Annotated in this window: 53 protein-coding genes (1 of these 53 cut by a window edge); 32 read left to right on the top strand and 21 right to left on the bottom strand. The window is 58.6% G+C overall.

Translation table 11 applies throughout. From position 1 onward, the window contains the following. The 20 genes from rplF to nadE form a co-directional block, all read left to right on the top strand. Positions 1–299, top strand: partial view of a 50S ribosomal protein L6 gene (gene rplF / locus Q9S52_RS02405; RefSeq protein WP_294591870.1) — the 3' portion only. Its footprint begins 259 nt before the window's first position; the window shows 299 of its 558 coding nt (coding positions 260–558); its start codon lies beyond the left edge, outside the window; its stop codon occupies positions 297–299. Positions 300–312: 13 nt separating this feature from the next. After that, on the top strand, positions 313–675 hold the full coding sequence (gene rplR / locus Q9S52_RS02400) for a 50S ribosomal protein L18 (protein ID WP_294591867.1): 363 nt from the start codon (positions 313–315) through the stop codon (positions 673–675). A 24-nt stretch (positions 676–699) separates the two neighbouring features. Beyond that, positions 700–1,218 (top strand): 30S ribosomal protein S5, encoded by a 519-nt coding sequence (rpsE, locus tag Q9S52_RS02395; RefSeq protein WP_294591865.1) that lies wholly within the window; start codon positions 700–702, stop codon positions 1,216–1,218. A gap of 81 nt (positions 1,219–1,299) precedes the next feature. Continuing rightward, positions 1,300–1,482 carry a 50S ribosomal protein L30 gene (gene rpmD, locus Q9S52_RS02390; protein ID WP_294591863.1) on the top strand — a complete coding sequence of 61 codons (183 nt, stop codon included), beginning with the start codon at positions 1,300–1,302 and terminating at the stop codon, positions 1,480–1,482. 35 nt (positions 1,483–1,517) lie between these two features. After that, positions 1,518–1,964, top strand: coding sequence for a 50S ribosomal protein L15 (gene rplO / locus Q9S52_RS02385; protein ID WP_294591861.1), 447 nt, complete (start codon positions 1,518–1,520; stop codon positions 1,962–1,964). Between the two features lie 35 nt (positions 1,965–1,999). Next, positions 2,000–3,328: a preprotein translocase subunit SecY gene (gene secY / locus Q9S52_RS02380; protein WP_294591858.1), complete on the top strand. Its 1,329-nt coding sequence runs from the start codon at positions 2,000–2,002 to the stop codon at positions 3,326–3,328. Positions 3,329–3,447: 119 nt separating this feature from the next. Further along, entirely contained in the window at positions 3,448–4,233 is a 786-nt protein-coding gene (gene map, locus Q9S52_RS02375) for a type I methionyl aminopeptidase (RefSeq protein WP_304708044.1), read from the top strand. A 41-nt stretch (positions 4,234–4,274) separates the two neighbouring features. Next, a complete protein-coding gene (gene infA, locus Q9S52_RS02370) occupies positions 4,275–4,493 on the top strand; it encodes a translation initiation factor IF-1 (protein WP_294591854.1) in 219 nt (72 codons plus the stop codon). Between the two features lie 58 nt (positions 4,494–4,551). Continuing rightward, the gene (ykgO, locus tag Q9S52_RS02365; RefSeq protein WP_027290520.1) at positions 4,552–4,668 is read left to right on the top strand and encodes a type B 50S ribosomal protein L36; all 117 of its coding nucleotides are present in this window, start codon (positions 4,552–4,554) and stop codon (positions 4,666–4,668) included. A gap of 107 nt (positions 4,669–4,775) precedes the next feature. Next, positions 4,776–5,156, top strand: a complete 381-nt coding sequence (gene rpsM / locus Q9S52_RS02360; protein ID WP_294596749.1) for a 30S ribosomal protein S13 — start codon at positions 4,776–4,778, stop codon at positions 5,154–5,156. 39 nt (positions 5,157–5,195) lie between these two features. Then, positions 5,196–5,582: a 30S ribosomal protein S11 gene (gene rpsK / locus Q9S52_RS02355; protein ID WP_294591848.1), complete on the top strand. Its 387-nt coding sequence runs from the start codon at positions 5,196–5,198 to the stop codon at positions 5,580–5,582. Between the two features lie 119 nt (positions 5,583–5,701). After that, entirely contained in the window at positions 5,702–6,310 is a 609-nt protein-coding gene (gene rpsD / locus Q9S52_RS02350; RefSeq protein ID WP_294591846.1) for a 30S ribosomal protein S4, read from the top strand. 26 nt (positions 6,311–6,336) lie between these two features. Then, positions 6,337–7,329 carry a DNA-directed RNA polymerase subunit alpha gene (locus tag Q9S52_RS02345; protein ID WP_294591844.1) on the top strand — a complete coding sequence of 331 codons (993 nt, stop codon included), beginning with the start codon at positions 6,337–6,339 and terminating at the stop codon, positions 7,327–7,329. A gap of 8 nt (positions 7,330–7,337) precedes the next feature. Then, positions 7,338–7,853 (top strand): 50S ribosomal protein L17, encoded by a 516-nt coding sequence (rplQ, locus tag Q9S52_RS02340; protein WP_304708043.1) that lies wholly within the window; start codon positions 7,338–7,340, stop codon positions 7,851–7,853. 124 nt (positions 7,854–7,977) lie between these two features. After that, positions 7,978–9,285 carry a phosphopyruvate hydratase gene (eno, locus tag Q9S52_RS02335; RefSeq protein ID WP_297626609.1) on the top strand — a complete coding sequence of 436 codons (1,308 nt, stop codon included), beginning with the start codon at positions 7,978–7,980 and terminating at the stop codon, positions 9,283–9,285. 163 nt (positions 9,286–9,448) lie between these two features. Continuing rightward, positions 9,449–10,288 (top strand): inositol monophosphatase family protein, encoded by an 840-nt coding sequence (locus Q9S52_RS02330; protein ID WP_300725980.1) that lies wholly within the window; start codon positions 9,449–9,451, stop codon positions 10,286–10,288. A 13-nt stretch (positions 10,289–10,301) separates the two neighbouring features. Continuing rightward, complete coding sequence (locus Q9S52_RS02325) at positions 10,302–11,231, top strand: lysophospholipid acyltransferase family protein (RefSeq protein ID WP_304708042.1); 930 nt, start codon at positions 10,302–10,304, stop codon at positions 11,229–11,231. Next, positions 11,228–12,277: a glycosyltransferase family 2 protein gene (locus tag Q9S52_RS02320; RefSeq protein WP_304708051.1), complete on the top strand. Its 1,050-nt coding sequence runs from the start codon at positions 11,228–11,230 to the stop codon at positions 12,275–12,277. Before Q9S52_RS02325 ends, Q9S52_RS02320 begins: the two co-directional genes overlap by 4 nt. A gap of 1 nt (position 12,278) precedes the next feature. Beyond that, positions 12,279–13,097 (top strand): glutaminyl-peptide cyclotransferase, encoded by an 819-nt coding sequence (locus tag Q9S52_RS02315; protein WP_304708041.1) that lies wholly within the window; start codon positions 12,279–12,281, stop codon positions 13,095–13,097. Continuing rightward, complete coding sequence (nadE, locus tag Q9S52_RS02310; RefSeq protein ID WP_304708040.1) at positions 13,094–14,506, top strand: NAD(+) synthase; 1,413 nt, start codon at positions 13,094–13,096, stop codon at positions 14,504–14,506. Before Q9S52_RS02315 ends, nadE begins: the two co-directional genes overlap by 4 nt. 92 nt (positions 14,507–14,598) lie before the next feature. Here nadE and Q9S52_RS02305 read toward each other — a convergent pair whose 3' ends face one another. From Q9S52_RS02305 to Q9S52_RS02270, 8 genes are all read right to left on the bottom strand, one after another. Next, positions 14,599–15,990 (bottom strand): aminopeptidase P family protein, encoded by a 1,392-nt coding sequence (locus Q9S52_RS02305; RefSeq protein ID WP_304708039.1) that lies wholly within the window; start codon positions 15,988–15,990, stop codon positions 14,599–14,601. A 182-nt stretch (positions 15,991–16,172) separates the two neighbouring features. Then, the gene (locus Q9S52_RS02300) at positions 16,173–17,240 is read right to left on the bottom strand and encodes a linear amide C-N hydrolase (RefSeq protein ID WP_304708038.1); all 1,068 of its coding nucleotides are present in this window, start codon (positions 17,238–17,240) and stop codon (positions 16,173–16,175) included. Positions 17,241–17,354: 114 nt separating this feature from the next. Then, positions 17,355–18,896, bottom strand: coding sequence for a ribonuclease Y (rny, locus tag Q9S52_RS02295; protein ID WP_294591824.1), 1,542 nt, complete (start codon positions 18,894–18,896; stop codon positions 17,355–17,357). Between the two features lie 619 nt (positions 18,897–19,515). Further along, positions 19,516–19,914, bottom strand: a complete 399-nt coding sequence (locus Q9S52_RS02290) for a cell division protein ZapA (protein WP_304708037.1) — start codon at positions 19,912–19,914, stop codon at positions 19,516–19,518. 123 nt (positions 19,915–20,037) lie between these two features. Beyond that, positions 20,038–20,334, bottom strand: coding sequence for a hypothetical protein (locus Q9S52_RS02285; RefSeq protein WP_297626636.1), 297 nt, complete (start codon positions 20,332–20,334; stop codon positions 20,038–20,040). Positions 20,335–20,397: 63 nt separating this feature from the next. Next, positions 20,398–21,705 (bottom strand): 30S ribosomal protein S12 methylthiotransferase RimO, encoded by a 1,308-nt coding sequence (gene rimO / locus Q9S52_RS02280; RefSeq protein ID WP_300828573.1) that lies wholly within the window; start codon positions 21,703–21,705, stop codon positions 20,398–20,400. Between the two features lie 5 nt (positions 21,706–21,710). Further along, complete coding sequence (locus Q9S52_RS02275; protein WP_297626644.1) at positions 21,711–22,691, bottom strand: hypothetical protein; 981 nt, start codon at positions 22,689–22,691, stop codon at positions 21,711–21,713. Between the two features lie 119 nt (positions 22,692–22,810). Beyond that, entirely contained in the window at positions 22,811–24,967 is a 2,157-nt protein-coding gene (locus Q9S52_RS02270; RefSeq protein WP_297626649.1) for a translation factor GTPase family protein, read from the bottom strand. A gap of 161 nt (positions 24,968–25,128) precedes the next feature. On the opposite strand from Q9S52_RS02270, the gene Q9S52_RS02265 reads away from it, so the two are divergent. Continuing rightward, on the top strand, positions 25,129–26,508 hold the full coding sequence (locus tag Q9S52_RS02265; RefSeq protein WP_304708036.1) for a C10 family peptidase: 1,380 nt from the start codon (positions 25,129–25,131) through the stop codon (positions 26,506–26,508). 41 nt (positions 26,509–26,549) lie between these two features. Continuing rightward, entirely contained in the window at positions 26,550–27,170 is a 621-nt protein-coding gene (locus Q9S52_RS02260; RefSeq protein WP_304708035.1) for a hypothetical protein, read from the top strand. Between the two features lie 30 nt (positions 27,171–27,200). Here Q9S52_RS02260 and Q9S52_RS02255 read toward each other — a convergent pair whose 3' ends face one another. From Q9S52_RS02255 to Q9S52_RS02235, 5 genes are all read right to left on the bottom strand, one after another. After that, positions 27,201–29,702: an ATP-dependent helicase gene (locus tag Q9S52_RS02255; protein WP_304708034.1), complete on the bottom strand. Its 2,502-nt coding sequence runs from the start codon at positions 29,700–29,702 to the stop codon at positions 27,201–27,203. A gap of 206 nt (positions 29,703–29,908) precedes the next feature. Then, a complete protein-coding gene (locus tag Q9S52_RS02250; protein ID WP_304708033.1) occupies positions 29,909–30,106 on the bottom strand; it encodes a hypothetical protein in 198 nt (65 codons plus the stop codon). An 852-nt stretch (positions 30,107–30,958) separates the two neighbouring features. Further along, on the bottom strand, positions 30,959–33,172 hold the full coding sequence (locus Q9S52_RS02245) for a GH92 family glycosyl hydrolase (protein ID WP_304708032.1): 2,214 nt from the start codon (positions 33,170–33,172) through the stop codon (positions 30,959–30,961). A gap of 84 nt (positions 33,173–33,256) precedes the next feature. Further along, entirely contained in the window at positions 33,257–34,501 is a 1,245-nt protein-coding gene (locus tag Q9S52_RS02240; protein ID WP_304708031.1) for an ABC transporter permease, read from the bottom strand. A gap of 96 nt (positions 34,502–34,597) precedes the next feature. Continuing rightward, positions 34,598–34,744, bottom strand: a complete 147-nt coding sequence (locus Q9S52_RS02235) for a hypothetical protein (RefSeq protein WP_304708030.1) — start codon at positions 34,742–34,744, stop codon at positions 34,598–34,600. Positions 34,745–34,921: 177 nt separating this feature from the next. Here Q9S52_RS02235 and plsY point away from each other — a divergent pair, with 177 nt between their 5' ends. Further along, on the top strand, positions 34,922–35,548 hold the full coding sequence (gene plsY / locus Q9S52_RS02230) for a glycerol-3-phosphate 1-O-acyltransferase PlsY (RefSeq protein ID WP_297626667.1): 627 nt from the start codon (positions 34,922–34,924) through the stop codon (positions 35,546–35,548). A gap of 39 nt (positions 35,549–35,587) precedes the next feature. Here the strand turns inward: plsY and Q9S52_RS02225 are convergent, their stop codons facing one another. From Q9S52_RS02225 to Q9S52_RS02210, 4 genes are all read right to left on the bottom strand, one after another. Next, positions 35,588–35,734, bottom strand: coding sequence for a hypothetical protein (locus Q9S52_RS02225; protein WP_297830972.1), 147 nt, complete (start codon positions 35,732–35,734; stop codon positions 35,588–35,590). Between the two features lie 64 nt (positions 35,735–35,798). Beyond that, positions 35,799–37,043 (bottom strand): pitrilysin family protein, encoded by a 1,245-nt coding sequence (locus Q9S52_RS02220; RefSeq protein ID WP_300828905.1) that lies wholly within the window; start codon positions 37,041–37,043, stop codon positions 35,799–35,801. 18 nt (positions 37,044–37,061) lie between these two features. Next, positions 37,062–37,985: a glycosyltransferase gene (locus tag Q9S52_RS02215; RefSeq protein WP_297626672.1), complete on the bottom strand. Its 924-nt coding sequence runs from the start codon at positions 37,983–37,985 to the stop codon at positions 37,062–37,064. Between the two features lie 19 nt (positions 37,986–38,004). Continuing rightward, complete coding sequence (locus Q9S52_RS02210; RefSeq protein ID WP_304708029.1) at positions 38,005–39,399, bottom strand: arginine decarboxylase; 1,395 nt, start codon at positions 39,397–39,399, stop codon at positions 38,005–38,007. Between Q9S52_RS02210 and Q9S52_RS02205 the strand changes: the two genes are divergently transcribed. Beyond that, positions 39,374–39,643 carry a hypothetical protein gene (locus Q9S52_RS02205; protein ID WP_297626674.1) on the top strand — a complete coding sequence of 90 codons (270 nt, stop codon included), beginning with the start codon at positions 39,374–39,376 and terminating at the stop codon, positions 39,641–39,643. The genes Q9S52_RS02210 and Q9S52_RS02205 overlap by 26 nt on opposite strands. Before the next feature lie 63 nt (positions 39,644–39,706). Beyond that, positions 39,707–40,957, top strand: coding sequence for a hypothetical protein (locus Q9S52_RS02200; protein WP_297626677.1), 1,251 nt, complete (start codon positions 39,707–39,709; stop codon positions 40,955–40,957). 95 nt (positions 40,958–41,052) lie between these two features. On the opposite strand, the gene Q9S52_RS02195 is transcribed toward Q9S52_RS02200, so the two are convergent. Continuing rightward, complete coding sequence (locus Q9S52_RS02195; RefSeq protein ID WP_304708028.1) at positions 41,053–41,490, bottom strand: GNAT family N-acetyltransferase; 438 nt, start codon at positions 41,488–41,490, stop codon at positions 41,053–41,055. 15 nt (positions 41,491–41,505) lie between these two features. Next, complete coding sequence (locus Q9S52_RS02190) at positions 41,506–42,774, bottom strand: pitrilysin family protein (protein WP_304708027.1); 1,269 nt, start codon at positions 42,772–42,774, stop codon at positions 41,506–41,508. Between the two features lie 153 nt (positions 42,775–42,927). Between Q9S52_RS02190 and Q9S52_RS02185 the strand changes: the two genes are divergently transcribed. From Q9S52_RS02185 to tpiA, 6 genes are all read left to right on the top strand, one after another. Beyond that, on the top strand, positions 42,928–43,815 hold the full coding sequence (locus Q9S52_RS02185) for a YitT family protein (protein WP_300727048.1): 888 nt from the start codon (positions 42,928–42,930) through the stop codon (positions 43,813–43,815). Further along, positions 43,812–45,806 carry an HD family phosphohydrolase gene (locus Q9S52_RS02180; RefSeq protein ID WP_304708026.1) on the top strand — a complete coding sequence of 665 codons (1,995 nt, stop codon included), beginning with the start codon at positions 43,812–43,814 and terminating at the stop codon, positions 45,804–45,806. The genes Q9S52_RS02185 and Q9S52_RS02180 overlap by 4 nt, the downstream gene beginning before the upstream one ends. Before the next feature lie 1,516 nt (positions 45,807–47,322). Next, a complete protein-coding gene (locus Q9S52_RS02175; RefSeq protein WP_304708025.1) occupies positions 47,323–49,383 on the top strand; it encodes a prolyl oligopeptidase family protein in 2,061 nt (686 codons plus the stop codon). 330 nt (positions 49,384–49,713) lie between these two features. Continuing rightward, the gene (locus Q9S52_RS02170; RefSeq protein WP_297626698.1) at positions 49,714–50,139 is read left to right on the top strand and encodes a SufE family protein; all 426 of its coding nucleotides are present in this window, start codon (positions 49,714–49,716) and stop codon (positions 50,137–50,139) included. Between the two features lie 21 nt (positions 50,140–50,160). Further along, on the top strand, positions 50,161–50,481 hold the full coding sequence (locus tag Q9S52_RS02165; protein WP_294594482.1) for an iron-sulfur cluster assembly protein: 321 nt from the start codon (positions 50,161–50,163) through the stop codon (positions 50,479–50,481). 52 nt (positions 50,482–50,533) lie between these two features. Next, positions 50,534–51,289, top strand: coding sequence for a triose-phosphate isomerase (gene tpiA / locus Q9S52_RS02160; RefSeq protein WP_300728819.1), 756 nt, complete (start codon positions 50,534–50,536; stop codon positions 51,287–51,289). Between the two features lie 936 nt (positions 51,290–52,225). Here the strand turns inward: tpiA and Q9S52_RS02155 are convergent. After that, complete coding sequence (locus Q9S52_RS02155; RefSeq protein WP_300727762.1) at positions 52,226–52,384, bottom strand: hypothetical protein; 159 nt, start codon at positions 52,382–52,384, stop codon at positions 52,226–52,228. Positions 52,385–52,490: 106 nt separating this feature from the next. Continuing rightward, entirely contained in the window at positions 52,491–55,523 is a 3,033-nt protein-coding gene (locus tag Q9S52_RS02150) for a GH92 family glycosyl hydrolase (RefSeq protein ID WP_304708024.1), read from the bottom strand. Between the two features lie 71 nt (positions 55,524–55,594). Here Q9S52_RS02150 and Q9S52_RS02145 point away from each other — a divergent pair, with 71 nt between their 5' ends. Further along, positions 55,595–56,506 (top strand): class I SAM-dependent methyltransferase, encoded by a 912-nt coding sequence (locus Q9S52_RS02145; protein WP_304708023.1) that lies wholly within the window; start codon positions 55,595–55,597, stop codon positions 56,504–56,506. Positions 56,507–56,691: the final 185 nt, after the last annotated feature.

The following is a 56,691-nucleotide window of genomic DNA, read 5'->3' as shown; positions in this document are numbered from 1 at the left end:
AACAGGAACTCATCGGCGTCGGTTTCAAAGCCGAAGTCAAGGGACAGATCCTGGAGTTGAGCTTGGGGTATTCGCACGATATTCATATCATGCTCCCGGCGGAAGTGAAAGCCGAAGCTTTTGCGGAAAAGAAAGGGAACCCTATTCTGACCCTCAAGAGTGCGGACAAACAATTGCTCGGACAAGTGGCAGCCAAGATCCGCTCGCTGCGCAAGCCGGAACCGTATAAGGGTAAAGGTATCAAGTTCGTGGGCGAACAACTGCGGCGTAAGGCAGGTAAGTCGGCTAACTCCAAATAACAGCTAAGAAACAATGGCACTCACTAAAATAGCAAGACGCGCACGCATCAAGATGCGCATTCGCAAAATCGTGAACGGAACGGCTGAAGCTCCGCGCCTGACGGTTTTTCGCAGTAACAAGCAAATCTACGCTCAGGTGATCGACGACCGGGCCGGAAAGACCTTGGCATCCGCTTCGTCGCTGGATAAAGAGGTGGTTGCAGCGGCTAAAGGACTGAAAAAGACCGAAGTAGCGGCCCTCGTGGGGAAAGCGGTGGCTGCGAAAGCAATTGCTGCCGGAATCTCCGGAGTCGCTTTCGACCGCAACGGATACCTCTATCATGGGCGTGTGAAACAACTCGCTGAAGCGGCACGCGAAGGCGGGCTGAAATTCTAACACATTCCATAACAACCGATTATTATGTCAGCAAACAACATAAAAAAAGTACGCACCAGCGACATCGAACTCAAAGATCGGCTGGTAAGTATTCAGCGCGTGACGAAAGTGACCAAAGGGGGACGTACTTTCACTTTTTCCGCTATCGTCGTCGTGGGGAATGAAAACGGCATCGTGGGCTACGGCTTGGGGAAAGCTTCCGAAGTCACCGCAGCGATCGCCAAAGGGGTGGAAGACGCCAAGAAAAACCTCATCAAAGTGCCGATTCTCAAAGGGACCATTCCGCACGAACAGGTGGCTAAATTCAGCGGCTCCAGAGTGTTGCTGCGTCCGGCATCTCCCGGTACCGGGGTGATTGCAGGGGGGGCTATGCGTGCCGTGCTGGAAAGCGTCGGCGTGAAGAACGTGCTCGCTAAGAGTAAAGGCTCTTCGAACCCGCACAACCTCGTTAAGGCGACGGTTACCGCGTTGGCCGAACTGCGCGATGCCGTGACCATTGCCGAAACCCGCGGGATTTCACTCACCAAAGTATTCAACGGGTAGTTCTCGCATCGAGCGGTTTCGGCGGCTCATGCCGTCGATCCCAGAGATACCCCACACAACCAACAGTAACTATACAGCGAAATGGCCATAGTTAAAATCACCCAGACCAAAAGCCGCATCGGTGCAACCAAAATGCAACGGGCCAATTTGGATGCGCTCGGGCTCCGCAAGATTCGCCAGAGCGTTGAACACAACAAATGTCCTCACATCCTGGGCATGATCGAGAAGGTAAAACATCTCGTTGCCGTTGAAGACGTTAAATAACCGATTTTCTTAACTCCAGAGAGACACTTAAGATTATGAACCTCAGTAATATCAAACCCGCCAAAGGCTCCACGCACAGCGAAAAACGCATCGGACGCGGACAAGGGTCGGGATACGGCGGAACTTCTACCCGTGGGCATAAAGGCGCCCAGTCGCGGTCGGGGTACAAGAGCAAACGCGGTTTCCAGGGCGGTCAGATGCCGCTGCAACGCCGGTTGCCGAAATTCGGGTTTACCAACATCAATAAAGTCGTTTTCAAGACGGTTAACCTCGGCGCTATCGAAGCCTTGGTGGCTAAGACGGGGGCGACTGCGATCGGGCAGGCTGAACTCGTTGCGGCGGGTCTTGTATCGAAGAACGATGTGGTGAAAATTCTCGGTACCGGGACTTTGACCAAAAAGGTGGACGTTACGGCCAACGCCTTCTCGAAAACCGCTCAGGCGGCCATCGAAGGACAGGGAGGGACAGTAACTAAACTGTAAACGATTCGTTTTCCATTGCCTACCTTTTTCGGCTCATGAAAAAATTAATAGACACCATTCGGAACATCTTCAAAATCGAGGAGCTGCGGAATCGCATCCTCTACACTTTGGGGCTGCTTCTGATTTATCGGCTGGGGAGTTTCGTCGTGCTGCCGGGGATCAACCCGGAAGCACTCTCCGGATCGGGCCTCCAGAAACAGACCGCTGACGGGATTTTGGGGCTGCTCGACATCTTCTCCGGGGGGGCGTTCTCCAATGCGTCGATCTTTGCATTGGGGATTATGCCTTATATCTCCGCTTCGATCGTGATCCAGCTTCTCGGGATTGCGATTCCGTACTTCCAGAAATTGCAGAAGGAAGGCGAAAGCGGACGGCGGAAGATCAATCAGTGGACCAGATATCTCACCATCGGGATTCTCCTGATTCAGGCGCCGGCGTATTTGGCTAACTTGAACTATCAGCTGCTGCCTTCCGCTTTTGTGTTGGGGGCGGGTTCGTTCTTGTTTACCTTTAGTGCGACGATGGTCTTGATTGCCGGGACGATGTTTGTGATGTGGCTCGGCGAGAAGATCACCGACAAGGGGATCGGGAACGGAGTATCCTTGATCATTATGATCGGGATTATCGCCAGACTCCCGCATGCGTTCCTTGCTGAGATGAACGCCCGGTTTACGACGGCAGGCGGGGGATTCGTCATGCTGATCGTGGAATTGGTGCTGCTGTTCCTCGTGTTTGCGGGGACGATTGCCTTGGTGCAGGCCGTTCGGAAGATTCCCGTGCAGTATGCCAAGCGGATCGTCGGGAATAAACAGTACGGCGGCGTTCGGCAATATATCCCGCTCAAGATTAATGCTGCCGGGGTGATGCCGATCATCTTCGCACAGGCGATCATGATGCTGCCGCTGATCTTCACCAAATTCGAAGCTACGCAAGGTTTGGGGGCTGTTTTCGGTAATATTTACGGTTTTTGGTATAACCTCGTGTTCGGCCTCTTGGTGATGGCCTTCACCTACTTCTATACCGCCATTACCGTCAATACCAACCAGATGGCCGACGACATGAAGCGAAACGGCGGTTTCATTCCGGGTATCAAACCGGGGAAACAGACGGCCAGCTATTTGGACACCATTATGACCCGGATCACCTTGCCGGGGTCGATCTGCCTCGCGATCGTGGCGATTCTGCCGGTCTTCGCGCGGATGATCGGCGTCGACGGACAGTTCGCCTTGTTCTACGGCGGAACTTCCCTGTTGATCCTCGTCGGGGTGGTGTTGGATACCTTGCAGCAGATTGAATCCCACCTGCTCTTGAGACACTACGACGGTCTGATGAAGAGCGGGCGGATGAAAGGACGCTTGAACTAACGTCTCGGGGATGGGGGCGGACGGTCATCTATGATTGTTCGCACCCTTGATCCGAACCGAATCGTTCGAGCGACCCGTAGAACCGGATTTCGAGAAAAAGGTTCTTCTATTATATATAAATGATATACCTGAAAACCAAAGAGGAGATCGAACTGCTGCGCCAAAGCAACCAGCTCGTCAGCCGCACCTTAGCCCTCGTGGGGCGTAACATTCGTCCGGGAGTTACCACCCGGGAGTTGGATGCGTTAGCTGAGGAGTATATTCGTTCGAAGGGCGCAGTGCCGAACTTCAAAGGTTACGGAGGCTTTCCCGCCACACTCTGTATGTCGGTGAACGAACAGATCGTGCACGGGATTCCGTCGGGTTATGCTTTGCAGGAGGGCGACATCTTGTCGGTAGACTGCGGCGCATTTATGAACGGTTTTCATGGCGACTCCGCCTACACATTCGCTGTAGGAGGTATGGACAGCTTGGCGCCTCGTGTGCGCGAGCTGCTGGACGTCACCAAGGAAGCCCTTTATAGAGGTGTTGCGCAGGCGCATGTCGGAAATCGCATCGGCGATATTTCCCACGCCGTACAGGAATATGCACAGGGACATGGAATGACCGTCGTACGCGAAATGGTCGGACATGGACTCGGACGCCACCTGCACGAGGAGCCGCAGGTTCCCAATTACGGGAAACGCGGCAGCGGGCCTCGGCTGAAGGCCGGCATGGTGCTCTGCATCGAGCCCATGATCAACCTCGGAACCCGGAACGTCATCTTTGAACGGGACGGTTGGACTGTCAGAACCGCCGACCGAAAGCCCTCTGCGCACTTCGAATTCGCCGTGGCGATTACCGAGCAGGGGCCGGATGTCCTCACCACTTTCGAGTATATCGAAAAAGGGCTGCCGATCGATTGAGACCGGCGGTTCGCAAAGCAATGCTTTAACCAATCAACCGAATGGCCAAACAAGCAGCGATTGAAAAGGACGGTACCATTATCGAAGCCCTGTCCAACGCCATGTTCCGCGTGGAGCTCGACAACGGTCACATAATCACCGCCCACATCTCCGGAAAGATGAGGATGCACTACATCAAGATTCTCCCCGGGGATAAAGTAAAGGTCGAAATGTCCCCCTACGATTTGTCGAAAGGACGCATTTCGTTCCGCTACAAGTAATTTTGCAGGCCGACCCTCTCCCAGGGGCGGAACCACTGAAAGAAAACAACACAACACGATGAAAGTCAGAGCATCCATCAAAAAACGCAGCGAAGACTGCAAAATCGTACGCCGCAAAGGGCGCGTGTACGTCATTTGCAAGAAAAACCCCAAACTCAAGATGCGTCAGGGGTGATTGGCTACTCCTTTGGGGCATCCCTCTATTTATATAGTTTGATGCCACAGGGAGAGCGAGTCGAAACTGAGTTTTAAACCATTCCAAGAAAAAGACAAAACACACATATGGCACGTATTGTCGGAGTCGATTTACCGAAAAACAAACGAGGCGTAATCGGTCTCACCTACATCTACGGCATCGGGCGAAGCACCGCCGCCGTTATTCTGGAGAAGGCCGGTATCGACCAGGATACCAAAGTGAAAGACTGGACGGACGAACAGGTCGGCGCCATCCGTAACGTGATTGCCAGCGAAGGGCTGCGCGTCGAAGGGGAACTGCGCTCGACCATCCAGCTCAATATCAAACGCCTGATGGACATCGGTTGCTACCGTGGGATCCGGCACCGTCTGGGGCTCCCCGTGCGCGGGCAGAGCACCAAAAACAATGCCCGGACCCGGAAAGGACGCAAGAAAACCGTTGCCAACAAGAAAAAGGCAACCAAGTAGTTAATCGGTTATCCTAACTCCAATTAGGCAGAGAAAATTATGGCAAAGAAAACATCAGTCAAAAAGAAAGTCGTGAAGGTAGATGCCCTCGGTCAGGCACACATCCACTCGACATTCAATAACGTCATCATCACCCTCACCAACGGCGAAGGACAGGTCATCAGCTGGAGCTCCGCCGGGAAGATGGGCTTCCGGGGATCGAAGAAAAACACCCCGTATGCAGCGCAGACCGCAGCGCAGGATTGCGCCAAGGTCGCTTATGACCTCGGGCTGCGCAAAGTGAAAGTGTATGTCAAAGGGCCCGGTTCGGGACGCGAATCCGCTATCCGCACCATCAACGGCGCCGGGATCGAAGTGATCGAAATCGTCGACGTTACCCCGCTGCCCCATAACGGTTGCCGTCCGCCGGCACGTCGTCGTGTCTGATCTTCGGTCGCTTTCGCAGACCTGTGCTTCACAGCGATGCCCATAAAGCACCGGAAGATCGCATAAAGCGGATCATTTTACCATACCTTTCAACAAAGACAAAAAAGTAAAAACACAAAATGGCACGTTATACAGGACCAAGAACCAAAATCGCCCGTAAATTCGGCGAACCTATCTTCGGGTCGGACTCTTCATTCGAAAAGAAGAACTATCCCCCGGGACAGCACGGCCTCAATCGGCGGCGGAAAAAAGTCTCCGAATACGGCGTACAGCTCAAGGAAAAGCAGAAAGTAAAGGCACTCTACGGGATGCTCGAAAAGCAGTTCCGGCGTACCTTCGAAGCTGCGGAACGGGCTGGCGGTGTGACCGGCGAAGTGCTGCTCCAACTCCTCGAATCGAGACTGGATAATGTCGTGTACCGGATGGGGATTGCACCCACGCGCGCGGCAGCGCGGCAGTTGGTGTCGCACCGGCATATCACTGTGGACGGCAATGTGGTGAACATCCCGTCGTACCAGCTGAAACCGGGGCAGATCGTTGCCGTTCGGGAAAAGTCCAAAGCCTTGGAAGTGATCCAGAACGCGTTGGGCTCCAACCAGCGCAGCCGCTTCTCGTGGCTCGAATGGGACGCCGCGTCGATGTCCGGGAAATTCATGCAGAAACCCGAACGCGCCGAAATTCCCGAAAACATCAACGAACAGTTGATCGTCGAACTCTACTCTAAATAGTAATTAATCGAGGAGTACACACAACTATGGCTATATTAGCATTCCAGAAGCCCGACAAGGTGATCATGCTCGACTCCACGGCCTCGTTCGGACGGTTCGAATTCCGTCCCCTGGAGCCGGGATACGGCATCACCGTGGGCAATGCACTCCGTCGAATACTCCTGTCGTCGCTCGAAGGTTACGCCTTTACCACCGTACGGATACCCGGCGTAGACCATGAGTTCGCTTCCATCCCCGGAGTGATGGAAGAGATGATAGAAATCATTCTCAACCTCAAGCAGGTACGCCTCGTGCGGACCGTCGAGAACATTGAATCCGAAAAGGTGGTGGTGAACGTGGCCGGAGTGACTGAACTGACGGCCGGTTACCTCTCCAACTTCATGACCGGATTCAAAGTGCTCAATCCGGACTTGCTGATTTGCCGCCTCGAACCCGACGTGAAGTTCCAGATCGAACTCACCATCGGCAAAGGCCGCGGGTATGTGCCGGCCGAAGAAAACCGGCCGGCCGATGCACCGTTCGGACTCCTGCCGATCGACTCGATCCACACGCCGATCAAGAACGTGAAGTACGCGGTCGAAAACTACCGCGTCGAACAGAAGACCGACTACGAAAAACTCACCATCGAGATTACCACCGACGGATCCATTCATCCCAAGGAGGCGCTCAAGGAGGCAGCCAAGATTCTGATCTTCCACTTCATGCTCTTTTCCGACGAAAAGATCACCCTCGAAACCGAAGAAAAGGCGACCACCGAAGAGTTTGACGAGGATATCCTCCACATGCGGCAACTGTTGAAGACCAAGCTGACGGAGCAGGATCTGTCGGTGCGGGCCTTGAACTGCCTCAAAGCGGCAGAAGTGGAGACGCTGGGCGAACTCGTGCGGTTCCAGCGCAGCGACCTCTTGAAATTCAGAAATTTCGGGAAGAAATCCTTGTCCGAACTCGACGAACTGCTCGCCAACCTGAACCTCCACTTCGGGATGGACGTCGCTAAGTACAAACTTGACAAAGACTAAACACAACCATGAGACATAACAAAACCGTAAACCACCTCGGGCGGCAGGCTTCGCACCGCAAAGCCTTGATGGCGAATATGGCCGTGTCGTTGATCCTCCACAAACGAATCAGTACCACCCTCGCTAAGGCTAAAGCCCTCAGGACTTACGTGGAACCGATCATTACCAAATCGAAAGACGACTCGACCCATTCGCGGCGTATGGTCTTCGCTTACCTGAAAAACAAGGAAGCCGTGACCGAACTCTTCCGCGAAGTCGCTCCGAAGATTGCGGAACGGCCGGGCGGATACTGCCGTATCCTGAAGACCGGATTCCGGCAGGGGGACGGGGCCGAAACCTGCTTCATCGAACTCGTAGACTTCGATACCGAATACACCCAGAACGGCGGTGCAGCTAAGAAAGGCGCTGCGAAGGGACGGACTCGGCGGGCCGGTGGGGCTAAGAAAACCGCGGCTGCGACGGAGAATGCGGCTCCGGTTGCGGAAGCTGCTGCGGTGGAAGCGGTGGCTGCCGAAGTCGAATAATTTGCATAGTCAGAAACAAAGTACTATTTTTGAGGGGTGTTTACCGATATGCGGTAGACACCCCTCGATTCTTTTCGGAATCGGGCTGAACGAAGCTCAAATACCTAATAATCAACAATAAGAAATGGGACAAATCATCAGTGTACATGCCCGCGAAATTCTCGACTCGCGCGGTAACCCGACCATCGAAGTGGAAGTACTCACCGCCAGCGGCGCTTTCGGGCGTGCAGCTGTGCCGAGCGGCGCATCGACCGGCGAAAACGAAGCCCTCGAACTGCGCGACGGCGACAAAGGACGCTACCTCGGGAAAGGGGTGCTCAAAGCGGTGCAGAACGTCAATGACGTGATTGCCAAAGAAATCGTCGGCATGATGGTGACCGATCAGGTGGGGATCGACAAAACCATGATCGCACTCGACGGGACTCCGACCAAGTCGAACCTCGGGGCGAATGCTATCCTGGGCGTATCGCTGGCGTGTGCCAAGGCTGCGGCGAATTATGTCGGGGTGCCGTTGTATCGCTACATCGGCGGTTCGAATGCCAAAACCCTGCCCGTGCCGATGATGAACATCATCAACGGCGGTTCGCACTCCGATGCACCGATCGCCTTCCAGGAATTCATGATCCGTCCGGTGGGCGCCGCTTCGTTCCGCGAAGGGTTGCGCATGGGGGCTGAGGTTTTCCATGCCTTGAAAAAGGTGTTGCATGACCGCGGCCTTTCGACCGCAGTGGGCGACGAAGGCGGGTTCGCACCGACCTTGAAAGGTACCGAAGATGCCATCGAATCGATCATCGAAGCGATTAAGAAAGCCGGTTACAAACCGGGGCGGAAGTGCGAAGGGGGTGATGTGTCGATCGGTATGGACTGCGCATCGTCGGAATTCTATAAGAACGGCGTTTACGACTACACCATCTTCGAAGGGGATAAAGGGGCTAAACTGACCTCTGACCAGCAGGTGGAATACCTGAAAGGGTTGGTGACCAAGTACCCGATCGACTCGATCGAAGACGGTATGAGCGAAAACGACTGGGAAGGGTGGCAGAAACTGACCGCAGCGATCGGCGACAAGTGCCAGCTGGTCGGCGACGACCTGTTCGTGACCAACGTCGAGTTCTTGAAGAAAGGGATCGAAATGGGTTGCGGGAACTCCATCCTGATCAAAGTGAACCAGATCGGCTCGCTGACCGAGACCTTGGATGCCATTGAAATGGCGCATCGCGCGGGTTATACCAGCGTGACCTCGCACCGTTCGGGCGAAACCGAGGATGCGACCATTGCGGATATTGCTGTGGCGACCAACTCGGGTCAGATCAAGACCGGTTCGATGAGCCGTTCCGACCGGATGGCCAAATACAACCAGCTCCTCCGCATCGAAGAGGAACTCGGGGACGAGGCTATCTACGGATATACCAAGATCTACCGCCAGAAATAGTTCGTCCGGCTTCTTTTTCGAAGCGGATCAAGGTAACGAAAAGGCTTGCACCGGAAGGGGCAAGCCTTTTTTATGCGGCATATCCTCCAAAAATTCCCCCTTTTGTACGGATTATCCGTTGCAAGAATCACTATCTTTGTGTAATCATCCGAAAAAGCGTCGCATGGAACAGACGAAGAACAACATACCGGTCGATTGGGAACCGATCTGTACCCGTGTCCGGGAGATCGCGCGGGAGGCAGGAGACTATATTGCCGCCGAGCGGAAGCGATTTACCGCCGACCGCGTCGAAGTCAAGGGCGTGCACAACTTCGTCTCGTATGTGGACAAAGGGGCCGAGCGGATCATTGTCGAAGCCCTCGGCGCTTTGGTGCCCGAAGCCGCCTTTGTGGCCGAAGAGGGCTCGGGACGCGTCGATGCCGAGGCGCCGTACCAGTGGATCGTCGATCCGTTGGACGGAACCACCAATTTCGTACACGGCCTGCCGCCGTATGCCGTCAGCATCGCGTTGTGGGATACGCGCGCCGCGGAGGCGGTTGTCGGGGTGGTGTATGAAGTCACGTTGCAGGAGAGCTTCTACACCTGGAAAGGGGCTTCGGGGGCTTTCTGTAACGGGGAGCCGATACACGTCTCCGAAGTGGCCGGTGTCGACGACGCGCTGGTGTTGACCGGACTGGCCTACGGGCTGGATGCGAAAGTCGTGGAGCATTTCGAACGGAGCTTCGCCTACTTCAATCGCAACAGCCATGGAGCGAGACGGTTGGGGTCGGCGGCGACGGATTTGGTCTATGTGGCATGCGGGCGGGCCGATGCCTTTTATCACATCAACCTCTCGCCGTGGGACGTGGCGGCCGGCGCGTTTATCGTGCGTCAGGCGGGCGGAGTCGTGACCGATTTCGCCGGCGGAACGGACTATACGTTCGGGCGGAGCGTCGTGGCAACCAACCCGTTGGTGCGGGACGAAATTTTCCGGCTCGTGGCCGGCACAGAGTTTATCAAATGACGTTTGTTCTCGGATGCTGACCTACTATTTCGTCTATCCTTTCGCCTGGGTGCTCGGGAAACTGCCTTATAAAGTGCAGTTTCTCTTCTCCGACCTCGTGCGGTGGGTGTTGTACAGCGTCGTGCGTTACAGGCGTGGAGTCGTGCGGGCCAACTTGCTCGCCTCGTTTCCCGAGAAGAGCGAGAATGAGCGGCGGAGGATCGAACGCGCATTCTATGCCCACCTCGCGGATGTCTTTATCGAGACCCTTTCGCTGGCCTCGGCCACTGAGAAACAGATGCGGCGGCGAATGAAATACCTGAACTTGGACGAGGTGGCTTCGTGGACGGGCGACCGCTCTTGGATATCGGCCATGGCTCATTACGGCTCGTGGGAGTACACCACGAATTTCGGCCTCTATAGCGCACCGAGCACCACGCTGGCCGTTTACCGGCCGTTGAGTAATCGGGGAGCCGATCGATTCTATCGGAAGATCCGGAGCCGGTTCGGGGTGGTGCCCGTGCCGATGCACGAAGTAGGGCGCGAGATGATACGTCGGCATCGGGCCGGAGAGCGGGTGACTCTGGCGTTGATTGCCGACCAGACCCCGGCGTGGCCGGAGATACAGAACTGGACGATGTTTCTCGGCCGGTGGACGCCGTTTTTCGTGGGAACCGAGAAACTGGCCGTGCGGAGCGGGATGCCGGTGCTGTTCCTCGACATGCGGAAGGTGCGGCGGGGATATTATGAGGCGCGGTTCGAGCTCTTGTACGACGGGGTCGAACGGGTCGAGCCGGGCGAAATCACCCGGCGGTATGCCGAGCGGCTGGAGCGGATGATTCGCATGCGGCCGGAGTTGTGGATGTGGTCGCACCGGCGATGGAAGCACAACCGGGAGTCGTGGATGGAGGCCCACGGGCGGCAGATTGTCGAGGACAAAACGGACGGAGGCGAGGGGCGATGAGGCTGGCGGTCGTGATCCTGAACTGGAACGGAGAAGCGTTTTTGCGGCGGTTCCTGCCCGGGGTGATTGCCTGTTCGACGGGGGAGGGGGCGCCGGAGGGGTGCGAGGCGACGGTCGTGGTGGCCGACAACGGATCGACGGACGGGTCGGTGCGTTGGCTGGAGGAGGCTTATGTCTCGGTGGGCAATCCGTGGGTGAGACTTTTGGCTTTCGACAAGAACTATGGCTTTACAGGCGGTTATAACCGGGCCTTGGCGCACGAATCGCTGGCCTCGTTCGACGCCTATCTGCTGCTCAACTCCGACGTCGAAGTGACGCCGGGGTGGCTGGAGCCTTTGGTGGCTCTGTTCGAGGCGGAACCCACCGTCGGTGCGGCGATGCCGAAACTCAGGAGCTATGACCGGCGGGCGTATTTCGAGTATGCGGGGGCGGCCGGCGGATTTATCGACCGGCTGGGCTATCCGTTCTGCCGGGGGCGGATTTTTGGGACGGTGGAACGCGATGAGGGACAGTACGATACGGTGCGCGATGTTTTTTGGGCGACGGGGGCGGCTTTGTTGGTACGGGCCGAGGCGTGGCGCCGGGTGGGAGGGCTCGAAGAGGCCTTTTTCGCCCACATGGAGGAGATCGACCTCTGTTGGCGGCTCCATCGGATGGGGTGGCGCGTGGCGGTGGTTCCCCAGTCGGTGGTCTATCACGTGGGAGGCGGCGCGTTGCCTGCCTCTTCGCCACGGAAAATCTATCTTAATTTTCGGAATAATCTGGCGATGCTTTATCGCAATTTGTCGCTCGGGCATTTTGCGGTGATCTATTTGATCCGCTTCTGGCTCGATGGGGGACAGGCGGCGGTCTATCTCTGCACCGGTCGGAGCGCATTCGCCGGGGCAGTGGTGCGGGGGCATCGGGATTTCTGGTGCCGGATGCGGCGCGGTTTGCGACGCGAACGGTGGAACGGCTTTGCGCTGCCGTCGCCGAGGGTGATGTATCGCGGGAGTGTCGCGCTGCGGTATCTGTTCGGGCGGCGTCGGTTCGGAAAAATGATGTAGTATGAAAAGTTTGTTTTTAGCCTGTTTGATCGCTTGCGGAGCCGTGGCCTGCGGCTCGTCGGCGGGGAGGGGTGAGAGCGGAGCGTCGTCCCGCGCGGCAGCGGCTGTCGTGCCGGAGCCCAAGGTGGTGGTGCCGGAAATCGTGGCCGAGTATCCGCATGATGAGCGGGCGTATACCCAGGGGCTGTTGTGGGCCGATGGCGGTTTGTATGAGAGCACGGGCGAGTACGGCTCCTCTTCGTTGCGACGCGTGGATTTGGAAACGGGGCGCGTGGAACGAATGGTGCGGTTGCCCGAACGGTTTTTCGGCGAGGGGCTGGCGTTGGTCGGGGATTCGGTCTGTTACTTGCTCACCTGGCGCGAACAGCGCTGCTTCGTCTACCGCCGTTCGGATTTTCGGCAGGTCGGCGTTTTTTCCTACTCGGGTGAAGGGTGGGGGCTGACGGGCAATGCGGCCGGGGATTCGCTCTACATGAGCGACGGTTCGGAGTGGATACGGGTGCTGAATCCGGCCGATTTCATGCAGCAGCGGCGGTTCCGGGTGCGGGATCATCGCGGGCCGGTGGCAGCGATCAATGAGCTGGAGTGGGTGGGCGATTGGTTGTGGGCCAATCTTTACCTGACGGATCGTATCGCGGTGATCGATCCGGCGACGGGTTTCGTGACCCATTACATCGACTGTTCGGCGTTGGAGACCCGGATCGCGCATCGCCGGGATACGGATGTCTTCAACGGAATCGCCTGCGATCCGGCGACGGGACGGATCTTCGTCACGGGAAAAAACTGGGATAAACTCTTCGAAATCAAGGTCAATTTATGAAAATAGCACTCGTACAGCAGAACAATAAAGTGGGCGATGTGGTGGGCAATGCGGCCCGGATGAAGGCGGAGATTGCCCGTGTTGCGGAGGAATACGGGGCTGAAGTGGCGGTTTTCGGTGCGGATGCGGTGACGGGTGGGCCGTTGTTGGGACTGGGCGATTCGGCTTTGTTCCGGGAACAGGCGGTTGCGGCGGTGACAGAGGTCGAGGCTTTTGCGCGCGAGCGAGGGGTGCGGTTGGTCTTGGCCGACGGAGAGTGCGGAGGGGTGGTTTTCCGTTGTGCGGCGGATCATTTTCGGCACGGAGCACCGGCGGAGAGCCGTGAACGGCTGGTTCGGGAGGCACGACGGTTGGGACGACCGGTGGTGTGGGCGAATGCGGTCGGGGTACAGACCGATACGATCTATTACGGCGGTTCGGGGGTGGCTCTGCCGTCGGGCGAGGTCGCGATGCTGCCGCTTTTCGAAGAGGCGACCGCGGTGATCGACCCGGCGACAGGCGTGTTGCCCGAAGGGGCGGTGTGGGGCGATCGGTTGGATCAACTGCACGGGGCGTTGGTGCTCGGCGTGCGCGACTATCTGGCCAAAACGGGGGTTCGGGAGGCGTGTGTGGCGATGTCGGGGGGGATCGACTCGGCCCTGGTGCTGGCCTTGGCGGTGGAGGCCTTGGGGGCGGAGCGCGTGAAGACGATCATGTTGCCGTCGCAGTATTCGACCGACCATTCGGTGGCGGATTCGGAAGAGATGATTCGTCGCGTGGGGCTTCCGCCGGAACACGCCTGGCTGGTGCCGATCGCCGGGACGTTCGACGCGGCGCGGGCGGCGTTGCAGCCGGTGTTGGAGTCGGCCCGCGACGAGAAGAGCCGGGGATTGGCCGAGGAGAACATGCAGGCGCGGATCCGGCTGATGATGACCATGGCGTTGTCGAACAGCCACGGCGCGCTGATGCTGAATACCTCGAACAAGAGCGAGGCGGCGGTGGGATACGGGACGCTGTACGGCGATACGAGTGGTGCGCTGGCGGTGATCGGCGACCTGTACAAAGGGGAGGTGTATGCCCTGTCGCGGCGGATCAACGAGCGGGCGGAGGCAGAGGGGAGGCTGGCGCCGATTCCGGAGCATATCCTCACGAAAGCGCCGTCGGCGGAGTTGCGACCGGGACAGCAGGATACCGATTCGTTGCCGGACTATCCGACGCTCGATGCGATTCTGGTGCGGCTGGTCGAGGGAGGGATGTCGTCGGCGGAGGTGGTGGCGGAAGGGTTCGAGGCGGCGACGGTGGAACGGATCTGCCGGTTGCTGCTCGGCGGGGATTTCAAACGGTATCAGCTTCCTCCGGCGTTGCGGGTATCGGGATGCACGTTCGGTGTCGAGCGGCGTTGGCCGATTACGGCGACGAAGGTTTTATAGTTTGATAAAAAGGTGGCGCCGATAGGAAAGAATTTTCTTTCCTATCGGCGCCAGCGTTATAAGGGGTGCTCGTGAGAAGAGTGGAGAGCGGGCTATTTCGCCATCGCTTTCTCGACATCGGCGACCGTGATCGGTGCCCGGTGACGACTCAGCAGGCGGTTGCCGTTCTGCGTAATCAGGATGTCGTCCTCCAGCCGGATCCCGCCGAAGTCGAAGTAGTCGTGCAGCTTCGCGAAGTCGATGTAGGCCGTGTGGATACGCTCCCGCTCCCACTTCTCGATCAAAGCCGGGATGAAGTAGATCCCCGGTTCGTCCGTCACCACATGACCGGCTTTCAACGCCTTGCCCATTCGCAGCGCTCCCAGTCCGAAGAGCGTGCTCCGCGTCGTCGCGTCGTCGTAACCCACGTATTTCTCGCCCAACTCCTCCATGTCGTGGACGTCGAGCCCCATCTGATGCCCCAGTCCGTGCGGCATGAAGAGGGCCGCAGCGCCCGCTTCGACCGCCTCTGCCGGGTCGCCTTTCATCAGTCCCAAGGCCCGCAATCCCTCTGCAATCACCCGCATCGCGGCCAGATGAATCGACTGATAGGTCACCCCCGGTCGTGCCAACTCCTGTGCCTTGGCGTTCGCGGCCAGCACGATGTCGTAAATCTCCTGCTGTTTCTGTGTGAATTTACCACTGACAGGAATCGTTCGCGTGTGGTCGCTCGCATAGCCCATCGCCGTCTCGGCCCCCGCGTCGATGAGCAGCAGCCGGCCTGCCCGGAGCCGCCCGTCGTAGCTCAGGTTGTGCAGCGTCTCGCCGTGTTGCGACACGATGCTGCGGAACGATAGTCTCCCGCCCGCCTGTCCTGCAATCCGCTCCAGCTCGACGGCGATATCCCGTTCGCCGATCCCCTCGCGACACATCGTCATGGCCGTTGTGTGCATCTTGTAACCTGTCAGGGCCGCCTCTTCCAATTGGGCGATCTCTTCCGGCTCTTTGATCTCGCGCATCGAGACCACGGCACGAATCAGGTCGCGCGATACGTGGTCTTTGAGTCGCTCGGCCGCGATGCCGAGCCAGGCCGACAATTGCAGCTTCGTCGCGCTCCGGTACGGCGGCAGGTAGTGCACCTTGCGCCCCTTTTTGATCGCGCTGTTGAGCGTTGCCGCCAGCTCCTGCAAGCTCCCTGCCGAACCGACGCCGGCCAATGCCGCCCGTTCGCGCACGGTCGGTTGCGGCCCCATCCAGATCAGGTCGTCCATCGTCCACTCGTCGGCATAGAGGCAGTCGGTGTCGCGATCCACGTCGATGACCCCCACGAACCCCGGTTGGGCGAGGCCGAAGTAGTAGAGAAAATTGCTGTCCTGTCGGAAGTCGTAAGCGTTGGCCGGGTAGTTGATCGGCGAGTCGAGGTTACCGGGCAGGAGGATCACGCCGCTCTTGAGTTTCTTGCGCAGGGCCGCCCGGCGGGCCGTATAGATTTCGGGAGTAAACATATCGTGTTGATTGATAAAAAGTTTGGGCTCGGCAGGAGGCGCGGAGGTTCCGTCCGCCTGCGTCTCTGTAAAATTACGCTTTTTTCGGGTTCGGTTCAAACAAAATCGTTCCCGCGGCGCGTGTCAAACGAAGATTCGGGGAGACGACGCGCCGCGGGAACGGGAAATCCGGAGGGAGAAGATCAGAGGCTGAAGTTCGCCGGTATCTCGAACAGGAAGGAGAAGGGGGCGGTTTTGCGGAACTTCGCGAGGGTGTTCCCGGCATATTCTTCGCCTCCGGTGAGGGTCAGTTTCCGTGCCGGAGCGCCGGGACGCAGGTCGGCTTCGTCGAGCGGGACCCACAGGATGGCCGGGGCGAGGGTCGTTTCGAAGTAGTAGATCCGGTTTTTCTGGTCGCTGATCGACCGCCAGCGGGTCGAGGAGTTGTTCGGGTGTCCGGGAGCCGAAAAGCCCAGCGGCACCGACACGGAGCGCATGACGCTGAAGACGGCGGCGACGGCTTTTTTCGGGTCGTCGGTCTGTTCGACGGCGTTGATATAGAAGCTGGCGCGGACGAACCGGTCGGAGGATTTGTTCGTCCCGGGCAGCATGTTGAGGCCGCCGATCGGGGCCCAGTAGTCGCGAACGGCCAGTTGCTGGTCGTAGCTGGGCGAGTTGGTCAGCACCTGGTACTGGCGTCCTTCGTGGATGGAGACTTTGCCGTCAAGGTATTCGATCACGGCGCTGTTGCCGGTGCTGTCCGAGATGGCCATGTGCATCGTGGAGGCCTGTCCGCCGGGCATGTTCGGAGCGTCGATCCGGAAGCGGTCTTTCTTCAGTTCAGCGACGGCTTCCGAGACGGTGGCGAAGTTATCGAGCACGTATTGGCACCAGATGCTCATTCCCATCACGGGTCGGTCGTCGGGGCCGGGACGATCGTAGCGGCTCTCGGTGAGGTAGAGCAGCTGGGCGACGAGCCCTTTTTCGTTCATCCCTTCGGAGGTGCCGATGTCGTAGGAGGCGGCGATGACGCTGCCGTATTTCGATGTCCAGGTCAGATGGGGGCCGCGGTCGTAGCTGATGCGTTCGATGCCGCGGGGCAGGAGCCACAGGTTGGTGGGCATCTCTTCGCGCCAGTCCATGGTGCGCCCGGTGACGATCATTCCGTTCGGGCCGAGGTAGACGGCGCGGGTGCAGGCTTCGGTCGGCGCGAGGGCGCCGAGGGTCAGCAGGCCGCTGAGGCAGGCGGCGGCGAGGGTGTGCGTTTTCATAGGTGTTTCTTGTTTTCCCAGGCTCTGTTGCAAATAGCGTGCAAAAAGGGCAGCGGTTTGTACAAACCGCCGCCCTTTGGCAAATAGAAATCGCCCTAACGGCGTTTTACGGCTTTACTTGGCGTAGCTGATTGACCGTGTTTCCCGAATGACGGTGATCTTCACCTGTCCCGGATAGGTCATTTCGTCCTGAATCTTCTTGGCGATGTCGTGCGACAAGGTCTCTGCCTGCTGGTCGCTGATCTTTTCGCTGCCGACGATCACGCGCAGCTCGCGCCCGGCCTGAATGGCATAGGTTTTCAATACCCCCTGATGCGCCATGGCGATGTCTTCCATCTCCTTCAAACGTTTGATATAGCTTTCCACCACTTCACGCCGTGCCCCCGGCCGTGCGCCCGAGATGGCGTCGCAAACCTGTACGATCGGCGCAATCAAGGTGGTCATTTCGATTTCGTCGTGGTGTGCGCCGATGGCATTGACCACTTCCGGCTTTTCCTTGAACTTCTCGGCGAGTTTCATCCCGATCATGGCGTGCGGCAGTTCCGGCTCGTCGTCCGGCACCTTTCCGATGTCGTGCAAGAGCCCGGCACGTCGCGCCAGCTGCGGATTCAACCCCAACTCTGCGGCCATAATCCCGCTTAGGTTGGCCACCTCGCGCGAGTGTTGCAAGAGGTTCTGCCCGTAGGAAGAGCGGTATTTCATTTTCCCGATCAGGCGGATCAGTTCCGAGTTCAAGCCGTGAATCCCCAGGTCGATCGCCGTCCGTTTCCCGACTTCGACGATCTCTTCTTCGATCTGCTTCTGCACCTTGGCTACGACCTCTTCGATACGCGCCGGATGGATACGCCCGTCGGTCACCAATTGGTGCAAGGCCAGCCGCGCAATTTCCCGCCGCACCGGATCGAATCCCGAAAGGATAATGGCTTCCGGTGTGTCATCGACGATGATTTCCACCCCAGTGGCCGCCTCCAAAGCCCGGATATTCCGCCCTTCCCGGCCGATAATCCGCCCTTTGACTTCATCCGAGTCGATGTTGAAAACCGTCACGGAGTTCTCGATAGCCGCTTCGGTAGCCACCCGCTGGATGCTCTGCACGACGATCTTCTTGGCCTCCTTGTTGGCGGTCATCTTGGCTTCGTCGATAATGTCGTTGATATAAGCGGCCGCTTCGCTCTTGGCTTCGCTTTTGAGTTGTTCGATGAGCTGGGCCTTGGCTTCGTCGATGGAGAGGCCGCTGATCTGTTCGAGTTTGACGATCTGTTCTTTGGTCAGCCGGTCGAGCTCTTCCTTACGCCCGGCGAGCGATTGCAGTTCGCTTTCGACTCTGGATCGGGTGCTTTCGAACTCTTTGATGCGTTTGTTGAGCTGTTCGCCCTCCTGGTTGAGCTGGGTTTCGCGCTGTTTGATCTTGGTTTCGATCTGTTGCAGCCGGGTGTTCCGCTCGGCGACCTGTTTCTCGTGTTCGGCTTTCATCTGGAGGAATTTCTCCTTGGCCTGGAGGATTTTCTCCTTCTTGAGCATCTCGCTGTCCTGTTCGGCTTCGCGCAGGATGGCGGTGCGCCGCTTTTCGGTCGATTTGTAGGTGAACATGTAAGTGGCGTATCCCACCACGGCTGCGGCGACGACGGCACTCACAATTATGATCAGTATATCCATTCGTGTGTGTGGTTTGGTTATTTAGTTGTTTTGGTTTGGTATAGGCATAAAAAAAGCATGGCTTCCTTTGATGGTTTGACGAATAACTCCGGTCAAATCATGGGTGGAGCTGCCTGTGGATTTGGGACTTCCAACGTTCTGCCGCCGCGCTCGGGCGGCGTTTGGAATACAGAAACCCGCCGAAACGGGGTAAGGCCTGTCCTACGTCCATAGAGTTGTTGTGCTCCAAGTAGTTAGTGTTGAGTATCGCAAAGCAAAAGGAAACCATGCGGGCATTTTCGGTTTCTTCTGGTATGTACCGGAAAAGGTGAGACGCCGGGGCGGAGGAGGAAATGTCGGAGGCCTGTCTGTCTTTTTGGCCGACAGGCCTCCGGCAATCCGGCCGCTCCCCCGATTGTCTGCCAGCCGCGCGAGGTGCGGCGTGGGTGGATGGGAGCGGGCGACCCGTTGTTTTCGTCGGGCGAAAACAACGGGCTCCGTCGATTCGTCTGTTTCCCGAAAGAACGTTTGTTCCGGTTCCGCTGAAGTCATCATGGGGCGGAGGCCCGGAGGTCGGGCGAACTGTCGCGACCCCGAAAGGGTGCTGTTCGCCGAAGTGTCTGTGTGTCTCGTGCGCCGGTCAGGAGTCGGAGTCGGTCCGGTTTTTCCGGGGCCGTCCTCGTTTGCTTTTCGGTTTGACGATCGGTGCCGGAACCTGGACGATCGGTTCTCCGGTTCCGTCGTTGCCGTCTCCCTCTCCGACCCATCGGTCGAGTTCCGAGGCGAGGTCTCGCAGCCGCAGCGCTTCCGGACTCATCCGCAGGCGCTCTTTGTTCTCTTCGTTTTCGATCGAAATCCGCATGGCGGCCATCGCGAGGTATTCGGTCAGCGAGGCTTCGTAGTTGCGTTTCAGGTTTTCGATCTGGTCGCGTATCTGCTTGGCGGCGCGTCTCACCCGTTCTTCTTCGTCGGCAGGTATGGTCAGTCGGTACGGTCGTTCGGCAATCTCTACGCGTATCTTCATCATCTTCCGTTCCATACCTCTTGTCTTTATCTGCTGCAATATCCGTGCCGTTTTTCGTGCCCGCACGGCGGTTCGGTCATCGGGATGTCCGAAAGGCTCCGCCGGAATCGTTTTCCGTAGCGAATCGGGCGCCGGATATTATTTGTTCATCAGTGCGATGCAACGATCCACATCTTTCAGTAAGCGGTTGATACGGAGTCTGGCCGCCCGCACTCCTCCAGCCACTTCGGTAACCGATTTGCGCAGGAGGAGCCGATCCATATCCGCCTGCAACCGGGCGATCTCCTCTCCCTGTGCCGCGGTTTGCGCGTGGAGCCGTGCATTCTCCGCCCCCAGCGCGGCATTGGCCTCCCGCAGTTCGGCGTTCTGCGCCAAAAGACGCTGAATGTTGCGCTCGACGCGTTCGATGAGGCTTTGTTCCGACATCTCTGCCATTGTCCGTCCGCTTATCCGTACCGCAAAGCTACGGTTTTTCGGCGGGATTTACAAATACGGACTTTACCTGTCCGTTCCGGCGAGTTCGCCGCGCAGGTCGTAGGCGTCGGCTGCGGTGATCCGGATGTCGGTCAGGGTGCCCGGGGCGAGCGGCGCAGTGGAGGCGATCAGCACCTCCTGATCCACTTCCGGCGAGTCGTATTGGGTGCGCCCGACCCAAAAATCACCCTCGCGCCGGTCGATGATCACCTGGCGCACCTGTCCCACGAGCCGTTCGTTTTTCTGTCGGGCAATCTCCTGTTGCAGGGCCATGATGCGTTCGACACGTTCCGTTTTGACCGCTTCCGGCACGTCGTCGGCGAGCTCGGTGGCGGAGTAGGTGCCCTCCTCTTCGGAGTAGGGGAAGACGCCGAGCCGGTCGAATCGCGAGGCGGTGACGAAGTCGAGCAGTTCCTCGAAATCTGCCTCTGTCTCGCCCGGGTAGCCCACGAGCAGGGTCGTCCGCAGGGCGATGTCCGGAATCTCGCGCCGCAGTCGGCCGATGAGGTCGATGGTTTCGGCTTTCGACAGGCCGCGCCGCATGGAGCGGAGCATCCGGTCGGAGATGTGTTGCAACGGAATGTCGAGGTATTTGCAGATTTTCGGCTCGTCGCGCATGGCGTCGATCACCTCCTGCGGGAAGTGTGTGGGGTAGGCGTAGTGCAGCCGCACCCATTCGATGCCGTCGATCCGGCACAGGGCGCGCAGCAGCTCTCCGAGTCTCCGCCGTCCGTAGAGGTCGATGCCGTAGTAGGTGGTGTCCTGGGCGATGACGATGAGTTCGCGCACGCCTTTCCGGGCGAGTGTCATCGCTTCGTCGATCAGCTCTTCGAAGGGCACCGAAACGTGCCGCCCCCGAATGAGTGGAATGGCGCAATAACCGCACCCCCAGTTGCATCCCTCCGAAATCTTGAGGTAGGCGTAGTGGGCCGGTGTGGTCAGCCGCCGTTCGCCGCGCAGCTCGTCGCGATAGGTCGTCCCCACGGCGCGCAGGATGTCGCTCAGATCCCTGACGCCGAAAAATGCGTCGACTTCGGGCAGTTCGTCTCTCAGTTCGTCGCGGTATCGCTCGCTGAGGCACCCCATCACGAACAGGTGCTCGATATCTCCGGCTTCTTTGGCGGCGGCGAACCGCAGGATGGTGTTGACGGACTCCTCTTTGGCATCGCCGATAAAGCCGCAGGTGTTGATCACCACCACCCGGGCGTCGGTCGAGTCGCTGTCGTAGACTACCTCCCAGCCGGCCGCGTCGAGCTGGCCGGCCAGGTATTCCGAATCGACGAGGTTCTTGGCGCACCCGAGGGTGACGATGTGTATCTTTTTCTTCTTCATGGGGGTTATCTGTTCTGTATTTCCGCCGCGGCCGGCGCTGCACCGACCTCGAAGAGACGGGGTTCGGCCAGCGTGACGCCTCCGTTGGGCCATTCGACCGTTATCTGCGTGACGGCCAGGGTCTCGGGTCGGCCGAAACGACGCAGCGGCGAGCGGGTATAGCGGATGTCGCTCCGGGTCCACCACGTTTCGTCGTTCAGGTTGACGATGTGCGACTGTACGCGGCGGATCAGCCGGTCGTCGATGCCGATTCGGACGATGAACTGCATGGAGTAGGCGCGGCGGTAGTAGCCCAGCTGCGGGAAGGCGACGCGAAAGATGTGGCAGGAGTCTTCCCGCCCGAGGTAGCTGTAACGGGCGTTCCGGTTCGCTGCATTCACCGTGCTGACCGTTGCGACCGGTTGGACGAGGCCCATGTGCAGCAGCTTCTCCAGGTTCTCGCTGCCCATGCCTGTGGTGTCGTCCTGCGTGGCGATCTCTTTTTTCGGATAGTAGTGGTATTGCCGGCGATGGGTCTGGGTCGCCGCCACGGTTCCGGTCACGGTGTTGGGACGGTCGGTGACGGAGAAGCGGCCGCACAGGGTGTGCCGGTAGTAGATAACCGGCACTCGTTTCAAGCTCCGGTTGAAAAAGTCGGCGAGGTCGGCGTGGACGGTCACCTCTTCCGAGGTCAGGGAGTGCCGGATCGTCTCGACCAGCATCACCTCCCAGCTCCCTTTCCGTTGCATCGCCGCATCATAGACGGCCCGCTGCGGCTCTGTCCCCACGTAGCTGACGCTGACCGTGTCCCCGACGGCGAGTCTCGCCGCAGGAATCGTCCCCACTCCCAGCGAGTCGGTCACGGCGACGGCTTTCCGCCCCACGTACAGATAGGCGTACGGCAACGCCTCGCCCGCATCGTTCCGAACGATGACTTTCAATCCTTCGGCTGCTGCCTGGGCCGCGCTGAACCACAGCGCCAGGCCGAATAACACTTTTCTCCACATGTCCCACAGAAGTTTGGTTCGACAAAAGTAATCAAACGGCGGAAAAAACGAATTTCCGCCCGGGAGAACAGCCGTTATGAGCCCTCTCCCGCACGGAAATTCATCGAAAAATCAACGGACTACTCCTCCCTATCGGTATCGGAGTATGCCTTGAGCAGCTTGTCCTGCACCTCGGCCGGAACCTGTTCGTAGCCCACGAATTTCATCGTATAGGTGGCCCGTCCGCCCGTCAGCGAGCTCAGCGAGGTCGAGTATCGGTTCATCTCGGCCAGCGGCACCCTCGCCGTCAAGGTCTCGAAACCCTTTTCGCTGGTCATCCCCTCGATGATCGCCCGGCGGTTCTGGAGATCGCTCATCACATCCCCCAGTTTGTCGCTCGGCGCCAGCACCTCGATCTGGTAGATCGGCTCCATGATCTTCGCTCCCGCGTTGCGGAAAGCCTCCTTGAAAGCATTGCGTCCCGCCAGCTTGAACGAAATTTCGTTGGAGTCCACCGGGTGCATCTTCCCGTCGTAGACCACCACGCGGATGTCCCGCGCATACGAGCCCGTCAACGGCCCCTCCTCCATCTTCTCCATAATCCCCTTCATAATGGCCGGCAGGAATCGCGCGTCGATCGCCCCGCCCACAATGGCGCTGCAAAAGACCAGTTTCCCGCCCCACTCCAATTCGACCTCCTCCGTGGACTTGATGTTCATCACCTGCTCCCGCCCGTCGATCTTGTACTTCGACGGCGCCGGCATCCCCTCCGTGTACGGCTCGATCACCAGCGAGACCTCGCCGAACTGCCCGGCGCCGCCCGACTGTTTCTTGTGCCGGTAGTTGGCTGCCGCCTGCTTCGTAATCGTCTCGCGATAAGGCACCTTCGGGGTCAGGTATTCCACCTCGATCTTATGCGTCCCCGCCAGCTGTGCTTTGAGGATGTTGAGGTGGTGTTCCCCCTGTCCCGATAAGATCGTCTGTTTCAGCTCCTTGGAGTACTCGACGCCGATCGAAGGGTCTTCATACGTCGCCCGGATCAGCAGTTCGCCCAACTTCTCCTCCTCCGCACTGTTTTTCGCCTTGACAGCCGTCCGGAACCGCGGCTGCGGAAAACCGATCAGGTTGATCTGCCATTCCGCCCCCGCCCCGTTCAGTGTGTGGTTCACCCGCGTCGCCTTGAGTTTCACCGTGCACCCGATATCCCCGGCGCACAGCTCCGTCACCTTCACCCGGTTCCGTCCTGCACTGACGAATATCTGTCCGATCTTCTCCTTATTGCCCGTGGCCATATTGGTGAGTTCCATCCCCTCGGTCAGCGTCCCGCTGATTACCCGGAAGAAAGCCACCTCGCCCAAATGGGGCTCGACGGCCGTCTTGAAGACGAAAATCGACACTGGCCCCGCTGCATCCGCCTGCACGTCGCCGCCGCCGATGAGTCGGAAATTCGGTGCCTTGAGCGGCCCCGGAGCCACATTGATAATAAATTCCATGAGCCGTTTCACGCCGATGTCGCGCCGACCCGAGAGGCAGAAGACCGGCACCAAGTCCCGCTTGGCCAGCCCCAGTTTGATCCCCGACCGCATCTCGTCCTGCGTCAGCGTCCCTTTTTCGAAGTAGAGCTCCATTAGCGCTTCGTCGTTCTCCGCCGCCGCTTCGACCAGCGCTTTGTTCAGCTCCCTGGCGCGCTCCATTTCTTCGTCCGGTATCGGCAGCTCCTCCCGCTCGCCCGAATCTCCTTTGAAGCGGTACATCTTCATCATCAGCACGTCGACGAAAGCGTCGAACCCGGGCCCCGGATTGACCGGATACTGCACCACGACGATCGGAGCTTCGGAGTTGGCGCGCAGCTCCTCTATCGTCTGTTCCCAATTGGCTTTCTCCGCATCCAGCTGGTTGACCGCTGCAATGACCGGCTTTTCGTGCCGCCGCGCATACCGGGCCTGTATCTCCGTCCCCACTTCGAACCCGTTCTGGGCGTTGAGCAGCATCACCCCCACGTCGGCCACCTTGAACGACGAGAACAAGGCGCCGCAGAAATCATCTGCCCCCGGCGTATCCAGGATGTTGAGTTTGTAGCCGTTGAATTCAGTGTATAAGACCGTGGAGAAGATCGACCGTTTGTATTGGTGTTCGATGTCGGTGTAGTCCGAGAGGGTGTTTTCCCCTTCGACCGTCCCGCGCCGTTCGACGACTTTGCCTTCGTAGGCCATCGCTTCGGCCAGGGTGGTCTTCCCGGCTCCCGAGGCGCCGAGCAGGACGATGTTTTTGATCTCGTTGGTGGGGTATTTTTTCATAACGAACGGGTTTTATGGGTTAGTCTCGGAAATCGAAACCGAAATCCGACTATAAATATAGCGAATATTTTTATTGAACCATGTCGGAAAGAGGAAACTTTGTCTTTGTCGGATTTTTTATATCTTTATAGCGCTACTAACCCTTTCTTATCTCTAAAATCATGAAAAAGTGTGTCATTCTCTTGGCAGGGATGATCGTGTCGTTTTCTGCCTGTCGAAAAACGTCGTTTTCGGAACCGGAAATTCCTAAACAAGACGAAACGGTGCTGACGGCCGAAGAGGCCGAACGATTCGTGCTGCTGAATACGGATTATGTGCTTTCGAAAGCCGATATTTTGAAAAAAGCTCAGGTGGTGGCCGAGGTGCTCGGTCGAACCGAATTAAAAACTAAAACCGGAAAGATATGCCGACAGTCGATAATTGCGGATTCCATTGTTGCGACGGTTCCTCTGACAAAAAGCGACGGAACGATAACGGTCGTTCCGAAAATCTATGTGGTTGCTTTCGGCCAAGATGCCGGGTTTGCGTTGGTTGCCGGAGATAAACGCATCCATGAGGTGCTGGCGTTTTCAGGAGAGGGGAATTACAGCTCGGACGATTTACATCCGGGTATGGAATATTTCATTCAGTGTCTGCAAACGTACATGGTTTCTGAAATCGATCGGCTGGAGGCGATGCGGGGCGACTCGATCTATAATCGGCTGGTATATAAATACGGAAGATTCGGAGACCGGAGCTCCATGCCTCAGACCCGGTATCCGGTGTGGAACGGTATCGAATATGTCGATATGCCGGTGGACAATATCACGGAAGAGTTATATGAATATAGATCCGACCCGATCTCTTCTATCATTCGTATTAAAACGAAGTGGGGACAGTATTGTCCATACAATATTCAAGTGGGTGCCGTTTATGGAACCGATGTCCCAATAGGTTGTGTGACGACGGCGGTAGCTCAGATTATGAATTATCATAAGATCGGTACCAATGGTAACAAAACCTATTTGTGGGAACAATTCCCGATACAAGCGTGGAATGGTATTTCTTCCGAGGCAATCAATAGCATTTCTGAGTTGTGTTATGATTTAGGTCGTCCTGAACTTTTGGCTGTTACTTATGGGGTTGGAGGTAGTTCGGCATCGGGCAAACATGTGACTCGCACCTTGAATCATTATGGTTATCGTGCAGGGACACTGGTTACCTATAACAGAACCGTGGTGAATAATAATCTGTTAAAAGGGAATCCGGTGTATATGCAGGGGATAGATGATCAGGCCAATGTGGCTCATGCTTGGATTGTTGATGGAGTCCAAATGGAAGAATATTATACGGTTTATCGGATTAATTATTGGTATGAGGGGCATCTTCAGGGTTCAGAATACGTGAATCGGAATTATCAAACTTTATATACGTTCCAACATGTGAATTGGGGTTGGAATGGTAGCTATGATTGTTGGGTTACCCCCGGAATTTTTGATACTCGGGGCGGGTACAATTTCAATGCTGCACTTCAGATGGTTTGTGATATTCAGCCTAAATAATTGTGTTTATCCCGACTTTTCAAAAACAAAAAAGATTGATTATGAAAACTTACATGAAAATAGGGCTCGTCATAACTGTGGCCTTTGTTATGGCGTGGGGCCCAGGGCAAGCCGGGGCTCAGGAACGTTTTAAGAATCGTTACTCGGCTGGTTTCGGCTTTATGCCGGAGTGGCAGTTGGGCGGATCGGACGACGGGAAATTTTCGCCCTCATACGGCTTGTTCAGCGAGGCGCAATTTTCAAAGCACAGCGGAGTGGAGGTCGGAATCTTTGACCGAAAATTTTCTTATACGGAGAAATTGTACTCCGCAGGAGGACCTGAGGTGGAATATTATGAATATAACTACAACCTTCAGTATGTTTCGCTGCGGTTAGGTTATAAATTCTATTCGAAGATATTGAATTTCAGTGCCGGATTCCATGTCGATTTTGCCGTCTCGAAATCCGAGGGGGGATATCGTGGGGAGGCGTTTGCCACGTATCACGACCGATACGGGGCGTATCTCACGTTCAGCAAAGACATCGTTTTGTACAAAGGGCTGATTCTCGAACCGGAAATTCATGTCAATCCGTTCCTGTGCGATCAAGACAAGCGGGTGAAAACGGTGGATTACGAAGGCGTATTCCTGGGTTTGGGACTCAAATTGAAATACCGATTCTGAGAGAGAGGCGGTAAAACCGCCTCTCATCCTCTACAGCAGCCGCAGTTTGGCGAACTTCAGGAGCAGAGTCTTGACACCCGCCGCTTCGAACCGGACGGTCACTTTCGTATCTGTCGCCGTCTGCTCGAACGCCGTCACCGTGCCGACTCCGAACCGGGCATGGGCCACCCGTGCACCGATGGTCAGGTCGCCTGCGCTATCCAACGGTTTGCCCTGCGGCGCAGCTGTGCCCGAGGCGGGGCGGGATTCCACTTTGCGGAATCCCGCCGGCGGTTGCGTCGCGGCACTGTTTCCGCTCGTCGGCGGAGCCGTCTTGCGCTGGTAGCGCTGGAAGGCAGGGCGCGGATCGCCTTCCACTCCTTTGGAACGACCTGTCGCCACCCCTCTCGCAGCGTTCCATCGGTTCCGCAACGAGGCGTTTTCGTCTTCGGGCTCTCCGAAGACATCCGTGTCGGGCAAGGTCGGCATGTCGAGATATTTCGGGTCGATCTCCTTGATAAACCGGCTCGCCTGGGACGGCACGACGCTCCCCCAGCGGAACCGCGAGAGGGCGAAGCTCAGCGTCGCCCGTTTCTCGGCCCGGGTCAGGGCGACGTAAAACAACCGCCGCTCCTCCTCCACGTCCTGTGCCGAGGAGGCTCCCCGCTGGCTGGGAAACAGGTTCTCTTCCAGCCCCATAATATAGGTGTACTTGAACTCCAGCCCTTTCGAAGCGTGAACGGTCAGCAGGGTTACCCGCGGCGTGTCGTCCTCCTTGCTGTCGTCCATGTCGGTCAGCAGGGCGATCTCCTGCAACCACTGGTCGAGCGTGACCGCTTTTTTCGTTGTCTCCTCCTCTGCGGTCTCCTCCGGCGCATCGGCAGCCGGTGTCTCGTTGTCGATCTCCACAGTCTCCTCCTCTTCCGTTTCCGTGTCGGTGGCGGACTGCGCATCGACGAATTCCCGGATGGAGTTGATCAACTCTTCGACGTTCTGCAACCGCGATTCGTCTTCGATCGAGGGGCTGTTCCGGTAGTGCGCCACCAGTCCTGACCGGGCCATCACCTCCATGGCCAGTTCGTAGGCGTCCATCTCACCCGCCTGCTGGAACAGTTCGGTGAAGTTCCGGACGAAGGCCGACAGGCTCTTTATCGCCGCACCGCGCACTCCCAGCTCTTCCGGCGTATGGCGCAGGAGGGCCTCCCACATCGAAATCCCCTCGGCCTGAGCGGCGGCGACGATTCGGCTGACCGACGTGTCGCCGATCCCTCGGGCCGGGAAGTTGATGATGCGTTTCAACGACTCGTCGTCCCGCGGGTTGATGGCTAAACGCAGGTAGGCGATGGCGTCTTTGATTTCGGCCCGCTGGTAGAACGATTGGCCGCCGTAGATCCGATACGGAATATTGTTCCCCCGCAGGTACTCTTCGATCACGCGCGACTGGGCGTTGGTGCGGTAGAGTACGGCGAATTCGTCGGCCGTGGCGCGGTCGCGATAGAGGGTGGTGTGGATATCTCCGGCGACGCGCTGGGCCTCTTCTTTGTCGCTCAGGGCGCAGATCACGCGAATCGGATCGCCTTGTTCGTTTTCGGAAAAGAGGTGTTTGGGCAGCTTGCGGCTGTTCTTTTCGATGACGCTGTTGGCCGCCTCGACGATGGTGCGGGTCGAGCGGTAGTTCTGTTCGAGTTTGAAGATCCGGGCTTCGGGATAGTCCTGCTGGAACCGCAGGATGTTTTCGATCCGGGCTCCGCGGAAGGAGTAGATGCTCTGGGAGTCGTCCCCCACGACGCAGATGTTCCGGTGGGCGTCGGCCAGTTTCTTGACGATCAGGTATTGGGCGTAGTTGGTGTCCTGATACTCGTCGACGAGGATATATTGGAATCGTTCGCCGTATTTCCGTGCGGTTTCGGGGTGGTCGCGCAGCAGGATGTTCATATAGAGCAGCAGGTCGTCGAAGTCCATGGCTCCGTTCTGCCGGCACTGGCGCATGTAGAGGGCGTAAATCTCGGCCAGTCTCGGCCGCTTGGCGCGGGCGTCCTCTTCGGTGAGCACGGCGTTGGCGGCGTAGGCTTCGGGCAGGACGAGGTTGTTCTTGGCGAGCGAGATCCGGGCGTAGACGTCGTTGGGTTTGTACTGCTCGTCGGGCAGTTCGAGCTGGCGGATGATGGCTTTGACGACGTTCCGGCTGTCGGCGGTGTCGTAGATGGTGAAGGCTTCGGGGAAGCCCAGCACCTGGGCTTCGGCGCGCAGGATGCGGCTGAAAAGGGAGTGGAAGGTGCCCATCCAGAGTCCCCGCACGGCGTCGTAGGGCAGTATCTTGGCGACGCGGTCGCGCATTTCGCGGGCGGCTTTGTTGGTGAAGGTGAGGGCCATGATGTGGTAGGGCGAAACACCTCGTTGCAACATATGGGCGATCCGCATGGTGAGCACGCGGGTTTTGCCGGAGCCTGCTCCGGCGATGATCAGCGAGGGGCCGTCGTAGTTTTCGACGGCGCTCCGCTGGGGTGGATTGAGGCCGGCCAGGTAGTCGGTCTGTATAAGGTCGTTTTCCATGACGGATCAATGGTTACTCTTCGGGGCTTTGTATGTAGTCCTTAAAGGGTTTGGGGCGTTACGGGCGGTTTCGGGCCGCTGTTGCCGGTTGCTTGGGGTAGATCTTGGTCGGGGTTGCCGTGGGTTGGGGTCGAGGCTGTGTTTAGGGTACCCGGCCAGTTGCTTGGGGTAGTTCCAGCCATCTTTCGGATGCCGAGCGGCACCGTTTATTCCGAGAGGCAACGCAACTGAAGACCGTGGCCGCGGCTGTCCAGACCGCTGGGCCCGAGTATCATCGTGTCGAAGTACAAAAACATTCCGTGGGTCCATCCGATTGCGGTTGACCAGCTATATCCGCGGCTGCCGACGTTGGTGGGTTGGCCTGAACGTGCGTAGCGGTAGCCCGGGGCGGTGCCGTTTGGCACTCGAACCGGGACGTCTCTACCCTTTGTTTGTGGTTTGCTATTGCGGTTCGTAGAACCGCAATAGCAACATTTTCTTTATTACCCCAATCTGTCGGATTCGTCATCGGCGCGCCCCCCTCACGCCGCTGATGCGTCGCCCTCGCCGAGGACAGCGATTCCTCTTGGAATCGCGCTATTCACTCTCAGTTCAAGCGGGTCGAAGCCTGCGGGGTCCACAGCAACGTGAGTTGCGGGCCTCCGCTGGGGGAGGCTTCGGCCCGAGCGGTTCTTCGAACCGCAAAAGCTTGGTTCAAAACCCAGCCAAAAGCTCAGCCCAAATTCCAGCTCCAAGCTCGGCCAGGGCGGCGCGAAAACCGTAATCGGTTTTCGCGCCCGAAGAACAGTCGCAGCCCAAAGAACAGCCCAGTTCTCCGTCCCGTGTCCGCCTCACTGCGGCTCCGCTGTCGCTCCGCCGGTGCCGCTCGGCACGCGAAAGCTGGGCGTGTCTGCTCCCAAACGTCGCCCGCGGCAATTCTTGCCGGATTGGCCGAGCGCCAACCGGCAGAATATGCCCTCTTAAGCGGGTGGGCGACGGAGTTTTCGCACAAAATCGAGTTTTCCGCGCGCCTTGCGCGATTCATCTATATTCGGCTACCGCCGAAATAGTTGAATCGCTTCTTTAGGCGGGGCGCGCGGCTGTCCTACGGGAGGGTACTGCGCTCGGGCCGCGCAGGCCCCACGTCCCGTGGACGGGAAATGCTTACGCATTTCAACTGGCAGCCTCGGCCCAACCCTTTGTCCGCGCGCTGGCGGAAATGGGGCGGTCGGGCAGCCTTCTCGTGCCTGCGGTGGGGAAATGGTTATCCCAGTTCTTTACTCTTCTTCCCGCAACACGATGTCCAGCTCGCCTCCCGAGACGATGTCCCGCCAGGTCAGGAACGGTGTGCTCAGCAGATGTCCGTTGAGAGTCATCTTTTCGATCCGGTAACGTTTCGCCGAAACGCCCGGAGCACGGACTGTAAAGCTCTTGCCGTTCGGCAGCCGGATGATCGACTCCTCGAACAGCGGCGTCCCGATCGCATAGTTCAGACTCACCGGATCCACCGGATAGAATCCCAGCGCGCTGAAGACATACCAGGCCGACATCTGGCCGCAATCCTCGTTACCACATAAACCGTCCGGACGGTTCGCATATTGTGTCCGCATGATTTCCGACACATATCGCTGCGTCTTTTCCGGCTTGCCGATGTAATCGTAAAGGTACGCCACATGGTGCGACGGCTCGTTGCCGTGCGCATACTGGCCGATCATCCCCGTGCTGAAAATCGGCAGCGAGTCCGTCGCCTCCGGATCGAGCGTGAACATCTCGTCCAGCCGCTTTTCGAACTGTTCCGGCCCCCGCATCAGGCGGATCAACCCTTCGACGTCCTGCTGAACCGCCCAGAGGTATTGCCAGCCGTTGCTCTCCGTGATGTGCTCCGTATACGCCTTCGGATCGAAGCCCGGCAGCCATTCGTTCGTCGAGAGCCGCGGTTGCATGAAACCCGAAGCCGGCTGGTAGAGGTTCATGTAGCTCTTCGACCGCAGGATGAATTCGTTGTAGAGCGAGTCGCGCCCCATCCGCCGCGCCAGCTGCGCGATGCAGTGGTCGTCGTAGGCGTACTCCAGCGTCTTCGAGAGCGACTCTGTTTCCAGGTCTGCCGGCACATAGCCCAGCATTTTATAGAGCCCGATTCCCCGATAGTCGTCTCGGTTCGCCGTCGCCACGCACGCCGTCAGCACCCGGTCGAGCGTCGAATCCGGCAGGAGTCCTTTCAGCGCCGCCTCGACCAGCACCGGCACCGCGTGGTAGCCGATCATCATGTCCGTTTCGTTGCCCCACAACGGCCAGACGGGCAACATCCCTTGCTGGTCGTAGAAGTCGAGCATCGAAGTCACCATCTCTTTCACCCGTTCCGGCTGCGTAAAGGTGTAGAGCGGATGGGCCGCCCGATAGGTGTCCCACAGTGAGAAGGTCGAGTAGTTGTGCCCCCCCTCGCCCGGTACCTTACCGGCGTGTATCCGACCGTCCGGCCCGAAATAGCGGCCGTCCGCGTCGTCGAAGAGCGTCGGGGCGAGCATCGTCCGGTAGAGGGCCGTGTAGAAAGAGACTCGTTCGTCGTGCGTGCCGCCGCGGACTTCGATTTTCGCGAGTTCGGCGTTCCATACTGCCCGTTGTGCGGCGCGCACGCTGTCGAAATGGAACGACGGCATCTCGGCCGCCAGGTTGCGCCGCGCTCCCTCGATGTCCACCGCCGAAATGGCCGTCCGCACCGTCACCGAACGGTTCTCTTTCGTGGTGCGGAAGACGAACCGTCCGATGTGGCTCCGGATGCCGTTATAGGTGCTGTCGCGATGCACCGAGACCACGGTGTCGATCGTGTACGAGGCGAAGGGTTGCGAGAATTGGGCCGTGAAGTAGACCCGTTGATCGGGCGCCCACCCCTCGGAAAAACGGTATCCTTCGATCGTCCGGTCGTCCACCACACGCAGGTAGGAACCCATGGTGTAGTCCCAGTTCATGGCTTTGGAGAGGTCGACGAAGACGGTGGCCCGGTCGGTCACCGGAAAGGTGTAGCGTTGCATGCCGCACCGCTCGGTCGCCGCCAGCTCCACCCGGGTGTCGTAATCTTTCAGCAGCACGCTGTAATACCCGGCCTGTGCCTGTTCGTCGTCGTGGCGGAAGGTGGAGTAGACGCCCAGTTCGCCTTTCCCCGTTTTGAACGGCGGCACGGCGGGCATAAAAGAGATATCGTACAGATCCCCTGCTCCGGTTCCGCTCAGGTGGGTGTGCGAGAAGCCGGCGATCGTGGTGTCGGGCCAGAAGTAGCCGGCGATCCGATCCCAGCCGCTGGTGCCGTTGTCGGGCGAGAGCTGCACCATGCCGAACGGGGCGCTGACGCCGGGGTAGACGTTTCCCGGGCCGTCCGTTCCGATAAAGGGATTGACCAGCGAGGCGAGATCGTCGCTCTCCGGCGCGTGGCTGCACGATGCGGCGAAGAGTGCCGCGACGAGGAGGCCGAAGGGGCGGGTGATTCGGTTTTTCATAAGCGTTCGGGTTGGATCGCGCAACGGTAACGGGTGCGCGACGGGGTTACGAGGGGACAAAGATAACTCGTTTATCCGAGTTTATCAGGTGTGGGAGATGGCCTGAACGGGGTCCATCCGGGCGGCGCTCCAGGCGGGAAAGAGCCCGGCCACGGCTCCTACGATCGACGCGATGGTCAGTCCGAGCAGGATGTTGCTGAAGGTCAGCACGAGGGTGAAATTGGAAAAGTGGTTGACCAGCAGGGTGCCGATGTAGACCATGGCGAGTCCGATCGCTCCGCCGATCACGGAGAGGATCATCGCTTCGAAGAGAAACTGGCAGAGGATGAAATAGGGACGTGCTCCGAGTGCCTTCTGGATGCCGATCTGGACGATGCGTTCGCGCACGGTGACGAACATGATGTTGGCGACGCCGAAGCCGCCCACGAGGATCGAGAAGAGGCCGATAATGCCGCCCGCGAGGTTGATTTTGCGGTACATCTCGTCGAATATGTTGTTCATGATGCTGACTTCGTTGAGGGCGAAGTTGTCTTCGGTCTGGGGGCTGAGCCGCCGGAGGCGGCGCATGATGGAGCTGACCTCGGCTTTGAGGTTTTCCATGTCGGTTCCGTCGGGGCCTGTGATGATCATGTCGGTCGGGGCCCACCGCAGGTTGATGAAATTGCCGGTCAGTGACAGCGGGATCAGGATGCTCCGGTCGAGGCTGTTGAAGGCCACGCTGTTGCCGGCTTTGGCCAGGAGGCCGATCACGTGCAGCTTGATGTCGCCGATGCGGATGGTTTTGCCTACGGGGTCGCTCCCGTCGAAGAGCTGTTCGGCGATTTCCGGCCCGAGAATCGCGACGCGACTGCCGTGTGCCGATTCGAAGGGGGTGAAGTAACGTCCCTGATCGATCTCGGTGGTCTGTATCCGGTCGTAGTTGTGGCTGACGCACAGCACGGTTGCGTTGTCGACATAGAGGCTCCCGTGCCGGGCCGTGCGGTTGAAACTGGTCATGAAAGCGACTTCGGCCTGGGGCAGTAGGGCCTGGGTCTCGCGGTATTCGTCGAGGCTGACCTGCGGCCGGTTGCTGTATTTCCACCACTCTCCGCCCCCTTCCCACGGCCATTTGCTGACATAGAGGGTGTTGCTGCCGAGCGATTCGATCCCCTGGCGGATGTGGAGGGCCATCGAGTCGACGAGAGTGAAGACGGTGATGATGGCGAAGATGCCGATGGTGACGCCGCCGAGGGAGAGGCCGGTGCGGAGTTTGTTGATGACTACGCTTTCCAGAGCGGCGAGCCAGCTTTGGTAGATTTGTCCGAGGGTAAAGAAGAGTTTTCTGAACATGGGGTCTTGGTGGAACGACGGCAACGGTTCAAATTTAGGTATTTTTTGCGATTCCCTGCGCTTTTCCTACTTTTGCAGAGTAGGGTCTTCCCCCGTTTATTCCGAGAGGCAACGCAACTGAAGATCAGTAGCCCGATGTGTAGTTCCGTTGGGGTTTAAATGTAAGGCGAAAAAGTTTAAAAAGATACCGGAAGTTGTCATGGCGTTGACAGACCAATTGGAACCATGATTTCCGACGAGCATCGGATCGCCCCATATTCCGTAATCACCTGCGTCGTGGAAGCCCGGGGCGGGCGGAATGGGTGAGGGGTGGTTTCTCGGGAAAGGTTCGGGGGCGACGAAAAGGTCTGAGGAGCGGTGAAACGAGGTCGCGGAGGGGCGGCCGATTGGATTACGAAAGCTATTGAAACAGATTCGATTATGATTTGGATCATCTGTCTATTGTTGATCGGCGGGTATTTGCTGGGGTCGATTCCCAGTGCGGTGTGGATCGGGCGGTGGTTCTACCGCACCGATGTGCGGGAGTACGGCAGTCATAATGCCGGGGCGACCAATACGCTTCGGGTATTGGGGCGTCGGGCGGCGTTGCCGGTCTTTGTGATCGATGCGGCAAAGGGGTATGGGGCGGTGATGTTGGCCCATTTGGCCGACTTGCAGGGCGACGGACTCTTTTTCCTGAAAATCGGGCTGACGGCGGCGGCGATTCTGGGACATATTTTCCCGATTTTCGCCGGTTTCAAAGGCGGGAAAGGGGTGGCGACGATGGCGGGCTGTATGCTTGCCATTGCGCCGATACCGATGCTGATGGGGCTGGCCACGTTTGTGATTGTGCTGGCGGTGAGCCACTATGTCTCGTTGGGATCGATGACGGGAGGAGTGCTTTTCCCGTTTTACATTCTGTTGATCGACGGTTTCCGGCCGTATAAACTCCTTTTCGGGGTTCTGGTGGCGGTGGTGTTGCTGATTACCCATCGCAAGAATATCAAACGGTTGCGCGAGGGGACAGAGAATAAGACGTTTCTGTTTATCCGGCGGCCGAAGGCCTGATTACGGACGAAAATGAGGATGCGGTTGCGTCTGCTCCGTTTATTCCGAGAGGCAACGCAACTGAAAACCGTAGGCGTGGCCGTCCGCAATGCTGGGATTGAGCCACGTCACGTAGAAACCCAAGTACATGCCATTGGTGCCGCTGACCGTGGAAGCCCAGCTGTAACCGTTGCCGCTGACGTTCACCGGCGCGCCCGTATCCCGATGGCGGTAGCCCGGGGCGGTGGAACGTGAAAGGACGCGGCGGCGTTTATTCCGCCGACTCGGCCAGGTAAAGCAGTGTCGAACTGTTCTCGCGGCGGAACAAACGGCGCGATTCCTCCTGAATTTCCTGCGCCGTCACCGAGTTGTGCTCCGCGACCTCCGTGTCGATCAGGGCCGCGTCGCCCAACATCTCGAAATAGGCCAGGTTCATCGCCTTGTTCAGTACATTCAACTCGCTGAAAATCTGAGTCGCTTCGAACTTATTCTTGACTTTCTCCAACTCATACGCTCCGACCGGTTCCGTGCAGAGGAGTTTCAATTCGTGCCACAAAGCCGCTTCGGCCCGCTCCACCGGCACGCCCTCCATCACATAGCCCGTCACGACGAACAAGCCCGGATCGACATCCCCCGAAACATAGGCATTCACCTGCGAAAAGAGGTTCGCCTCCTGAACCAGCCGCTGGTAGAGCCGACTCGACGTCCCGTTGCTCAGGATGTCCGACGCCACGTCGCACACCGTGTATTCCCGGCTCCGCCGGTCGCCCATGTGGAAGGCGATGTAGATCACCGAAGCCGGTACCGGCCGCCGCACCTCCAGCCGCCGCGGAGCGGTCTGTTCCGGTTCGGCCGGCAGCGAATCCGGTTCGAATCCTCCCGCCGGAATCTCGCCGAACCACTTCTCGGCCAGCTCGAAAACCCGTTCGGGCGGCAAATCCCCCGCCACCGACAGAATGGCGTTGTCCGGCCGGTAGTAGCGGTCGAAGAAAGCCCGCACCTCTTCCATCGTCGCCCGGCGGATGTGATCGATCTCCCGCCCGATCGTCGCCCACCGGTACGGATGCCGTTCGTAGGCCAACGGCCGCAATAGCAGCCAGATGTCGCCGTACGGTTGGTTCAGATACCGTTGTGCGAACTCCTCGACGACCACTTTGCGCTGCACGTCGAGGCTCTTTTCGTTGAAGGCCAGCGAGAGCATCCGATCCGACTCTAACCACAGTGCCGTTTCGATATTCTCTTTGGGCAGGGCCAGATAGTAGTTCGTATAGTCGTTGTTGGTGAAGGCGTTGTTCTCGCCGCCGGCCAGTTGCACCGGTTCGTCGTAGTTCGGCACGTGGATCGAGCCGCCGAACATCAGGTGTTCGAACAGGTGGGCGAAGCCTGTCCGGTCGTATGCTTCGTTGCGCGAGCCCACTTTGTAGAGCACGTTGACGGCCGCCATCGGGGTCGAGAGGTCTTCGTGTGCGATGACGGTCAGACCGTTGGCCAGCGTTCTTTTCTGAAATTCGATCATGCGAAGAGGAGGGTGGTTTTAGCGTCGGAACGGACGCGGCAGCAGGTGATACAATCGGCGCCAGCGGCGCAGGCGTTTCGGATGCGGGTAGTCGGCGAGCCAGAGGCTTTGCACCCGGCGAAAGAGTTCCGGTCGTGCGGTGTCGCCGAATCGTTCGAGGCGTTGCAGCCACCGTCCGATCACGGCGCGACGGAACGCGGAGGATACGCCTGTGAGCCGGAACAGCGTTTCGATCACCTCTTTGCCTTCGATGAATTGTAGTCCTTCGGCTTTGGCTCGTGGTGAAACTTTTACGTGGTGCTGGCGAAACCGATTGAGCGGTTCGGCCAGATAGGCCACCCGTCCGCCGAGGGCGATCCGGCTCCAGAAGAGCCAGTCGCCGCAGTAGCGGTATTTTGCGTAATCCTCCGTCACGTTCGCCAGCGCGCTTTTGCGGAACACGGCCATGCTGGCATTGTAGATGGCATTGCCGGTGAACATTTTTTCGATGACGAAGCGGCGTCCCTCTTTTCGAAACGGTTTCCGGTTGTGCAGCCGTCCCGGAAGCGGAACGGAATCGGAATCGATGGCGATGCTGTTGGTGTAGGCCAGTGTACAGGCCGGGTCGCTTTCCAGTTCGGCGATACATTTTTCGAGGAAAGCGGGTTCGGCGACGTCGTCGCTTTCGGCGATCCAGATGTATTTCCCTTGTGCCAATCCGAATCCCAAGGCCCATTGGCGGAAGGTCGAGCCGCTGTTGGTCTCGTTGAAAACGATGCGACTGACCCGAGGATGGTTTTTGTAGGACTCCAGCACGGTTCGGCTATCGTCGGTCGAGCAGTCGTCCAGCAGGATCAGTTCGAACTCCCGAAAGGTTTGGCCGAGAATGCTGTCGAGCCGTTCCCGAAGGTAAGGCGCATGGCAGTAGTTGGGCACGATGACCGATACGAGCGGATGGGGCATAGCACGGGTGGTCGGCGGATTAATATCCCAAAATGCGCATCATGGAGCGATAGCTCTGCTCCTTGGCGAAGAGACGCGTATAGTACTCGTTAGTCTCCTTGTCGCGGTCGATAATGATATGTTTCGGTGCCGGAATCAGGCAGTGTTGCACCCCGCCGTAGCCGCCCAGCGACTCCTGGTAAGCCCCCGTGTGGAAAAATCCGATGTACTGCGTCTCGCCCGGACAGAGCTTGGGCAGGAAGATCGCGTTCTGGTGCGCCTCGGCGTTGTAATAGTCCTCGCTGTCGCACGTCAGACCGCCGAGGAAAATCCGCTGGTACTCCTTGTCCCAGTTGTTGATCGGCAGCATCATGTAGCGCTGGTTGATGCCCCAAGTGTCCGGCAGGGTGGTCATGAACGACGAGTCGATCATGTACCACAGCTCGCGGTCGTTCTGCTGCTTCTGGTTGATGATCGAGTAGAGCGTCGCGCCGCTTTCGCCCACGGTGAAGGATCCGAATTCGGTGAAGATGTTCGGCTCTTCGATCTCGTTGAGGTTGCAGTAGTTCTTGATTTGCGCAACGATCTCCTCCGCCATGTACTCGTAGTCGTAGTCGAAAGCGAGCGAGTTCTTGATCGGAAAACCCCCGCCGATGTTCAGCGAGTCGAGCTCCGGGCAGACCTTCTTCAGCTCGCAATAGACCGCCAGACACTTCGAAAGTTCGTTCCAGTAGTAAGCCGTGTCGCGAATCCCGGTGTTGATGAAGAAGTGCAGCATCTTGAGCCGGAACTTCTTGTTGGGCTTGATCTTTTCGAGGTAGTAGTTCTTGATTTCGCGGTACCGGATGCCGAGGCGCGAGGTGTAGAAGTCGAACTTCGGCTCCTCTTCCGATGCGATCCGGATGCCGAGGTGGCACGGTTTATGAATCGCAGCGTCCAGTAGCTCGTGTTCCTCCTTGTTGTCGATCACCGGAATCGTGTTGACGAATCCGGCGTGGATGAGCCCCGCGATGTTTTCGACATACTGCGGCCGCTTGTACCCGTTGCAGACGATAAAGGTGTCCTTATCGAGCATCCCGCTGTCGTACAGCGCGTTGATGATGTGGATGTCGTAGGCCGAAGAGGTCTCGAGGTTGATTTTGTTCTTCAGCGCCTCCTCCAGTACGAACGAGAAGTGCGAGCTCTTGGTGCAGTAGCAGTAGTTGTACGAACCCTTGTAGTCCACCTTCGCCATCGCTACGTTGAAGAGTTTCTTGGCCTTCTGGATCTGCGAGCTGATCTTCGGCAGGTAGCTGATCTTCAGCGGCGTTCCGTACTGTTTGATGATATCCATCAACGGTACGTCGTGGAAGTTGAGGTTGTTGTCTACGACGCTGAATTCGTCCTGAGGAAACTCGAAGGTTTGCTCGATGAGGTCGATGTACTTGTTTTTCATCTTCGCCGGATGGGGGTCTGAAGTGGATAAGCGGCTCGGTTACCTGGCTTCGATTCGGGCGATCCGGACGGCCCGGATTTTGCTCTCTTTGCGAATCGAGTGCAAAGATGCGATAATTTTCGTTACGTCCGACGGTCGAAGGTCATTAATTTCGAGTTATTTCGGTCGGTTCCGCGCCGTCGTCGGACGTGTGCCGGCAAGGGGGTGCGAGGGGGTGAAAAGTGACGCTCCGCCGGGAAAATAGTGTCGAAAATTGGTCATATGATTTTTTTTTCGTAATATTGGGACAAATTAGAGAGAGCATTCGATGGACAATAACCTACTCAAGCAACTCATCGCGCAGCACCGCCGGGTGGTGATTCCCGATTTCGGCGCCTTTCTCAAAAAGGAGGGGCCGAGGGGTGAGCAGCTGGTATTCAGTCCGTTCCTGCGCAAGGACGACGGGATGGTGACCGAGGCCCTGATTCGCGAATACGGGGTCGAGTCGGAGGACGCGCGCGGGATGATCGCCGAGTTCGTCGTTTACGTGCGGCAGTCGCTGGCTTCGTCCGGACGCTACTATATTGAAGGGGTCGGGATGTTGGCCGCGGATGCCAACGGGTCGATCACCCTCAAGGAGGGGGTGATGCCGGAGCGGAGCAGGGCGGAGGTCGAGAGCGAGCGGATGGCACGGCAGGCGCCGCCGCAGCCGCAGCCGGTGATGGAACAGATTGTGGAGGCGGAACCGGTGCCCGTGCAGCCGGTGATGACCAAACCGCCGGTGATGACGCGCCCGCAGACGATACAGGTGCAGCCGCCGATGGGGCAGCCGGGGCAGTTGCAGGGACAGCAACAGCCTGCCTCGTTGTTCGGCACCTATCCGGGGATTCAGCAACAACCGATGCGGCAGCAGCAACCGCAGATGCCGCAGATTCCGCCGCAGCAGCCGATGCGGACTCAGCCGGTGGCGCCGCAGCATCAGCAGGTGATGGGGCAGCAACCAGTGCAACAGCCGATACAACCGGGGCAAAGACCGCAGCATCAGCAGGCGATGGGGCAGCAGCCGATCCAGCCGGGACAAAGACCGATACAACCGGGGCAGAGACCCCATCCGTCCATGCAGCCGCAGCAGGGGGTACGAGGAGGGCAGCAATCGGGACAACCGATGCAGCCGCAGCAGGGACAACAGCAACAGGCGGCGATGGGGCAACCGATGCAGCAGCAGGCGGGGATGATTCCCCCGTCGCAACGCCAGCCGCAGCAGCCCGGACAACAGGGGCGGCCGGGAGGGGCGGCTCAGGGAGCGGGACGGCCGACGAGACCGGGGCAGGGAGCTTCCCGGCCGGGGCAACCGTATCCGGGAGGGCGGAGACCGCCGGTGCGTCGGCGACCGCAGCAGCGGACTAAGGCGGATGTGTGGCTGATCGTCGCCATCATTGCGGCGTTGGTCGTGATCGCGATTATGATCTACAGCTTCATCGTCTCGGGCGGGGGGCAGGACATGGATATGGAGATGCTGAACGAAGCGATGGCACCGATGCAGGATGCTTCGAGCTCGGCGGGGGGAGATGGATTGTAGGATATTCTATATTATAATAGGCATAAGAAAAGCGAATCCGGCGAGAGCATCGAAAGGCTCCATCGCCGGATTCGCTTCTTAATATATAGAACGAGTTACAGCAGTCGTTCCAATATGATCATGTCCCGGCACAACGTGCCGTCTTCATCGATCACCGGTGCCGGATAGCGTTCGGTAAAGAAATTCGAAATCGTATGGGAGTAACGGAATCCGCAGCGTTCGTAGAATCCCCGTCCTCCGTCGCTCGTACCCACCTTCAGGCTCATGAACCGGCCCCGGTAGTGCGCGCAGAGGTCGTCCAATATGGCTCGTCCCCAGCCCGACCCCCGGAGGGAGGCGACTACCGCCAGATTCTTGATTTCGCCGACCGTCGTGTCCACCACCGCCTCACCGACCACTCGCTTCGCGTCGTCCCGCCAGACCCACATCTCTCCTTCGGCCAGATAGCGTTCCACCATCTCTTCCGACGGATCGGCCTCTAATAAAAGGTCTCGGAACGACCGCTTTTCGGACAGTGCGACGATCTTTTCCATCCGTCCCGAAAATTTTTATGCCCCGACAATCACCGTGCTGAACGCAGCCGGATCGAGCCACCGCCCGGCCAGTTCCCGAATTCGTTCCGGCGTGATTGTCCGCACCTCGTCGAAAAAGGCCTCCACCGCCCGGTTCGTCATCCCGCACTGGACGTTCTCGATCGTCATGTCCGCCACCCCGAACGGCCCGTCCAAAATCCGCATCATCTCGCCCACGATGATGTTCCGCACCATCTCCAGCTCCGCCGTCGGCACAGTCTCTGTCCGCAGCCGCTCCACTTCGCGCAGAATCTCGGCCACTGCCTTGTCTGTCGCCGCCGCCGTGACATCCGTCGCCACGGCGAAATAGCCCGTGTGCTGGAGGTTCACCATCGCCGAATAGATGCCGTACGTGTATCCCTTCTCCTCGCGCAGGTTTTTGACCAGCCGCGAACCGAAGTAGCCCCCCAGAATCGTGGCGACCACCTGCATCCCGTTGAAATCGGGGTGTTCCTTCGGGAAGAGCGTCCGCCCGAGCCGGATCGACGACTGCAACGCCCCTGTTCGCTGCTCGCGGATCAGGCTCGTCGGTTCCGTCGGTGGAACGCCCGGGTCGACGACCGGTCGGCCCGCCTCGAAGCGGCTCAGGAATCGCTCCATCTCACTCCGTACCTCCGGCGCGATCCGGCCCGAAGCCACCGCAAAGAGATTCCCGGCCCGGTAGTGCGTCTCATAGAACTCGCGCAACAGATCCGCATTCAGCTCGTCGTAGGCCTCGGCCGCCGAGCTGCGGCCATACGGATGCTCGGCTCCGAACAGCGCCCGTGAGAAGAGCTCCCGGGCCTGATACGACGGCTTTTCGCGCTCGATCGTCAGTTGCTGCTTCCGTTTGGCGGCATAAATCTCCAGTTCGTGTTCCGGAAATTGCGGCTCGAACAGAATCTCGCTCAGCAACTCCAGCGTCCGGGGCAGAAAGCGGTTCAGGCAACTCACCGTCACGATCGCATAGTCGCGGTCGATCGAGGTGTCGTAGTAGATGCCGTAGAAGTCGAACCGTTCGGCGATCTGTGCCGCCGAGTAGTGCGCCGTTCCCTCGCTCATCAGGTTGAGCGCGGCCGATGCCGTGAACGGCGCCGGCTGGTAGCGCGTTCCGGCGCCGAAGACGAGGCTCAGCCGGCACAGCGGCTGGGTCCCCGCGTCGATCGTCCAGAACCGGATGCCGTTGGGCAGCTCGGAGTAGATCGTTTCCGGGATGGTCAGCCGGTCGGGGAGTTGGAAGTCGGGTTGTCGGGTGCGGTCTAACATCGTGTGTCGTTTCAGGCGAGCAAAATTAATGATTTTGCGCGATTCCGCTCGTGCGGCGGTGCAAAACGACCGTCCGGCCCGTTCCGTTGCGGCGAAGCGTGGAAATTCACTACATTTGCATCATACACAGCATCCTGTTCGGAGGTTTCGAGCATGAATACACAGCAACAGATACGTCAATGGGCCTATGTCGTGGTCGGGTCGATCCTGATCGCCACGGCCTACGTCCTCTTTATCACCCCTTATCGGATCGTGCCGGGCGGCGTTTACGGGATGGGGGTCGTCCTCAACTATCTTTTCCCGAAGATCCAGGTCGGTACCTACGGGCTGTCGATGGATATTCCGCTCCTGTTGATCGGGTTTCGGCTGTTCGGGGCGCGGTTCGGGGCGAAGACCGTCGTGGCGGCGCTGCTCACGCCGGTGATTATGGACGGGATGACCTGGATGATCGGTTCCGATCCGGCCACGATGCTCGGCGGCAAGATCGACTTGGCGGGCGATGTGCTGCTCAGCTGCCTTTTCGGCGGGACGCTGCTGGGGGCCGGCGTGGGGCTGATCCTCAAGACCCATGCCACGTCGGGCGGAACGGACATCATCGCGATGATCGCTTCCCGCTATCTCCACATGCCGATCAGCCGGGCGGTGCTCTATGTCGATTCGCTGGTCGTGCTCTTCGGTTTGGCCGTGTTGGGGGATTGGCGGCTGCCGCTCTACTCGTTGGTTACGATCTTTGTCTCGTCGCGTGTGATCGACTACATCGTGGACGGCGGATCGGGAGATAAACTGCTCTTCATCCTTTCGGAACGGCACGTCGAGATTCGCGACTTCATCCTCGACGGCTTGGAACGGGGCGGGACTTATATCAAGGCCTGCGGCATGTACACCGGGGCGGATAAGGAGATGATCTTCGTCGTGGTGTCGCGGCGCGAGGTGTCGCTCATTCGCGACCGCATCCGGCAGGTCGATCCGGAGGCTTTCATGATTGTGGTCGATGCGCACGAGACGCTCGGCGAGGGATTTAAAACGTTCGAAAAACCATGATATTACGCAAAATCGGTCTGCTGTTGGGGGTTTCGCTGCTCATCACGGTGATGATGCCGCAGCGGGCAGCCATGAATTTCAATTTCGCACCCGGCGAGACGTGGGAAGAGGAGACGCTCGTCGCGCCGTTCGATGTGCCGGTCTATAAGGAGGCCGAACAGCTGAATGCCGAACGAAAGGCTTTGATGGAGGAGTTCCAGCCGGTTTTCCGGCTCGATCCGGCGGTGGGCGAGGCTCAGCTGCGCACGCTGCGGGCCGATCTGGCGGCCAGTTCCTCTTTGTCGGACGAACGGCGCGAGCGGATTTGGCGCGCTTTTCGGCGCGTCTATGGCCGCGGGGTGGTGAGCGAGGCCGACCGGGCGGCCCATACCGACCGGATGGTGCGGATCGATAGCGCCCATGTCCTGTCGGGGCGGTTTGCGACCGATATTTTCACGCCCAATACGGCGATGGATTACCTGCAAAAGACCGAGGGGATCGATCCGCAGCAGGCGACGCGCTACCTGACGCCGTCGCTTGTCTACGACCGGTCGCTCAACGCCCGGTTGCGGGAGGAGCTTCTTTCGAGGCTGTCGCTCACGGAGGGGATCGTGCGGACGGGCGAGGTGATTGTTTCGAAGGGGCAGCTGATCGACCGTCACACGGCGACGGTACTGACCTCTTATCGGCGCGAGTACGAAAACCGACTGGGGAGGGGGATTAGCGGGACGGTGCTGTTTCTGAGCCGTTTTCTGGTGATGGCGGCGTTGCTGACCTTGAGTTACGTCTTCTTTACCTACTTCTCGCAGCACCATTTTACGGCCTGGCGACCGATGTTGTTCGTCTTCACGCTCTATGTGGTGATGGCGGGGCTGATGGCGCTGGTGGTGCGGACGCAGTTCCTGAGTCCGTATGCGGTGCCGTTGCCGGTGGTAGCGATTCTGTTGCTGGCCTTTTTCGATACGCGGGTGGCGATTTTCGGCAATATCTCGGTGGTGCTGATTGCGTCGCTCTTCGTGCGATTCAGTTTCGAATTCTTTACGGTGGAGTTTTTGGCGGGGATTACGGCGATTTTCGTGATCCGACACGCCTACCAGCGTCACCGGGTCTTTCGTGCGGTGGGGGCGGTGCTGCTGGTGCAGGAGTTGATCTATGTCGCTCTGTTGTGGATGAAACGGGGGACGGTTTTCGTCGATTATTCGGGCATGCTGTGGTTCGTGGCGAGCGCTTTCCTGATGCTGGCTTTCTACCAGTTGATCTACATCTTCGAACGGGTTTTCGGCTTCGTGTCGGACATCACGCTGCTGGAGCTGTCGGATACGAACCAGCCGTTGTTGTTGCAGCTGGCGGAGAAAGCGCCGGGGACGTTCCAGCATTCGGTGCAGGTGGCGTCGCTGGCCGAGAGCGCGGCGAAGGAGATCGGGGCCAATCCGTTGCTGGCACGGGCGGGGGCGCTGTATCACGATGTGGGGAAGATGGAGAATCCGTTCTACTTCGTTGAGAATCAGACGGGAAATTTCAATCCGCATTCGATGCTGAGCCCGTCTCAGAGCGCGGCGATCGTGCGGTCGCATGTGACCGAGGGGATTACGCTGGCGAGGAAGCATCGTCTGCCGGCGGTGATTCAGGAGTTTATCTCGCGGCACCACGGGACGTCGAAGATGTATTATTTCTATGTCGAGGAGGAGCGGTTGCACGGCAAGGTGGAGCATCCGGAGGAGTTCGTCTATCCGGGGCCGAAGCCGGTGAGGCGAGAGGTGGCGATCTGTATGATGGCGGACTCGGTCGAGGCGGCGTCTCGCTCGCTGGCGAACTACGACCGGGAGACGATCGACGAGTTGGTGGATCGCATCATCGACCGTCAGATCGCCGAGCACCAGCTGAGTCAGGCCGATCTTTCGTTCGCCGAGGTGACGCGTATCAAAGAGCTTTTCAAGACTCGGCTGAACAATATTTATCACGGTCGGATCTCTTATCCGACCTCTCCGTCCGAGACTCCGGCCACGGCGTAGGGGGGCTCCTTGTCCACGCTAGCGTGCGGGACAGAGAACGGGGTAACGAGTTGGGCTCCCGGTAGCTTGAGGATGCGTGAGCATCCGTCTAAAGTTTTTCTGGGTCTCTTTGTTCACAACCGACGCTGCCAGCGAGGGCAATGCAAACGCAGTTTGCAAATTGCCGAGCGGCGAGGAGGAAGGCGAAGCCAACGAGAACAGTTCCAGCCGGGGCAGTGTTTAGATCGCGCGCCGACGCCTTAAGAGGGAAATCGTCAAAATGCGCTTGCGCGTTTTGACAAGATTTCCCAAGGCGCGCGAACAAAGAATGGGGGTAGAGGCGGCCTTGGGGTAGAGGCTGCCATTTGCCCGCCGCGGGCACGCGGGGCCTGCCCGGCCCGAGGGCAGTCTCCTCCCGTAGCCAAAGATGCGCGCCGCCGCCTGAAGACGCGATTCAACTATTTCGGCGGTGAGCCGAATATAGATGAATCGCGCAAGGCGCGCGAAAGTGCGGCGGAGCGACAGCGGAGCCGCAGTGAGGAGGACACGGGGCGGAGAATTGGGCTGTGCTTTTTTGCCGAGCTTTGGGCCGAGAGCGAGTAGTGCGGTTCTCCGAACCGCCGGCCTTGTCGCCGAAGCCGCTATGCGGCTTCGGGGGGATGGGCGACAGGCCGAACCCGACAGAAAAAGGCTGTGCTTCTGCTACCCAACGGCCCGCAACACGCCGCTTACGCGCCGAGAATTGCGGTTTCTCCCGGGCGTCCGGCCTGCCATGTGGCGCGCTTTCATTCAACCGATAGGAATGTGCTCTTGTGATTCGGGTCGGAGCCAGCGTGGACGCAACGAGCTCTGCGAAGTTGCAGGCCTACGCCTGGGGTGGCTTCGGCCCGCGCGGTTCTGCGAACCGCAGGATTCAGCTCAAAAGTAGGGTAGAGGCTGTCTAATATTAGGGTAGCTCCTGCCCCTTGCCCACCGCGGGCACGTGCCCCGTTTATTCCGAGAGGCAACGCAACTGAAAACCGTAGGCACGATGGCTCGCGTGGTTGGGAAGAAGGTACTGCGTATAGAAGTTCAAGTGCATGCTGTTGGCACCGTTGACAGAGGAAGACCAGCTGTATCCGCCGTGTCCGAGATAGTTCGCGGCACCTGTATCCCGAGGGAGGTAGCCCGGGGCGGGCATTCCGGCCTCAGAAAGGCCTGCCCCGCTTAATAATTCAGCATACAAAAAAGCATGAGACCCATATTTTCCGTAGCGGTAGACGTTGGCGGGGGTGTCTACCCGAAAAACACAAGCCTCATGCAAAGCTGCTATTAACCTTTCATTTCACGTCTTCACCTTTTGCGAAGCGAAGAGCCGTTGCACGGCCACCATGAAATTCGAAGACAAAGATACGAACAAAATCGAAATACGCAAAAAAACGATTAATTTTACCTCCGCAATCGCAAAATCGAAAACGTTACAACCCCGATGAACCGTTATTACCTTGCCGGAGCGGCACTTCTCGTTGCCGCACTCACAGCCGGCTGTCAAAGCACGATGGCTATCAAAACGAAACCTTACCCCGAAACCCGTAAAGACACCACCGTGGTGGACGATTATCACGGCACGCAGGTGGCAGACCCATACCGTTGGCTCGAAGACGACCGGTCGACCGAAACCGCAGCCTGGGTGGCCGTTCAGAATGCCGTGACACAGGACTATCTGGCGCAGATTCCTTATCGCGAACAGATCAAACAGCGGCTCACCGAACTCTACGACTATCCGAAAGAGGGGACACCGTTCCGCGTCGGCGAGTACTACTTCTTCTACCGGAACGACGGGTTGCAGAACCAGAGCGTGCTCTACTACCAGAAAGGACTCGACGGCACGCCGGAAGTCTTCCTCGACCCCAACACCTTGTCGAAGGACGGAACCGTGGCTCTGAATACCGTCACCTTCTCGAAAGACGACCGCTATGCGGCCTATTCCGTTTCCCGATCAGGGTCGGACTGGGTCGATATCTATGTGATGGAGGTCGCTACGCGCAAGCAATTGGTGGACAAGATCGAATGGGTGAAGTTCAGCGGCGCCAGCTGGGGAGACGGCGGCTTCTACTACAGCCGCTACGACGCACCGGCCGAGGGGGCGAGCGCATACTCCGCGAAAAACGAATTTCAGAAAGTCTATTTTCATAAGCTGGGGACTTCGCAGGCGGAAGACCGGCTGATCTACGAAGATAAAACGCACCCGTTGCGTTACTTCTCGGGCTTCGTGAGCGACGACTTCCGGTGGCTCTTTATCGTCGGTTCCGAGGGGACGAGCGGAAACGAGATACTTTATAAGAATTTGACCGTGCCGAACGCGTCGTTCAAAACGCTCTTCAAGGGGTTTGCCAACGACTATTCCATCGTGGACTGCATCGGGAACACGGCCTATGTGCTGACCAATGACGCGGCGCCGAATTTCCGGCTGGTATCGGTCGATTTGAATGCCGCTGTGCCGGTGGCCACGGATGTGATTCCGGAGTCTGAAAACCTGCTGGAGTGGGCGACCACGGCCGGCGGGGCGATCTTCGCCGGATATCTCAAAGATGCGTCGAGCCGCGTTTATCAGTACGGTTTCGATGGCGCTCTGGTGCGCGAGATCGCGCTGCCGGGGATCGGTACGGCGGGCGGTTTCAGCGGCGAGGCGGAGGACACCGAGGTGTTCTACGGCTTCAGCAGTTTCAATGTGCCGCCGACTTCGTATCGCTACACGATCGCGGACGGCACTTCGACGTTGTACCACGAAACGAAGGTGAATTTCGATGTCTCGGCCTTTACGGTCGAACAGGTCTTCTATCCGTCGAAAGACGGTACCCGGGTGCCGATGTTCTTGGTCTATAAGAAGGGGCTGAAACGGGACGGCTCGAATCCGGTCTACCTCTATGCCTACGGCGGGTTCAACATCAGCCGCACGCCGGGTTTCTCGGCGTCGAACATCCTGTTGCTGGAGCAGGGGGGGATTTATGCGCTGGCCAATATCCGGGGCGGGGGCGAGTATGGCGAGGCTTGGCACCGGGCGGGGATGCTGGAGAAGAAGCAGAACGTTTTCGATGACTTTATCGCGGCAGCCGAATATCTGATTGCGGAAAAATACACTTCGCCGCAGAAACTGGCCATCGCGGGCGGTTCGAACGGGGGGCTGCTGATCGGGGCGTGTCTGACGCAGCGGCCGGATCTCTACTGTGCGACTTTCCCGATGGTGGGGGTGTTGGATATGTTGCGTTACCACCGTTTTACGATTGGTTGGGGCTGGGTCGTGGAGTACGGTTCGGCGGACAATGCGGCGGATTTCCCGTACCTCTATAAGTATTCGCCGCTGCACAATATCAAACGGGGGACTTGCTATCCGCCGACGATGATCATGACGGCGGATCACGACGACCGGGTGGTTCCGGCGCACTCGTTCAAGTTCGGAGCGACGCTCCAGGCGGCGCAGGGGTGCGAAAATCCGATTCTGTTGCGTGTTGAGTCGGATGCGGGTCACGGGGCGGGCAAACCGATCTCGAAGTCTATTCAGGAACAGGCCGATATCTGGTCGTTCTTCCTGTGGAATGCGGGTGTGCGGAATTTTTAACCGTTCGATTACTGTGTCTACCCGCATGGAACCGTACCTTTTCTTCAGAAAAGGTACCCAAAAGACTTTTGCAGAGGTCGGCCCAACGGGCCGACCACGTGTTCTCTCTGCCTTGTTTCGTTGGGCTGGATTTTCAGGCGCGGCGCGCGTGGGGTTCTCGCCCATTATTAGCGCGCCACACTGGGAAATCCAGCCCAACCAATCGGGCAGACACGGCCAGAGCATCCCGCAGGGATGCGCTCTAAAGTTTTTCTGGTTCTCTTTGTTCACAAAGAGAACAGTACCCTCCTGGGCAAGTACAGATAATCGAAGGATTAATAAATACAGTCAATGAGTATCAACGAGGAACAAGACCGGATTATCGACGAATTCAGCGTATTCGACGAATGGCTCGACCGATACAGCTACCTGATCGAGCTCGGGAACGGGTTGACCGCGATCGCTCCGGAGCATAAGACCGAACAATTTCTGATAAAAGGATGTCAGTCCCGGGTTTGGGTCGACGCCCGGCTCGACGACGAAGGACGGATGCACTTTACGGCCGACAGCGACGCCATTATCACCAAAGGGATTATCGCCCTGTTGATTCGCGTGTTGGACGGGCATACGCCCGAAGAGGTGCGCGATGCCGATCTCTATTTTATCGACCGGATCGGTCTTTCGCAGAACCTCTCGCCGACGCGCGCCAACGGATTGTTGGCTATGATCCGGCAGATGAAATTGTTTGCGACCGCGTATGCCGCCATGCAAAAATAATCGTTACTTTTGGGTCGGATTATGACACCGCAGGAGATACTCGACATCGAGCGCGACATTGTCTACACGCTCAAAAACATTTATGACCCGGAGATTCCGGTCAATATCTACGACCTCGGCCTCGTGTACGAGATCGAAATGACCCCGGAGGGGACGGCTAATATTCGGATGACCCTCACGGCGCCGAACTGTCCGATGGCCGATATGCTCGTCCAGCAGGTGCACGACGACGTGCTCAAAGTGAAGGGCGTCGAGCGGGTGGATGTGACGTTGACCTTCGATCCGCCGTGGGATCGATCGATGATGACCCAGGAGGCACTGCTCGAACTGGGGATGATATAAGGCGCGTTGATTCAGACAAATACCGAGAACCATTAAACACAACAATACCATCATGAGAAGAAAAATCGTCGCAGGGAACTGGAAAATGAATACCACGCCGGCAGAAGGCGTCGCCCTCCTCGAAGGCGTAGCGGCTCTGAAAGGGGGTGCACCGGCCGATGTCGAACTGATCGTCGGTGTTCCGTTCACCCACTTGTGCAGCGTCAAGGGGCCGGCGGAAAAGGCCGGGATTGCCGTTTCGGCTCAGGACTGTGCGGATCACGAATCGGGGGCTTATACCGGCGAGGTGTCGGCTAAGATGATTTCGTCGCTGGGGGCTAAGTATGTTATTCTGGGGCACTCCGAACGGCGCGAATACTATGGCGAAACCAGCGAAACGCTCAACAAAAAGATGGCTTTGGCTTATGCGCATGGGTTGGCACCGATCTACTGCGTGGGCGAAAAACTCGACGAACGGGAGGCTGGCAAACATTTCGACGTTGTTCGGGCGCAGATCGAAGAGGTCGTTTTCAACCTGACTCCGGAACAGTTCGGCAAATTGGTGATCGCTTACGAACCGGTTTGGGCGATCGGCACCGGCAAGACGGCGACGGCGGAGCAAGCGCAGGAGATTCATGCGTTTATTCGCAAGGTGCTGGCTGAAAAGTTCGGTGCGGCAGCAGCTGATAAAACGCCGATTCTCTATGGCGGGAGCTGTAAGCCGGGCAACGCTGCCGAAATTTTCAGCAAGGCAGACGTAGACGGCGGTTTGATCGGTGGCGCTTCGTTGGTTGCCGACGACTTTATCGCGATTGCGAAAGCGTTCTAATATTCGGTTATCCAATCAAGTTGCTCTTGTCCTTACCTTCCTTTAAGGAAGGTGAGGACGTTTTTTTGTGGGGCGGTCGAGAATAGGGCCAAAGCTGCCCCTTGCCCATTGCGGGCACGCGGGGCTTGCGCGGCGGTGCGCGGACGAAGAACGGGGGTAGAGGCGGCCAGTTGAAATGCGCGAGCATTTCCCGTCCACGGGACGTGGGGCCCGCGCGGCCCGAGCGCAGTACCCTCCTGTAGCCAAAGCCGCGCGCCACGCCTAAAGGAGCGACTCAGTTATTTCGGCGGTGAGCCGAAATAACTGAGTCGCGCAAGGCGCGCGAAAAAAGAATAACGCAAAAAATCCGTCGCCCGCCCGCCTAAGAGGGCATATTCTGCCGGTTGGCACTCGGCCAATCCGGCAAGAATTGCCGCGGGCGACGGCAAGCGTGGCGGAGCGCAAGCGGAGCCGCAGTGAGGCGGACACGGGGCGGAGAATTGGGTCGAGCTTTGGGCCGTGCCTGTTCTTCAGGCGCGAAAACCGATTACGGTTTTCGCGCCGCGCCGGGCCGAGCATGGGGCTGAGATTTGGGCAGTGGATTGGGCTGAGCTGTTGGCCGGGCTTTGGGCCGAGCTTCTGCGGCTCTTTGAGCCGCGCAGTTCGCCGCCACCCCACGCGGCGGGCTGCAAACTCGACGGAGCTCGTTGCACTCACCGCTAGCGACGCATTAGCGGCGCGTGGGGGGGGCGCGCCGAGGACGAATAGGCGGAACTTGTAGCGGGTAAAATAGTGCGGGCCGGACGCCTTCCCACGGGTGGTCTGCAACACGCCGCTTGCGCGTCGAGAGTTGCCGTTCCTCCCAGGCGTCCGGCAGCTGGGACTAAATTACAGTAAGGTAGAGGCTGTCCGATTGTTTGGGGTAGACACAGCTAGTAAAAGACGCTTAGCGTCTGTTTATTCCGAGAGGCAACGCAACTGAAGACTGTGGCCGCGGATAGTTGTACTGCCGGAGTTGAAGTATTGCATGTTGAAGTACAAACTGCCATTACCGGTATTGCTGGCTGTGGACGAGCTACTGAATCCGTCGTACCCGACACCCGTCAGATTTCCCAATCGGTTGTTGTTTCCTCCGTCGCGGTAGCCCGGGGCGGGAGCAACCAGAAAAGAAAAGGAGCTCCCGGAATGGAAGCTCCCTCTGTAAAATGCGCCGAATGAGGCATCAGTACGCCATCACCTCGTCGAGGAACATCCAAGCCGGATTGCCCTGTCCGATATGCCCCTCCGGCAGCGGCCCGTTTTCGATTCGAAACCGGATGTAGCGCGCCTGTACTCCGCCTGGAATCGATGTGCCGAAGTAATGCGCACCGCTCCCTGCCGTCAAGCTGTCGCTCCCGTCGATCCGCACCGGATGGCCGTAATGCGTCCCGTCGGTCGAAAATTCGAATACGGCCCCTCGCGGTAAAACGATCCACGACCGCGGTTCGTTGTCCGCATTGAAGCCCACGTGCCGCAAGCTCCGCACCGTTCCCAAATCGATAGTTCCTGCCGCATCGATGCCGTTGAAGCCGATCCATTCCGGACGCACATAGCTGTCACCCCCCATCGCATAGTCCACCAAAGCCGCAGCCCCGCCGTTCATGTACGGTGCCGACGGCGCCTGTTCCAACGTCACCGCCGCGTCTTTCAGCGCACTCTTGTAGAACCGATAGCTCTTCACCTGGCTGTCCGACCGTCTGTTCGCCGATCTCTCCATGGCGATCGCCCGCAATTTCAATTCCGCATCTCCTGTGAGCGTAATTCCGCCGACCGGTACGATCGGAGAGGCGGAGGTCGGTTCCGAACCGTCCAACGTGTAGACGATCTTCCGCGGCTGCGGTGCCGCACATTTCGGGAACAGGGTCATCGAGTGGCCGAATACCCGCAGCGTATCTTCGATGTACGGCTCGAATACCACCTCCGCGAGCATCTGCTCTGCGGTCAGGGCATCTTCGGACGGAATCTGAGCCACCGGTCGGTCCGCCGGATCCGTCCCGAAATCTTTCGTCGGTTCAGACCCCATATGCAGCACGAGTTTGCCGCCCTCGTCGAGCATCGATTGGGTGATGTACGATTTCGTATACGGCTCTCCGTTCCACTCCGCCGACCGGATGTAGATGTTTTTCCCGTCCGAAGAGAGCCCTTCGGCTTCGATAATAAACGGCCGGCCGGATGCCGTCGTCGGCGCGATTTCGACCCGTTCGAAAGTCGGCGTCCCCAAAACGTAGACCCCCGATCCCGGGGTCACGGGGTAGAAGCCCATGGCGCTCAAAACGTACCAGGCCGACATCTGGCCGCAGTCCTCATTGCCGCACAACCCGTCCCGCGCCGTGGTGTACATCGTCCGTTTGATCTCGTCCACCCGCTCCTGCGTCCGCCACGGCGCCCCCGCGAACGAGTAGAGATAGGCCACCTGATGCGACGGCTCGTTGCCGTGCGCGTACTGGCCGATCAGTCCCGAAACGTCCGGCGAATGGTCGTTCGTCGTAGTCGGCGCCTCGAACATCGCGTCGATGGCAGCGATATAAGCGCTGTCGCCGCCCAGCATGCCGATATGAGTCGTCACGTCCTGCGGCACGAAGAAACGATAGTGCCAGGCATTCCCCTCGGTGAAGTCTCCCTGTCCGAGGATCGAGATTTCGGTCGGGTCGAACGGCGTGCGGAATGCGCCCGTCGAGAGCCGACCCTTGAAGAAACCGTCTGCCGGATCGAATTGGTTTTTATACGATTGCGCCCGACGGATGAAGACCCGATACAGGCTGTCGTTCCCCAGCGCCTGGGCCATTCGGGCGATGCACCAGTCGTCGTAGGCGTACTCCAATGCCTTGGAGACCGAATTGTTCTCCTTGTCGGCCGGCAGGTAACCCAACTGCCGGTAGTGTCCGATTCCGCCGTGTTCGCGTTGCATGGCGCTGTGTACCATCGCCTTCAGCGCTTCGTCCCCCTCCTCGGCCGAGAGTTCGCCCTTGAAAAAAGCATCGGCGATGATCGGTACCGAGTGGTAACCGATCATGCAGTTGTTTTCGTTCATGTGCAGGTCCCACACCGGCAGTCTGCCGGTCTGCCGGTAGTAGCGCAGCATGGAGCGGGCGATCTGCGCATTGACTTCCGGCTGCACTAAGGTCAGCAGCGGGTGCAGTGCACGGAAGGTGTCCCACGTGGAGAAGATGCTGTAATTCGCCCCTTCCGTCGAATCGGCCGGGTGAATCTCGCCGTCCGCTCCGCGATACCGGCCGTCGGTGTCCGTAAAGAGTACCGGTGCGATAAAGGAATGGTACAGAGCGGTGTAGAATATGCGCCGGTCTTCGTCCGTCCCGCCCGAAACGGTGATCCGTCCCAGTTCGCGATTCCACTGGTCACGCGCTTCTGCTGCCAGCGTGTCGAACGATTTGCCTGAGGTTTCCGCCGCCAGATTGCGCCGGGCTCCCTCGATATCCACAGCCGACAAACCTACTTTCACCTCCCAGTTCTTGGTGTGCTCTTCCGGGAAAAGGGCCAGTACGACCTCTTTCCCCATCCCTTCGGTGACGGTCGTGTCGCGTCCGTCGATCCGTGCCCGAATCTCGCGGATGGGGGCCGAAAATTCGGCCCGGAAGAAGACCGTATGATCTGCCGCCCAGCCGTTCGACCGCCGCCACCCTTCGATCGTCCGGTCGTCGACCTGACGGAATGCCGCTTCGCGCACGTTGTCCTGTATCCCGTGCCGCAGGTCGAGCATCAGGTGTTGGTTGTCGCTGTGTTCGTAGGTGTATCGGTGAATCCCCGCATGCGGTGTGGCGGTCAGTTCGACTTTCACGCGCGGATCGTCCAGGTAGACGCTATAGTATCCGGCCGAAGCCTTTTCGCTCTTGTGGTTGAACCGCGAGCGATAGCCGCTGTCCGGCTCGGCTTTGGTTCCCGGTTCGAACCGGACGGGCCCGATGGCCGGCATGAAGAGGATGTCTCCCAAATCCGCACCTCCCGTTCCGCTCAGGTGGGTGTGCGAGAAGCCGATCAGGCTCGAATCGCTGGCGTGATAGCCGGAACACCAGTCCCACCCCTCGGTATCGGTGTCGGGCGAGAGTTGTACGAAGCCGAACGGCGTGGTCGCTCCGGGGAAGGTGTGTCCGTGGGCGTCGGTGCCGATAAAGGGATCTACGTAGTCGGCCGGATCGCCGTGGGAGCCGCAGGAGGCGAGTGTCAGAACGCCGGCGGCTAAGATGAGGAGTTTTTTCATCTGTTTCGGGTCAGTTTTCGACAAAGATATTGATTTTTAATGCTACTTTTATCGTCCGAAGGGATTTTACTATGGAATTGAATTTACTGACTCCGACCCGATGGGTGGATTACGAATTGATCGACTGCGGAGGCGGTCGCAAACTGGAGCGTTTCGGCCGGGTGGTGACGGCGCGGCCGGAGCCGCAGGCGTTGTGGGCGCCGTCGCTCTCGGAGGAGGAGTGGGAGGAGAGGGCGGGGGCGGTGTTCCGCAAAAACAAGGGGAGCGAGGAGCGGGGCGAATGGGTGTTGAAACGCGGGACGCCGCAGCAGTGGTCGATCGATTATGCGGGCAAGGGGGGCTGGCGTATTCGGTTGCGGCTGGGGCTGACGTCGTTCAAGCATGTGGGGGTCTTTCCGGAGCAGGCGGCCAATTGGGACTATATCTACGAGACGGTCAGGCGGTTGCGCGGGGCGGGGGTGGAGCGGCCGGCGGTATTGAATCTGTTTGCGTACACGGGCGGGGCTTCGCTGGCTGCGTGCGCGGCGGGGGCGGAGGTGACGCATGTGGATTCGGTGCGCCAGACGGTGACGTGGTCGCGCGAGAATATGGAGGCGTCGGGGCTGGAGGGGATCCGGTGGGTGGTGGAGGATGCGATGAAGTTCGTCCGTCGCGAGGTGCGGCGGGGGCATCGTTATCATGGCATTGTGCTCGATCCGCCGTCGTATGGCCGGGGGCCGGAGGGCGAAAAATGGGTGCTGGAGGAGCAGATCGGGGAGATGTTGGCGTTGTGTGCGGAGTTGCTGGAGGAGACGGGGTGTTTTGTGGTGCTGAATCTCTATTCGATGGGGTTGTCTGCTCTGCTGGCGCGGACGCTGGCGGAGTCGGCATTTCCTCAGGCGGCAGGGGCAGAGGTGGGACAGGGGGAGTTGTATGTGGCGGATGGGGCGGGCAAGCGGTTGCCGTTGGGGGTATTTCTGCGGTTCCGGCGGTTGTTTGGGTAGTTCCAGCCCGTTTTCGTGTGCCTCTCTTCTCCGTTTATTCCGAGAGGCAACGCAACTGAAAACCGTAGGCGCGGGTATGTGCACGATGGGGATCGAGTGCTGTCACGTGGAAAAACAAGTGCCTTCCATTTGTGCCACCGGCTGTCGAGGAACAACTGTAGCCGTAACTGCCGACACCGTATAAT

Origin of the sequence: uncultured Rikenella sp. (assembly GCF_948810725.1) — a bacterium.
Classification (GTDB): domain Bacteria; phylum Bacteroidota; class Bacteroidia; order Bacteroidales; family Rikenellaceae; genus Rikenella.
The sequence above is the reverse complement of the archived record's forward strand: the minus strand, read 5'-3'. Positions and strand labels throughout refer to the sequence as shown.

Bases quoted from the DNA above. Each gene is read 5' to 3' on its own strand.
- rplR (WP_294591867.1), top strand. From the start codon at position 313: ATGGCACTCACTAAAATAGCAAGACGCGCACGCATCAAGATGCGCATT.
- rpsE (WP_294591865.1), top strand. From the start codon at position 700: ATGTCAGCAAACAACATAAAAAAAGTACGCACCAGCGACATCGAACTC.
- rpmD (WP_294591863.1), top strand. From the start codon at position 1,300: ATGGCCATAGTTAAAATCACCCAGACCAAAAGCCGCATCGGTGCAACC.
- rplO (WP_294591861.1), top strand. From the start codon at position 1,518: ATGAACCTCAGTAATATCAAACCCGCCAAAGGCTCCACGCACAGCGAA.
- secY (WP_294591858.1), top strand. From the start codon at position 2,000: ATGAAAAAATTAATAGACACCATTCGGAACATCTTCAAAATCGAGGAG.
- map (WP_304708044.1), top strand. From the start codon at position 3,448: ATGATATACCTGAAAACCAAAGAGGAGATCGAACTGCTGCGCCAAAGC.
- infA (WP_294591854.1), top strand. From the start codon at position 4,275: ATGGCCAAACAAGCAGCGATTGAAAAGGACGGTACCATTATCGAAGCC.
- ykgO (WP_027290520.1), top strand. From the start codon at position 4,552: ATGAAAGTCAGAGCATCCATCAAAAAACGCAGCGAAGACTGCAAAATC.
- rpsM (WP_294596749.1), top strand. From the start codon at position 4,776: ATGGCACGTATTGTCGGAGTCGATTTACCGAAAAACAAACGAGGCGTA.
- rpsK (WP_294591848.1), top strand. From the start codon at position 5,196: ATGGCAAAGAAAACATCAGTCAAAAAGAAAGTCGTGAAGGTAGATGCC.
- rpsD (WP_294591846.1), top strand. From the start codon at position 5,702: ATGGCACGTTATACAGGACCAAGAACCAAAATCGCCCGTAAATTCGGC.
- Q9S52_RS02345 (WP_294591844.1), top strand. From the start codon at position 6,337: ATGGCTATATTAGCATTCCAGAAGCCCGACAAGGTGATCATGCTCGAC.
- rplQ (WP_304708043.1), top strand. From the start codon at position 7,338: ATGAGACATAACAAAACCGTAAACCACCTCGGGCGGCAGGCTTCGCAC.
- eno (WP_297626609.1), top strand. From the start codon at position 7,978: ATGGGACAAATCATCAGTGTACATGCCCGCGAAATTCTCGACTCGCGC.
- Q9S52_RS02330 (WP_300725980.1), top strand. From the start codon at position 9,449: ATGGAACAGACGAAGAACAACATACCGGTCGATTGGGAACCGATCTGT.
- Q9S52_RS02325 (WP_304708042.1), top strand. From the start codon at position 10,302: ATGCTGACCTACTATTTCGTCTATCCTTTCGCCTGGGTGCTCGGGAAA.
- Q9S52_RS02320 (WP_304708051.1), top strand. From the start codon at position 11,228: ATGAGGCTGGCGGTCGTGATCCTGAACTGGAACGGAGAAGCGTTTTTG.
- Q9S52_RS02315 (WP_304708041.1), top strand. From the start codon at position 12,279: ATGAAAAGTTTGTTTTTAGCCTGTTTGATCGCTTGCGGAGCCGTGGCC.
- nadE (WP_304708040.1), top strand. From the start codon at position 13,094: ATGAAAATAGCACTCGTACAGCAGAACAATAAAGTGGGCGATGTGGTG.
- Q9S52_RS02305 (WP_304708039.1), bottom strand. From the start codon at position 15,990: ATGTTTACTCCCGAAATCTATACGGCCCGCCGGGCGGCCCTGCGCAAG.
- Q9S52_RS02300 (WP_304708038.1), bottom strand. From the start codon at position 17,240: ATGAAAACGCACACCCTCGCCGCCGCCTGCCTCAGCGGCCTGCTGACC.
- rny (WP_294591824.1), bottom strand. From the start codon at position 18,896: ATGGATATACTGATCATAATTGTGAGTGCCGTCGTCGCCGCAGCCGTG.
- Q9S52_RS02290 (WP_304708037.1), bottom strand. From the start codon at position 19,914: ATGGAACGGAAGATGATGAAGATACGCGTAGAGATTGCCGAACGACCG.
- Q9S52_RS02285 (WP_297626636.1), bottom strand. From the start codon at position 20,334: ATGGCAGAGATGTCGGAACAAAGCCTCATCGAACGCGTCGAGCGCAAC.
- rimO (WP_300828573.1), bottom strand. From the start codon at position 21,705: ATGAAGAAGAAAAAGATACACATCGTCACCCTCGGGTGCGCCAAGAAC.
- Q9S52_RS02275 (WP_297626644.1), bottom strand. From the start codon at position 22,691: ATGTGGAGAAAAGTGTTATTCGGCCTGGCGCTGTGGTTCAGCGCGGCC.
- Q9S52_RS02270 (WP_297626649.1), bottom strand. From the start codon at position 24,967: ATGAAAAAATACCCCACCAACGAGATCAAAAACATCGTCCTGCTCGGC.
- Q9S52_RS02265 (WP_304708036.1), top strand. From the start codon at position 25,129: ATGAAAAAGTGTGTCATTCTCTTGGCAGGGATGATCGTGTCGTTTTCT.
- Q9S52_RS02260 (WP_304708035.1), top strand. From the start codon at position 26,550: ATGAAAACTTACATGAAAATAGGGCTCGTCATAACTGTGGCCTTTGTT.
- Q9S52_RS02255 (WP_304708034.1), bottom strand. From the start codon at position 29,702: ATGGAAAACGACCTTATACAGACCGACTACCTGGCCGGCCTCAATCCA.
- Q9S52_RS02245 (WP_304708032.1), bottom strand. From the start codon at position 33,172: ATGAAAAACCGAATCACCCGCCCCTTCGGCCTCCTCGTCGCGGCACTC.
- Q9S52_RS02240 (WP_304708031.1), bottom strand. From the start codon at position 34,501: ATGTTCAGAAAACTCTTCTTTACCCTCGGACAAATCTACCAAAGCTGG.
- Q9S52_RS02235 (WP_304708030.1), bottom strand. From the start codon at position 34,744: ATGCTCGTCGGAAATCATGGTTCCAATTGGTCTGTCAACGCCATGACA.
- plsY (WP_297626667.1), top strand. From the start codon at position 34,922: ATGATTTGGATCATCTGTCTATTGTTGATCGGCGGGTATTTGCTGGGG.
- Q9S52_RS02220 (WP_300828905.1), bottom strand. From the start codon at position 37,043: ATGATCGAATTTCAGAAAAGAACGCTGGCCAACGGTCTGACCGTCATC.
- Q9S52_RS02215 (WP_297626672.1), bottom strand. From the start codon at position 37,985: ATGCCCCATCCGCTCGTATCGGTCATCGTGCCCAACTACTGCCATGCG.
- Q9S52_RS02205 (WP_297626674.1), top strand. From the start codon at position 39,374: ATGAGGTCGATGTACTTGTTTTTCATCTTCGCCGGATGGGGGTCTGAA.
- Q9S52_RS02210 (WP_304708029.1), bottom strand. From the start codon at position 39,399: ATGAAAAACAAGTACATCGACCTCATCGAGCAAACCTTCGAGTTTCCT.
- Q9S52_RS02200 (WP_297626677.1), top strand. From the start codon at position 39,707: ATGGACAATAACCTACTCAAGCAACTCATCGCGCAGCACCGCCGGGTG.
- Q9S52_RS02195 (WP_304708028.1), bottom strand. From the start codon at position 41,490: ATGGAAAAGATCGTCGCACTGTCCGAAAAGCGGTCGTTCCGAGACCTT.
- Q9S52_RS02190 (WP_304708027.1), bottom strand. From the start codon at position 42,774: ATGTTAGACCGCACCCGACAACCCGACTTCCAACTCCCCGACCGGCTG.
- Q9S52_RS02185 (WP_300727048.1), top strand. From the start codon at position 42,928: ATGAATACACAGCAACAGATACGTCAATGGGCCTATGTCGTGGTCGGG.
- Q9S52_RS02180 (WP_304708026.1), top strand. From the start codon at position 43,812: ATGATATTACGCAAAATCGGTCTGCTGTTGGGGGTTTCGCTGCTCATC.
- Q9S52_RS02175 (WP_304708025.1), top strand. From the start codon at position 47,323: ATGGCTATCAAAACGAAACCTTACCCCGAAACCCGTAAAGACACCACC.
- Q9S52_RS02170 (WP_297626698.1), top strand. From the start codon at position 49,714: ATGAGTATCAACGAGGAACAAGACCGGATTATCGACGAATTCAGCGTA.
- Q9S52_RS02165 (WP_294594482.1), top strand. From the start codon at position 50,161: ATGACACCGCAGGAGATACTCGACATCGAGCGCGACATTGTCTACACG.
- tpiA (WP_300728819.1), top strand. From the start codon at position 50,534: ATGAGAAGAAAAATCGTCGCAGGGAACTGGAAAATGAATACCACGCCG.
- Q9S52_RS02150 (WP_304708024.1), bottom strand. From the start codon at position 55,523: ATGAAAAAACTCCTCATCTTAGCCGCCGGCGTTCTGACACTCGCCTCC.
- Q9S52_RS02145 (WP_304708023.1), top strand. From the start codon at position 55,595: ATGGAATTGAATTTACTGACTCCGACCCGATGGGTGGATTACGAATTG.